The sequence below is a fragment of the Arthrobacter sp. H5 genome (genome assembly GCF_000520595.1).
GTDB lineage: Bacteria > Actinomycetota > Actinomycetes > Actinomycetales > Micrococcaceae > Arthrobacter_D.
Genome location: NZ_KI915039.1, coordinates 22,981 through 80,651 on the forward strand (window position 1 = coordinate 22,981; position 57,671 = coordinate 80,651).

Annotated in this window: 38 protein-coding genes (1 of these 38 running past the window's edge); 23 read left to right on the forward strand and 15 right to left on the reverse strand. The window is 63.7% G+C overall.

Annotated elements, in window-relative coordinates:
• Positions 1–57: 57 nt before the first annotated feature.
• Together cobA and nirB are read right to left on the reverse strand one after the other, a co-directional pair.
• Complete coding sequence (cobA, locus tag Y708_RS27090; protein ID WP_051479267.1) at positions 58–1,110, reverse strand: uroporphyrinogen-III C-methyltransferase; 1,053 nt, start codon at positions 1,108–1,110, stop codon at positions 58–60.
• 2 nt (positions 1,111–1,112) lie between these two features.
• Entirely contained in the window at positions 1,113–3,743 is a 2,631-nt protein-coding gene (gene nirB, locus Y708_RS0121370) for a nitrite reductase large subunit NirB (protein ID WP_035777208.1), read from the reverse strand.
• 194 nt (positions 3,744–3,937) lie between these two features.
• Here nirB and nirD point away from each other — a divergent pair, with 194 nt between their 5' ends.
• The gene (nirD, locus tag Y708_RS0121375) at positions 3,938–4,315 is read left to right on the forward strand and encodes a nitrite reductase small subunit NirD (RefSeq protein WP_028281482.1); all 378 of its coding nucleotides are present in this window, start codon (positions 3,938–3,940) and stop codon (positions 4,313–4,315) included.
• Between the two features lie 5 nt (positions 4,316–4,320).
• Here the strand turns inward: nirD and Y708_RS0121380 are convergent, their stop codons facing one another.
• Together Y708_RS0121380 and Y708_RS0121385 are read right to left on the reverse strand one after the other, a co-directional pair.
• Positions 4,321–6,018, reverse strand: a complete 1,698-nt coding sequence (locus Y708_RS0121380; protein WP_028281483.1) for a phospho-sugar mutase — start codon at positions 6,016–6,018, stop codon at positions 4,321–4,323.
• 1 nt (position 6,019) lies between these two features.
• Positions 6,020–6,820 (reverse strand): purine-nucleoside phosphorylase, encoded by an 801-nt coding sequence (locus Y708_RS0121385; protein WP_028281484.1) that lies wholly within the window; start codon positions 6,818–6,820, stop codon positions 6,020–6,022.
• Positions 6,821–6,899: 79 nt separating this feature from the next.
• On the opposite strand from Y708_RS0121385, the gene Y708_RS0121390 reads away from it, so the two are divergent.
• Positions 6,900–8,309 carry an NAD(P)H-quinone dehydrogenase gene (locus Y708_RS0121390; RefSeq protein WP_035777210.1) on the forward strand — a complete coding sequence of 470 codons (1,410 nt, stop codon included), beginning with the start codon at positions 6,900–6,902 and terminating at the stop codon, positions 8,307–8,309.
• A 131-nt stretch (positions 8,310–8,440) separates the two neighbouring features.
• Here the strand turns inward: Y708_RS0121390 and Y708_RS0121395 are convergent, their stop codons facing one another.
• From Y708_RS0121395 to Y708_RS0121405, 3 genes are read right to left on the reverse strand one after another with little or no spacing between them, the layout of a single operon-like run.
• Positions 8,441–9,979 carry an FAD-dependent oxidoreductase gene (locus Y708_RS0121395; protein WP_028281486.1) on the reverse strand — a complete coding sequence of 513 codons (1,539 nt, stop codon included), beginning with the start codon at positions 9,977–9,979 and terminating at the stop codon, positions 8,441–8,443.
• Positions 9,976–12,063, reverse strand: a complete 2,088-nt coding sequence (locus tag Y708_RS0121400) for a molybdopterin oxidoreductase family protein (RefSeq protein WP_028281487.1) — start codon at positions 12,061–12,063, stop codon at positions 9,976–9,978. Before Y708_RS0121400 ends, Y708_RS0121395 begins: the two co-directional genes overlap by 4 nt.
• A gap of 1 nt (position 12,064) precedes the next feature.
• Entirely contained in the window at positions 12,065–13,435 is a 1,371-nt protein-coding gene (locus tag Y708_RS0121405; RefSeq protein ID WP_028281488.1) for an MFS transporter, read from the reverse strand.
• Between the two features lie 277 nt (positions 13,436–13,712).
• Here Y708_RS0121405 and Y708_RS0121410 point away from each other — a divergent pair, with 277 nt between their 5' ends.
• From Y708_RS0121410 to Y708_RS30140, 3 genes are all read left to right on the forward strand, one after another.
• Entirely contained in the window at positions 13,713–15,128 is a 1,416-nt protein-coding gene (locus Y708_RS0121410) for an MFS transporter (protein WP_028281489.1), read from the forward strand.
• A 140-nt stretch (positions 15,129–15,268) separates the two neighbouring features.
• Positions 15,269–16,558, forward strand: a complete 1,290-nt coding sequence (locus Y708_RS27095) for a serine/threonine-protein kinase (RefSeq protein ID WP_035777211.1) — start codon at positions 15,269–15,271, stop codon at positions 16,556–16,558.
• On the forward strand, positions 16,555–17,199 hold the full coding sequence (locus Y708_RS30140) for a hypothetical protein (RefSeq protein WP_162150513.1): 645 nt from the start codon (positions 16,555–16,557) through the stop codon (positions 17,197–17,199). The genes Y708_RS27095 and Y708_RS30140 overlap by 4 nt, the downstream gene beginning before the upstream one ends.
• Positions 17,200–17,290: 91 nt before the next feature.
• Here the strand turns inward: Y708_RS30140 and Y708_RS0121425 are convergent, their stop codons facing one another.
• Entirely contained in the window at positions 17,291–19,081 is a 1,791-nt protein-coding gene (locus Y708_RS0121425; protein WP_028281490.1) for an acetyl/propionyl/methylcrotonyl-CoA carboxylase subunit alpha, read from the reverse strand.
• A gap of 404 nt (positions 19,082–19,485) precedes the next feature.
• Between Y708_RS0121425 and Y708_RS0121430 the strand changes: the two genes are divergently transcribed.
• A complete protein-coding gene (locus Y708_RS0121430; RefSeq protein ID WP_028281491.1) occupies positions 19,486–21,066 on the forward strand; it encodes an HNH endonuclease signature motif containing protein in 1,581 nt (526 codons plus the stop codon).
• A gap of 108 nt (positions 21,067–21,174) precedes the next feature.
• Here Y708_RS0121430 and Y708_RS0121435 read toward each other — a convergent pair whose 3' ends face one another.
• The 3 genes from Y708_RS0121435 to Y708_RS0121445 form a co-directional block, all read right to left on the reverse strand.
• Positions 21,175–21,870, reverse strand: a complete 696-nt coding sequence (locus Y708_RS0121435) for a Maf family protein (RefSeq protein ID WP_028281492.1) — start codon at positions 21,868–21,870, stop codon at positions 21,175–21,177.
• Between the two features lie 71 nt (positions 21,871–21,941).
• Positions 21,942–23,330: a dicarboxylate/amino acid:cation symporter gene (locus tag Y708_RS0121440; protein WP_028281493.1), complete on the reverse strand. Its 1,389-nt coding sequence runs from the start codon at positions 23,328–23,330 to the stop codon at positions 21,942–21,944.
• 209 nt (positions 23,331–23,539) lie between these two features.
• Positions 23,540–25,258: a DUF885 domain-containing protein gene (locus Y708_RS0121445; RefSeq protein WP_155853989.1), complete on the reverse strand. Its 1,719-nt coding sequence runs from the start codon at positions 25,256–25,258 to the stop codon at positions 23,540–23,542.
• A gap of 155 nt (positions 25,259–25,413) precedes the next feature.
• Between Y708_RS0121445 and Y708_RS0121450 the strand changes: the two genes are divergently transcribed.
• Together Y708_RS0121450 and Y708_RS27105 are read left to right on the forward strand one after the other, a co-directional pair.
• Positions 25,414–26,673, forward strand: coding sequence for a serpin family protein (locus Y708_RS0121450; RefSeq protein WP_028281495.1), 1,260 nt, complete (start codon positions 25,414–25,416; stop codon positions 26,671–26,673).
• A gap of 82 nt (positions 26,674–26,755) precedes the next feature.
• Entirely contained in the window at positions 26,756–27,931 is a 1,176-nt protein-coding gene (locus Y708_RS27105; protein ID WP_051479269.1) for a serpin family protein, read from the forward strand.
• A gap of 15 nt (positions 27,932–27,946) precedes the next feature.
• Here the strand turns inward: Y708_RS27105 and Y708_RS27110 are convergent, their stop codons facing one another.
• The 3 genes from Y708_RS27110 to Y708_RS0121470 form a co-directional block, all read right to left on the reverse strand.
• Complete coding sequence (locus Y708_RS27110; protein ID WP_051479270.1) at positions 27,947–28,639, reverse strand: Pr6Pr family membrane protein; 693 nt, start codon at positions 28,637–28,639, stop codon at positions 27,947–27,949.
• A gap of 62 nt (positions 28,640–28,701) precedes the next feature.
• Positions 28,702–28,992, reverse strand: coding sequence for an acyl-CoA carboxylase subunit epsilon (locus Y708_RS28830; RefSeq protein WP_343213007.1), 291 nt, complete (start codon positions 28,990–28,992; stop codon positions 28,702–28,704).
• Positions 28,989–30,611, reverse strand: a complete 1,623-nt coding sequence (locus Y708_RS0121470) for an acyl-CoA carboxylase subunit beta (protein ID WP_051479271.1) — start codon at positions 30,609–30,611, stop codon at positions 28,989–28,991. Before Y708_RS0121470 ends, Y708_RS28830 begins: the two co-directional genes overlap by 4 nt.
• Positions 30,612–30,808: 197 nt before the next feature.
• Between Y708_RS0121470 and Y708_RS0121475 the strand changes: the two genes are divergently transcribed.
• The 6 genes from Y708_RS0121475 (at position 30,809) to Y708_RS0121500 (ending at position 40,812) form a co-directional block, all read left to right on the forward strand.
• On the forward strand, positions 30,809–31,672 hold the full coding sequence (locus tag Y708_RS0121475) for an SDR family oxidoreductase (RefSeq protein ID WP_028281497.1): 864 nt from the start codon (positions 30,809–30,811) through the stop codon (positions 31,670–31,672).
• Positions 31,673–31,684: 12 nt separating this feature from the next.
• The gene (locus Y708_RS0121480; protein ID WP_028281498.1) at positions 31,685–31,879 is read left to right on the forward strand and encodes a hypothetical protein; all 195 of its coding nucleotides are present in this window, start codon (positions 31,685–31,687) and stop codon (positions 31,877–31,879) included.
• The gene (locus tag Y708_RS0121485; RefSeq protein WP_028281499.1) at positions 31,876–32,757 is read left to right on the forward strand and encodes a biotin--[acetyl-CoA-carboxylase] ligase; all 882 of its coding nucleotides are present in this window, start codon (positions 31,876–31,878) and stop codon (positions 32,755–32,757) included. The genes Y708_RS0121480 and Y708_RS0121485 overlap by 4 nt, the downstream gene beginning before the upstream one ends.
• Positions 32,758–32,806: 49 nt before the next feature.
• Positions 32,807–33,370 carry a PH domain-containing protein gene (locus Y708_RS0121490; RefSeq protein WP_028281500.1) on the forward strand — a complete coding sequence of 188 codons (564 nt, stop codon included), beginning with the start codon at positions 32,807–32,809 and terminating at the stop codon, positions 33,368–33,370.
• 71 nt (positions 33,371–33,441) lie between these two features.
• Entirely contained in the window at positions 33,442–34,524 is a 1,083-nt protein-coding gene (locus Y708_RS0121495) for an adenylate/guanylate cyclase domain-containing protein (protein ID WP_051479294.1), read from the forward strand.
• Between the two features lie 156 nt (positions 34,525–34,680).
• Positions 34,681–40,812 carry an Ig-like domain-containing protein gene (locus Y708_RS0121500; RefSeq protein WP_216699863.1) on the forward strand — a complete coding sequence of 2,044 codons (6,132 nt, stop codon included), beginning with the start codon at positions 34,681–34,683 and terminating at the stop codon, positions 40,810–40,812.
• Positions 40,813–40,913: 101 nt separating this feature from the next.
• On the opposite strand, the gene Y708_RS27810 is transcribed toward Y708_RS0121500, so the two are convergent.
• Positions 40,914–41,183, reverse strand: coding sequence for a hypothetical protein (locus tag Y708_RS27810; protein WP_155853985.1), 270 nt, complete (start codon positions 41,181–41,183; stop codon positions 40,914–40,916).
• A gap of 61 nt (positions 41,184–41,244) precedes the next feature.
• Here Y708_RS27810 and Y708_RS27115 point away from each other — a divergent pair, with 61 nt between their 5' ends.
• The 9 genes from Y708_RS27115 to Y708_RS0121545 form a co-directional block, all read left to right on the forward strand.
• Positions 41,245–47,022: an Ig-like domain-containing protein gene (locus Y708_RS27115; RefSeq protein ID WP_051479274.1), complete on the forward strand. Its 5,778-nt coding sequence runs from the start codon at positions 41,245–41,247 to the stop codon at positions 47,020–47,022.
• A gap of 76 nt (positions 47,023–47,098) precedes the next feature.
• Entirely contained in the window at positions 47,099–48,070 is a 972-nt protein-coding gene (locus tag Y708_RS0121510) for an AAA family ATPase (RefSeq protein WP_028281503.1), read from the forward strand.
• A 20-nt stretch (positions 48,071–48,090) separates the two neighbouring features.
• Complete coding sequence (locus tag Y708_RS0121515) at positions 48,091–49,470, forward strand: DUF58 domain-containing protein (RefSeq protein ID WP_028281504.1); 1,380 nt, start codon at positions 48,091–48,093, stop codon at positions 49,468–49,470.
• A 26-nt stretch (positions 49,471–49,496) separates the two neighbouring features.
• Complete coding sequence (locus tag Y708_RS27120) at positions 49,497–51,818, forward strand: transglutaminase-like domain-containing protein (RefSeq protein WP_051479275.1); 2,322 nt, start codon at positions 49,497–49,499, stop codon at positions 51,816–51,818.
• Between the two features lie 233 nt (positions 51,819–52,051).
• Positions 52,052–53,185 (forward strand): RDD family protein, encoded by a 1,134-nt coding sequence (locus Y708_RS0121525; RefSeq protein ID WP_035777216.1) that lies wholly within the window; start codon positions 52,052–52,054, stop codon positions 53,183–53,185.
• Positions 53,182–54,093, forward strand: a complete 912-nt coding sequence (locus tag Y708_RS27125) for a PP2C family protein-serine/threonine phosphatase (protein ID WP_035777217.1) — start codon at positions 53,182–53,184, stop codon at positions 54,091–54,093. Before Y708_RS0121525 ends, Y708_RS27125 begins: the two co-directional genes overlap by 4 nt.
• Positions 54,090–55,889, forward strand: coding sequence for an FHA domain-containing protein (locus tag Y708_RS27815; RefSeq protein WP_051479276.1), 1,800 nt, complete (start codon positions 54,090–54,092; stop codon positions 55,887–55,889). The genes Y708_RS27125 and Y708_RS27815 overlap by 4 nt, the downstream gene beginning before the upstream one ends.
• Positions 55,886–57,517 carry a serine/threonine-protein kinase gene (locus tag Y708_RS0121540; RefSeq protein WP_028281506.1) on the forward strand — a complete coding sequence of 544 codons (1,632 nt, stop codon included), beginning with the start codon at positions 55,886–55,888 and terminating at the stop codon, positions 57,515–57,517. Before Y708_RS27815 ends, Y708_RS0121540 begins: the two co-directional genes overlap by 4 nt.
• Positions 57,518–57,535: 18 nt before the next feature.
• Positions 57,536–57,671 carry the 5' portion of a hypothetical protein gene (locus Y708_RS0121545; protein ID WP_028281507.1) on the forward strand. Its footprint extends 572 nt past the window's final position, so the window shows 136 of its 708 coding nt (coding positions 1–136); it begins with the start codon at positions 57,536–57,538; its stop codon lies beyond the right edge, outside the window.

Here is a 57,671-nt window from a genome sequence, read left to right on the forward strand (position 1 = left end):
CTTCAACCCGCGCCGTTTCAGGCCTGGCCGCTTCAACCCGCGCCGCTTCAACCCGCGTCATGATGCCACCAGCGGATGTGATGACGCCACCATCGGGTGGGTAAGCGCCTGCTCCAGCGCCTCGTCACATCCCTGATGCTGACGAACCACATCGCCGATCACCACCACCGCCGGAGACGTACACCGTGCCAGTCCGGCGGCCGTCACAGCGCCGCCAAGAGTGGAAATGGTGGTCCGCTGCTCCGGGCTGTACCCCTTCTCCACAATGGCCACGGGAACGATCGAAGCCATGCCGGCACGGCGCAGCCCCGACGTCAGGTGCGGCAGCGTTCCCACGCCCATCAGCACCACGATGGTGCCGCCCAGACCGGCCAGCGACTCAAGCTCGCGCTCGGTCAGGGGCGCGTGTCCCGACACCACGGTGAACGCGTGTGCCACGCCGCGCTGGGTCACCGGGATCCCCGCGGCAGCCGGCACGGCGATCGAACTGCTGATCCCCGGCACAGTGGACACGGGAATGTCCGCGGCCCGACAGCTGGCCACTTCCTCGCCGCCGCGGCCAAACACAAAGGGGTCTCCACCCTTGAGCCGCACCACGGTGAGCCCCTGCTGGGCCTTCGAAACCAGCAGCTTCTCAATGTTGGCCTGGCTCACCGGATGGTTGCCCGGCGTCTTTCCGACGTCGATCAGTTCAGCACCCGGCGCCAGCGCGGCGAGGTTGCGGTACGGGGCAAGGCGGTCAAAGAGTACGACGTCGGCCTCCCGCAGCGCGTCCAGCGCCCGCACCGTGAGCAGGTCCTCCACTCCTGGGCCACCACCCACCAGAGTCACCCGTCCGCCCGGGGCGGCCGGTTCCTCGACGGACACGGGGATGCCGAGATCCCGGCAGGACGCCGTCAGCGGCGCCCACGCGCCGTCGTCGTTCGCTTGGTTACCAACAATGACCGCCAGAGACACGCCGCGCAGCAGCCGCGGAGTGACGGCATCGGGAGATTCGATGCAGCGCACGACGGCGCCGGCCGCGTTCCAGCGCCGGATTACCCGGCGGGATTCCACGGGGACTCCCGCGATCAGCACGTGCAGCCCTGTGACATCGAGCGACATCTGCATGGTTACTTCACCCCTTCCTGTGTGGCGAGGTCCGCCGGTGTGGCGGGGCCGGCCCGCATCGGGATTCCCGCGCCCAGCAGGACGGGCCCGCTGCCGTCGGCGGACGCAGCGCGTTCCTCCTGCGTTGCCGGGCGGATCTGGCCACGTTCGGGAACATTGGCGATCCACTCGTCTTTTTCATGTGGTGCATTAACAAACGAACGGAACCGGCGGAGGCGTTCCGGGTCCTTCAGGGTTGCGGCCCATTCGTCCTCGTAATTGTCGATGTGGCGGGCCATGGCAGCTTCCAAATCTGCGGCGATGCCCAGTGAATCATTCACCACCACATCCTCAACGTGCAACAGACCGCCGTCCAGCTCGCCCTGCCACGCAGCGGTGCGTTGCAGGCGATCGGCGGTGCGGATGTAATACATCAGGTAGCGGTCGATGTACCTGATCAGGGTGTTGTCGTCCAAGTCCTTGGCCAGCAGCTGAGCGTGGACGGGGGTGGCGCCGCCGTTGCCACCGACGTACAGGTTCCAGCCGTCCGAGGTAGCGATGATGCCCACATCCTTACCCCGGGCCTCGGCGCATTCGCGGGCGCAGCCGGAAACGCCGAACTTGAGCTTGTGCGGGCTGCGCAGTCCGCGGTAGCGCAGTTCCAGGTGGATGGCCATGGCCACGGAATCCTGCACCCCGAATCTGCACCAGGTGGAGCCTACGCAGGATTTCACCGTGCGCAGGCTCTTCCCATAGGCCTGGCCGGACTCAAAGCCAGCGTTGACCAGGATTTTCCAGATCTCCGGCAGCTCCTCCAACCTGGCACCAAACATATCGATGCGTTGACCGCCGGTGATCTTGGTATACAAATTATAGTCCTGCGCCACTTTCGCGATGACGCCGAGCTTTTCGGGGGTGATTTCACCGCCCGGAATGCGGGGGACCACCGAGTAGGTTCCGTTCTTCTGCATGTTGGCCAGCGCGCGGTCGTTGGTGTCCTGCAGGATCCCGCGACCGCCGTCGAGCACGTATTCAGCCCGCTGGGAGGCAAGGATGGAACCTACCACCGGCTTGCAGATATCGCAGCCCGTGGATCCGGTTCCAAAGCGCTCCAGAATGCCTTCGAAACTGTCCAGTTCAAGTACCCGGACGGCCTCAAAGAGCTCCGGCCGGGACATGGCGAAGTGCTCGCACAACGCCTTGGATACCTCGATACCGCTCTTGGTCAGCTCGCCCTCAAGGAGCTTCTTCAGCATCGGGACGCAGGAGCCGCAGCCCGTTCCGGCCTTGGTGCAGCTTTTCAGCGGGGTGAGTTCGCGGACCGGTTCGCTGCCCTCGCAGGTACCGCAACCGCCCACGGCGTCCCGGATGGACCCGGCGGAGACGTTGTTGCAAGAGCAGAGGATGGCGTCGTCGGGCAGTTCGGTGTCCGGGGCATCGCCGCCGGCCGCGGAGAGGTACGCGCCGGGCTCGGCGGACAGTTCGCGGCCCAGCAGTGGCCTCAGCGCAGTGTACGGCGAGGCATCACCAACAAAGATTCCGCCGAGCAGTGTCTTGGCGTCATCGGTGACCACCAGCTTCTGGTAGAGGCCGCGGGCCGGGTCAGCATAGACAATTTCGAGGCTGTGCTCGGTCTTGGCGAAGGCGTCGCCGAAGCTGGCCACCTCCACGCCGGAGAGCTTGAGCTTGGTGGCGGTGTCGAAGCCAGGGAAGGTTGCGGTGCCGCCGTGCAGCCGGTCGGCAACAATCTCCGCCATGGTGTTGGCCGGCGCCACCAGGCCCAGGCACATGCCGTCGAAGCAGGCCACCTCGCCGATCGCCCAAATGTGTTTGTCTTCCGTTGCGCACGCATCATCGATCACGACGCCGCCGCGCGGCCCCATGGTCATGCCGGCGTCGCGGGGGAGTTCGTCGCGTGCGCGGACGCCGATGGCAACGACTACAAGGTCTGCGGCGATGTTGCGGCCGTCCGCCATGTCCACCCCGGTGACCTGTCCGTCCTCGGTGGCGAAGCCGGAGGGGAAGACTCCGCCGTGGACCTCGACGCCCTTCGCGGTGATCAATCGGTCGAGGGCGGTTCCGGCGCCCTGATCCAGTTGGGTGTTCATCAGCCATTCGGCGCCGTTGATGACCGCGGCATTGGCGCCGAGCGTCTGCATGCCGCCGGCTGCCTCGAGTCCCAGGAGTCCGCCGCCAATCACGACGGCGTTGATGGTCCTGCCCTTCTCGGCGGTCAGCCGGGTGACTTCGGCGCGGAGGGTGCGGACGTCGTCGACCGTTCGGTACACATGCACGACCTCCGCACCGGCGATCGGCAGCCGGGCGGCGATTGAACCGGTGGCGAGGACCAACTGGTCATAACCGTGGGTGTCTCCTGCCGCCGTCGTGACCGTTCTGGTGGCGCGGTCCACGCTGACGGCGCGTGAGCCGGAAGCCAGCGTGATGGAGGGGTGCTCCCACATGGTGGCGTCGCCAAGCGTGAGGTCCACGTCCGCGGTCAGCGCCTGGCTGAGGGCAACGCGGTCATACGGCAGCCAGGTTTCCTCGGTGAGGACGGTGACGTGGAAGCCGTCGAGGCCGCGGGACCACATTGCTTCGACGAACCGGTGGGCGGCGGGACCGCCGCCAACAACGAGGATCTGCTGTGTATTCATGTACTCAACGTTAGGGATGCGCAGTTGCCCCCTCGTTTCGCTTATGTAAACGAAGATTAACTTTGCCTTCACCATGCCAGGGACCACCGGTGAGGTGCCTTTTACGTATCGGCAACACAACCCGAGTGTTGGTGTAACGCCGCACTCGTAGCGTCGAAGCAACGCCAAATACCAGTCGATACAGGGGAACCACCATGACTTTGCAGCTTGACCACGTGCCCGAGACCGGGTCTGTACGCAGCGAGACCGCCGGCACCTGGTATCCGATCTGCCGTCTGGACGATCTGGAGATCTGCTGGGGTGAAGCGGCTCTGGTCCATGGCCGTCAGGTTGCGCTGTTCCGGGTGGATTCCCTGACGGTGCTGGCGGTGTCCCACCGGGATCCTGTGAGCGGCTCACAGGTGATGGCACGCGGGATTGTCGGATCCAAGGGGCAGCGGTTTACGATCACTTCTCCGCTGCACAAGGAAATCTACTTCCTTGACTCGGGGGAGCCCGTGGCTGGAAACGGCGTGGCGCTGCGTAGCTTTCCGGTGAGGGTGGTTGACGGCGTCGTCGAGGTATTGGTTTAGCTGCGTTAAAGGCCGAGCGACTCCTCCACGTCACGCAGCACTGCGTCGAGCCGGGCCCGGGCGTTGTCCTTCGCCTCAGCCAGGAGTGCGGCCGAGTCGACCGGCTCCACCACCTCCAGATAACACTTCAACTTGGGCTCGGTACCGCTGGGGCGAATGATCACCCTCGTCTCGTCGCGGGTGACATAGAGGAGAGCATCGGTTGGCGGAAGGGAATCGCCCAGCAGCAGATCCTCCACCACGTCCACCGGGGACCCCGCAAAGGACTGTGGCGGCGACTCCCGCAGCCGGTTCATCATGGCGCCGAGCAACCCCAGGCTACCCACCCGAACGGACAGCTGGTCTCCGGCATGCAGACCGTGCACCAGTGCCAGTTCATCGAGCAGGTCAAACAGTGTTTTACCGGCCGCCTTGGTTGCCGCCGCAAGCTCGGCAACCAGCAGGCCAGCGGACATTCCGTCCTTGTCCCGCACCAGCTCCGGCGCCACGCAGTAGCCGAGCGCTTCCTCGTACCCGTAGGCCAGATCGGGCACACGCGAGATCCACTTGAACCCGGTGAGCGTCTGCACCGGCGTGATGCCCGCGGCCAAAGCGATGCGCCCCAGCAGCCGCGAGGAGACAATCGAGTTCGCAAAGACCCCGGGGCCTCGTCCCGCCAAGTGAACACCGAGCAGCGCACCGGTTTCATCACCGCGAAGCATCCGCCACTCGCCCGTTGCCGGGTCCTTGGCGGCGACGGCGACCCTGTCGGCATCCGGATCGTTGGCGAGCACCAGGTCAGCGTCATGTTCGACGGCAGCTTCGAATGCGAGGTCCAATGCCCCGGGTTCCTCCGGGTTGGGAAAATCGACGGTGGGAAACAGAGGATCGGGTTCTGCCTGCGCGGCGACCACCCGGACATCCTCGAAGCCCGCAGCGGACAGCACCGACACCGCGGTCCGGCCCCCCACACCGTGCAGGGGAGTAAGGACAATGCGCAGGCCCCGGTCCGGGTACGCGGACCGGTCTGACAGTGCGGCCACGGAGGAAACGTAGTCCTGTTCAATGCTTTCCGGCAGCACGGCCCAGCCTGCCGAAGCCATCTCAATGTGGTCCACCGTGGCAATGTGGGCGGCGATGGAGACATCATGCGGCGCAACAATCTGCACTCCGCGGGCCTCCGGTTCAACTGCCTGCCCGCCGAGGTAGACCTTGTAGCCGTTGTCCTGCGGAGGGTTGTGGCTGGCCGTCACCATGACTCCCACCTCACACTTCAGGGCGCGCACCGCGTAGGCGAGGATCGGTGTGGGCAGTTCGGACGGCATCAGGAACGTCTCGATACCGGCTGCCGTAAAGATCGCGGCGGTCTCCTCGGCGAAAATGCGCGAGTTGCGCCGGGCATCAAAGCCGACGACCGCGCGGGGCACGTACGTGCCTCCAGCCAGGTCCAGCGCGTGTGCGGCAACTCCTGCCGCAGCCCGGCGGACCACCACGCGGTTCATCCGGTTGGGACCTGCGCCCAGCGCGGCACGCAGCCCGGCCGTACCGAAAAGCAGCGGCCCACTGAAGCGATCATCAAGGTCCTGACATGCGGAGGCCTGGCCACCGTCGTCGTTCCCGGCTTTCATGATCAGGTCGGTGAGTTCCGCCGCCGTCTCCGGATCCGGATCCGCGGCCGCCCAATCGCGGGCCTGAATCAACAGGTCTGTGTTCAACGGGTCCATCTCAGAGCCTGCCGATAATGTCGGCGAGCAGCCGGGAGATCCTCGGCCCGGCAGCCTGCCCGGCTTCGATCACTTCGGCGTGGCTGAGCGGAACCGGGCTGATTCCTGCGGCGAGGTTGGTCACGAGAGACATGCCAAAGACCTCCATGCCGGCGTGCCGGGCCGCGATGGCCTCCAGCGCAGTGGACATCCCCACCAGGTCCGCGCCGATCCGCTTGGCGTACTGCACTTCCGCCGGCGTTTCGTAGTGCGGGCCGGTGAACTGGGCGTAGACACCCTCTTCGAGGGTTGGGTCCACCTCGCGGGCGAGTGCGCGGAGGCGGGAGGAATACAGATCGGTCAGGTCCACAAAGGTGGCTCCCTCAAGCGGCGACGTCGCCGTGAGGTTCAGATGATCGCTGATCAGCACCGGTGTGCCGGGCAGCCAGTGCTCCTGCAATCCGCCGCAGCCGTTGGTGAGGACCATGGTCTTGACGCCGGCGGCCGCGGCGGTCCGCACCCCATGGACGACGGCGCGGACGCCCTTGCCCTCGTAATAGTGCGTGCGCGCTCCGAGCACCAGGGCTCGTTTACCGGAGGAGGTCAGGACCGACCGCACGGTGCCAACATGGCCCACCACTGTGGGTGCCAAAAAGCCAGGAATGTCGGCGGCGTTCAGGGTGTGCGTGGTCTCACCGATGAGCTCAGCCGCCTCACCCCAGCCTGATCCAAGCACCAGGGCAATGTCATGGGTTTCAACGCCGGTGGCGCGGGCTATATGGTCTGCGGCGCTTTGCGCGAGTTTAAACGGGGCTTCATCAATCACCGCTCCAACTTACCCCCAGTTCTCCGGCCGGTTCCACCGCGGAGCCTGTTTGAGGAGGCATACCCGATACGACACAATGGCAGGTGTGAATAATCAACTCGACTTCAGCGCGCTCCGGATTGCCATACTGGGCGGAGGTCCCGGCGGCTACGAAGCGGCAATGGTTGCGGCCTCGCTGGGAGCCGACGTCACTGTTGTTGAGCGGAACGGGCTTGGCGGCTCAGCGGTGCTGACCGACGTCGTGCCCTCCAAGACCCTGATTGCCACCGCAGACACCATGGACCGTGTTGGCAATGCACACAACCTGGGCGTGAAGTTTGAGGATTCCGCGCCGGCCTACGCAGACCTGGGCCAGGTCAACCAGCGGCTGCTGGACCTGGCACTCAGCCAGTCCGCTGACATCTCCACCGCCCTGGAGCGGGCCGGTGTGAAGATCATCATTGGCGAGGGACGGCTGCTGGACAATCACCGGCTGGCCGTGGAGTCGGAATCGGGCAGTACCACCGTCGAAGCGGATGCAATTCTGCTCGCGGTCGGAGCGCATCCCCGCGAACTGCCCACCGCCAAGCCCGACGGCAAGCGGATCTTCAACTGGATCCAGATCTACAATCTGACCGAGGTCCCGGAGCACCTGATTGTGATTGGTTCGGGTGTCACCGGAGCGGAGTTCGCGTCGGCCTACAACGGGCTTGGCTCGAAGGTCACCCTGATATCCAGCCGTGATCGCGTGCTGCCGGGAGAGGACGTGGACGCCGCCGAGGTCCTGGAGAATGTCTTCCGTGAGCGCGGCATGACGGTTCTTTCACGGTCACGGGCCGACGGCGTGGTCAACACCGGGGACGGCGTGCAGGTCACCCTGTCCGATGGACGTACGGTGGATGGCAGCCACTGTCTCGTTGCGGTGGGGTCCATCCCCAACACGGCCGACATCGGGTTGGAGGATGCCGGCGTGTTCGTGGAGGAATCCGGCCACATCAAGGTGGACGGCGTCTCCCGCACCACGGCTGCCAATGTCTACGCCGCGGGAGATTGCACGGGGGTGCTCGCGTTGGCCTCGGTGGCGGCGATGCAGGGCCGGATTGCCATTGCGCACCTTCTCGGGGACAGCGTCACGCCATTGAAGCTCAAGCAGGTGGCATCGAACATCTTCACCGCGCCGGAGATCGCATCGGTGGGAGTGTCCCAGGCGGACGTCGAATCCGGCCATTACCAGGGCGACATTTTCAAGCTCTCACTGCACACCAACGCGCGGGCCAAGATGATGAACGTCAAGGACGGTTTCGTGAAGATCATCTCCCGCAAGGGCTCGGGCACGGTGATCGGCGGTGTGGTGGTGGCGCCGCGAGCGTCGGAGCTCATTTTCCCGCTGGCGCTCGCCGTGACCAAGAAGCTGCACGTGGATGATGTTGCCAACACTTTCACCATCTATCCGTCGCTCACCGGATCCATTTCCGAAGCAGCGCGCCGGCTGCACGTGCACCTCTGACGAGCAACTCTCACACCTCAGACGCATCGACTCTCCCCAAATGGACCTTCTCAGGGCGAAAACAGGGTTCAGAACGTCCATTTTGGGAGAGTCGATGCGTGGGGTGTGGGGAATCGTGGCGATGCGGGGGCTCAAAGCTGGGCGGCAGGAACCTTCTGGAAGTGCTCCTCGATGATCGTGCGGATGTCGCCGTGACAGCCGCCGCAGCCGGTGCCCGCCCGGGTCGACGCCGAAACCTCCGCCACCGTTGAACACCCCACCACCGCCGCCTGTTCAATGCTGCCCCGGCTCACACCGGCGCATCGGCACACGGTGTCTGCGGGATCGCTCGCGGCAGCAGAAGGCAGCGAATCGGCGCCGTCCAGCCGCAGCAGGCTCGAACGGTCAGCCGGAAGCTCGCTGCCACGCTCGAAGAGCAGTACCAGTTCCGCGGCGGTGCGCGGCATACCCACGCACACCAGGCCAACAAGCACTCCATCCCTGGTCACCATTTTGACGTAGCGCCCGTGCTGCGGATCCGCCCAGAGTGCAACGGCTGTGCCGTTCCGGTGGGCGGTCCACAGGTCCGCCGTGGTGTCCCCGGCGACGACGGCGTCGACTCCGCGCGCCTTCAGCATCACCACGGGCTGTGTGTCGGTCGCTGAAGGCACCAACACCGACGACGACGGCGCGCAGCCGGTCCCAGCGAGGGAACCAGTGAAGTGTCCAGCCAGCCACTCGGCCTGCCGCCACCCCGGCCCAATCAGACCCGACGGCGTTGTGTCTGAGGCACAGGACGGACACGAAGCGCACCGCACCTCGGCGCAGTCCCCGATGGCCCAGATGAACTCGTCATGGTGCGCCTGCAGGGAGTGGTCCACCAGGATGCCTGTGGCCACCGGGAGACCGGCACCCTCGGCGAGTTCAGTCCGCGGGCGCACGCCGCAGGACAGGAGCAGCAGATCGCCGGAGACCAGCCGGCCGTCATCCATCCGCAGCGCGGTGAACCGCTCACCATGTGAGAGCTCAAGACCCACCGCCTTGGCCCCGGACACCAGACGGACGCCGTGCTGCCGGAGCGCTGCGGCAAGCACCTGGCCGCCGCCGTCGTCAATCATCCGTGCGAGCGGATACCCACCGTGGTGCACCACGGTGACCCGTGCGCCTTCCTCGGCAGCAGCCAGCGCTGCCTCAAGGCCAAGGATGCCGCCGCCCAGCACCACCACGTCGCCACGGCGGCGAACAACGTCCTCAAGCGTGCGGGCATCGGCCAGGTCACGCAGCGTGGTGACGCCGAGGGGGAGGGCAGGCTGCAGCGGATCGGGGTTGAGACCGGCCAGATACGGAATGACCGGCCGGGCACCCGTGGCAAGGACCAGACGGTCATAATGGCAGGTGGAACCGTCGGACAGGTGAATCAACCGCCGTGCCCGGTCAATGCGCAGGACGGTACAGGTCAGCCGAACGTCGGCGCCCAGCGCTTCGAGGTGGGCCCGATCGCTGAGTGAGATTGCCTGCGCCGAGGCCCGGCCCACTCCAACATCCGCCACAAGCACCCGGTTGTAGGCCGGATCGGGCTCCGCGCCGATCACCGTTAGCTGCGCGGCGCCGGAGGCGAGCACCGGCTCCAGCAGGTCGATGAACCGGGCTGCCACGGGCCCAAAACCCACCACAATAATCTGCTCGGTCATACCGCCACCGCTCTTTCGATCGAACGCACCCGCACCCAGACCCGGGTGGTCTTGAATTCCGGCATGCCGGAGACGGGGTCAGTGTCCGACGACGTCACGAGGTTTGCATTCCCGGCACCCGGAAAGTGGAACGGAAGAAAGACGGTGTCGGGCCGGACAGCGGCGGTGAGAAGTGCCCGTGCGGCAACCACACCGCGGCAGTTACCCACCTCGACCTCCGCACCATCAAGGACGCCCAGACCTGCCGCAGTGACCGGATGGATCTGTAGCTGTTGCACGGACGTCGTGGTGAGGAGGTCATCAACGCGGCGGGTCTGTGTTCCCGATTGATAGTGCTCCAGCAGCCGCCCCGTAGCGAGCGCAAGCGTGCCGTCTCCTGGCGTGTGAAGCGGTGCGGACACTGCGTGGAGGACGGCCCGGCCGTCGTCGTGCGCAAAGCGGTCCAGAAAGAGCCGTGGCGTCCCACCCGAGCCGGCCGGGTAGGGCCAGTAGGCGGCCGCGCCGGAATCGAGCAGCGGATAGTCGATGCCCGAGTAGTCCGCGATCCCGCCCGCGCTCGCCGCACGGAGTTCGGTAAACACCGTTTCGGGGTCCTCACTGAACGACGACGGCGCGTCCAGCAGGTCCGCCAGCCGCGACATGATCCACAGTTCGCTCCGGGCACCGGTGGGCGGCTGCACCGCGGCGCGCCTGCGGAGAACGCGGCCTTCAAGATTGGTCATGGTGCCTTCTTCCTCGGCCCATTGGAGGACGGGAAGAATCAGGTCAGCTTCGGCAGCAGTTTCCGATCGAAAGAAGTCGCACACCACCAGGAAGTCGAGCCTGCGCAGGCCGTCAATCACTGAGGAGGCATTCGGCGCCGACACCGCAACGTTTGCCCCGTGGACAAAGAGGCAGCGCACACCGTCCGGCTGCCCCAGGGAGGCAAGGAGTTCGACGGCGGGAAGTCCCGGACCCGGGATGGCCTCCTCGGGCACGCCCCAGACTTTTGCCACGTGTTTCCGAGCCGCCGGATCGGTGATCTTCCGGTAGCCGGGCAGTTGATCGGCCTTTTGACCGTGTTCACGGCCGCCCTGCCCATTGCCCTGGCCGGTCAGTGTGCCGTATCCGTTGCGGGGGCTTCCGGGAAGGCCCAGCAGCAGCGCGAGGTTGATCGCCGCGGTGGCGGTGTCTGTTCCATTGACGTGCTGCTCGACGCCGCGTCCGGTGAGAATGTAGGATCCGCCGGGCTCCGCAAGGCGACGGGCGGTCTCCCGAACCAGTTGGGCGGGCACCCCCGTCACGGACTGGACCCGTTCCGGCCACCAGGGCGCCACGCTGCGGGCAACAGCCGAGTAGCCCCGGGTACGGGCCTGAATGTACTCCTGGTCTGCGAGACCCTCCATGATCACCACATGGGCCAGCCCCAGCAGCAGCGCGAGATCGGTGCCCGGCGTCGGCTGAAGGTGGATGCCGCGGCCCTGGGACGTGAGCTCCGCCGTCGCTGACCTTCGCGGGTCAACCACAATCAACCCGCCGGCGTCCCTCGCGGCCTGCAGATGCTGGACAAAGGGCGGCATGGTGTCAGCGGTGTTGGAGCCGAGCATCAGGATGGTGCCGGCGGAGCCCAGGTCTTCAAGGGGGAACGGCAGCCCGCGGTCCAGTCCGAAAGCGCGGTTGCCTGCAGCAGCAGCCGAGGACATGCAGAACCGGCCGTTGTAGTCGATCCGCGAGGTTCCGAGCGCCAGCCGCGCAAACTTTCCCAGCTGGTACGCCTTCTCATTGGTGAGTCCACCACCGCCGAACACGCCGATGGAATCGGCGCCGTACCGGGCGCGCGAAACGAGCACTTTGTCCCGGATGAGCTCCAGCGCCTGGTCCCAGCTGATCGGGTGGTGAGCGCCGTCGTCGTCCCTTAACAACGGTTCGGTGACGCGGTCCGGATGCCGCAGCAGGTCCGCCGATGTCCATCCCTTGCGGCACAGTCCGCCACGGTTGGTGGGGAACTCGCGGCCTGTAACCTCCGGCGATCCGCTCCCGGACGGTGTGAGGGTCATGGCGCACTGCAAGGCGCAGTAGGGGCAGTGCGTTGCGGTGCCGCTCATGCTAGACCCGTCCCACCGAGGAAGGGCTTCGGCGGAGGTAAAAGAACCAGGTGACGAGAAGCATCAGGGCGTAGGCCGTGACAAACCCGTAGAACGCCGCATCATAGGTACCCGTGGCGCTCTTGGACGCGTTCAGCATCTGCGGCACCACAAACCCGCCGTAGGCGCCGATCGCTGAGATCAGGCCCAGTGCAGCCGCGGCCTTGCGGCCTGTGCTCACCTGGCCGTCCTCTTTCCCGCGCAGCGCAAAAATCATGGGGATCATGCGGTAGGTGGAGCCGTTGCCGGCGCCCGCCGCGGCGAAGAGCACCAGGAACAGCCCGAGGAACAGCCAGAAGTTCGACGCCGGCAGTGTCCAGACCACGGCGAGTGCGGCGAGTGCCATGACGGCGAAAGCGGCGACGGTGATGCGGGCGCCGCCCCAGCGGTCGGCGAGACGTCCACCATAAGGCCGAGCGAGTGAACCCACCAGGGGGCCGAGGAACGCGAGGGAGAGCGCCGCGGGGCCCAGTGCGAAGGTGGAGAATTCGGGAAACGAGTCGAGGATCAGCTTCGGGAAGACGCCTGAGAAGCCGATGAACGAGCCGAAAGTGCCGATGTACAGGAACGCCATAACCCACAGGTGCGGTTCGCGGAGTGCGGCCAACGAGCCTGCGAGGTCCGACTTGGCGCTGGAAAGGTTGTCCATATACTTCCAGGCGCCAAATGCGGCCACCAGGATCAATGGAATCCAGATCCAGCCGGCCAGCGGCAGGTTCAGTGTGGCCGCGGCTCCGGCAGCGATCACCAGCGGAACAACCAACTGCGCGACGGCGGCACCAAGGTTTCCGCCGGCAGCATTCAGTCCCAGCGCCCAGCCCTTTTCACGCGCCGGATAGAAGAAGGTGATGTTGGCCATGGAGCTGGCAAAGTTGCCGCCGCCAAAGCCGGCCAGTGCCGCTACGCCCAGCATCACGCCGAAGGGCGTGTCCGGGGTGGAGACGCAGAGTGCCAGACCAACCGAGGGGATGAGGAGGAGCAGGGCGGAGATGACTGTCCAGTTGCGTCCGCCGAATCTGGGGACCATGAAGGTGTAGGGAATGCGGAGGGTTGCGCCCACCAGGCTGGGCATCGAGATCAGCCAGAAAATTTCCGGGGTGGTGAAGTTGAACCCCGCCGCCGGCAGGTACACCACAACGATTGACCATAGCTGCCACACCACAAAGCCGAGGAACTCGCAGGCTATGGACCACCGGAGATTACGGCGGGCAATGCCGCGTCCCGTGGACTCCCACTGGGCCTGGTCTTCCGGGTTCCAGTTCGCGATCCAGCGTCCGGGCCGGTGCTGAAGGGCGGCTGCGGACTCCTGGGTGACTGTGCGATCAACGCTCATGAGGAGCCTTTCAGTTCAAGGGGCAGTACGGCAACGTTATGGTTTGCGCATTTCGGGGGGTGTCAGGGAATGTAAACGCGGTGTGACATCCGGCTATCCGCGGTGGGCGAGAGCGGTTACCTTCATGTCGTTTCTTTTGCCACCGCGGCCTGAGTCCACGATGCGGACCGGTTATCCACTATCCGGACGCCGGTGGTGAGATGTGAGGACTATCATGATTGGACGCCGCCGCAACGCTCTTTCATCCCCGGCCGGCAATCTACAGAAAGCCTCAGGCATGTCATCCTCACCATCCCCGGCCGTCGACGCGGGTTCAGCAAAGCCGCTGAACCCCAAGGGCCGCGTTATCTTCGCCAGCCTTATCGGCACCACCATCGAGTTCTACGACTTCTATATCTATGCGACGGCCGCGGTGCTGGTCTTCCCCGCACTGTTCTTTCCCAACTCCGATCCCGCCACGGCACTGCTCCAGTCCTTTGCGGTGTTTGGCGTTGCCTTTGTCGCCCGTCCGCTGGGTTCCATCATCTTTGGCCACTTCGGCGACCGGATCGGCCGGAAGGGAACGCTTGTCGCCTCCCTGCTGACCATGGGAGTTGCAACCTTCCTGATCGGCGTGCTGCCCACGGCACAGGTGCCCGGATGGACCTTCCTGGCTCCGGCGCTCCTGGTGCTGCTCCGGTTCTTCCAGGGAATTGCCCTGGGTGGTGAGTGGAGCGGTGCTGCCCTCCTGGCAACCGAGAACGCACCGAAGAACAAGCGCGCCGTCTATGGAACCTTTCCGCAGCTGGGCGCACCGATCGGGTTCATCCTGGCGAATCTGCTCTTCGTCTACCTCAACTCGGCCCTCTCCAACGAGGATTTCCTTGCCTGGGGCTGGCGGGTACCCTTCATCGCGAGCGCGGTGCTGGTCATTGTTGGTCTCTACGTGCGGCTCAAGCTGATCGAAAGCCATACCTTCCAGCAGGTGCTGGACAAGGGGAAAGTGGTGAAGGTTCCGCTGGCAAGCGTGTTCACCCGGCAGTGGAAGCCGTTGCTGCTCGGTACGTTCATCATGTTCGCCACCTATGTGCTGTTCTACCTGATGACCTCATTTACCCTGTCCTTCGGCACCACACCGGCCACAGTTGAGGACGCCGCAGCGGCTGCGGAGGCTGCAGGGCGGTCGTTCAGCGCTGAGGCAGCAGCAACCTTTGTGCCAGGGCTGGGCATCCCGCGCGGGGACTTCCTCTGGATGCTGATCGTCGGCGTGGTGTTCTTCGGAATCTTCACTCTGGTGTCCGGGCCGCTGGCAGAGAAGTTTGGCCGCCGGAAAATGCTCCTGGCGGTCACCGTCGGCATCGCGGTGTTTGGGCTGACCTGGGTGCCCCTGTTTGGTGCGGGGGCAACCGGGGCCATGGCGTTGCTGATTATCGGTTTCATCCTGATGGGCCTCACCTTTGGCCCTATGGCGTCGATTCTTCCGGAGCTGTTTCCCGCCAACGTGAGGTACACGGGATCGGCTGTGGCTTATAACCTGTCGAGCGTGATTGGCGCCGCCCCGGCGTCGTTTGTTGCCATCGCTCTGTGGCAGGTTGCCGATGGAAGCACGCTTCTGGTGGGGCTGTATCTCAGCGCCGCGGCTGCGCTCACCTTCGCGGCTTTGTGGCTTTCCAAGGAGACCCGCGACAACGATTATGAGAACGACATCGGCTGAGCCGACAAGTGTGGAAGGGCGGCGTGGCACCTGCGGGGGCCGCGCCGTCGTCGTACCCGCAGACATCATGATTTTCACAAGCTTTGGCACGGCGGTCCAGCGTAGAATTAGCCAGATTCAACTTCAGCGGAAGCAGTGGCATGAGCCAGGAAACACTTGCAGGCGGGCGCTACGTCCTCGACAGGATAGTGGGCGCGGGCGGGATGGCTGACGTCTACCGGGCGCGGGATACCCGTCTTGGCCGCGACGTGGCAGTGAAGCTTTTTCGGCCGGGATCCGCGGAAGGGGTGGAGCGGGGATCGGGGGAGGCCCGGATGCTTGCGGGGCTGCACCATCCTGGTCTGGTGCGGGTTCTTGATATGGACACCGAAGCAGCGATTGTGGGACCCACCTACCTGGTGATGGAGTACGTGAAGGGACCAGACCTGGGCGCCCTGTTGCGGGAGGGGCCGTTGTCCCCCGGCGAAGTGCACACGATCGGCTGGGATTTGGCGAGAACGCTTGATTACATTCACGGACGAGGGATTGTGCACCGGGACATTAAGCCGTCCAATATGCTCACCCGCTGCGGTGAGGCAACTGATGGAATGTTCAGCTATCTGCTCACCGACTTTGGTATTGCCCGGTTTTTTGAAAGCAGCCGGCTGACAGCCACCGGAAGCCTGATCGGTACCGCCACCTACTTCAGTCCGGAGCAGGCGCGCGGCGAGACCGTGGGTGCGCCCACAGATATCTACGCCCTGGGACTGGTGCTGATCGAATGTCTGTCCGGCAAGCCGGCATACCCAGGGTCAGGCCTTGAGAGCGCACTGGCGCGGTTGAGCAGGCAGCCCTCGGTTCCTGAGACGGCCGGGCCGGCCTGGCAGGCTCTGATTACCGCGATGACCAACGAAAGGCCGCAGGACAGGCCCACAGCAGGCGAGGTTGACAGGGCGCTTTCCGCGATGGATCGGGAGCCGGCAGGCCAGACCCAGGTCCTGCAGCAGCAGGCGGCCCTGACTACGGTCATCGTCTCGGGCGGTGCAAGCAATCAGGAGCAGTCCACGCAACTCGCAGACCGGCCGCGCATCGCAGTCCCCTCGGCACCGTTTACGGAGCCAGGTTTTTCCCCTACTCAGCCGTCACCGTCCGTCGAACAGGCCACGTCCTCGGCGTGGTCGGATTCCGGAAGGTCCTGGGACCTCAAGCCCGTTGCCACCCCAAGGCCGCGTCTGTTTCCGGATGACATCCCGAATGACGGGGCTCGTGCGGGAAAGAGAAGGTACCGCACACTGATCTTTGCTGCCTTGGCGTTGCTTCTCCTAGCGGTTGCGGCGGTGGTCATTGTTGGACTGATCAGCGGGGCCTGGTCGGAACCCGAGCCTCTGCCCGCAGTTCCCGGTACCACGGGCGAGCTGCTGGATCGGCTCTACGAAAGCGTGCGGCCATGAAAACTTCCGTCCCACAATGGTTGGCGGCCGCAGCGTTGACCGCTGTGCTGACCGGTTGTTCGGCGCCTGCGATCCAGGACGGCGCATCGGATCGCTTTCAGGACACGGTCAGGGAAATCGCGCAACGTACCTCTGCGGGGGACAGCCTGGGCGCTGCCGTTCTGGCCAATCGTCTGAAAGAAGAGGTCAGGGTTGCAGCGGATCAGGGCGAGGTGACCTCCGGACGGGCATCTCTGATTCAGGAGAATATCGATTCGGTGCTGTCGGCCCTTGAGCCGGAGCCGGTGCCTGCCCCGTTGCCGTCGCCGTTGCCGTTGCCGTCGCCGTTGCCGTCGCCGTCGCCGTCGCCGTCGCCGTTGCCGTCGCCGGAACCGTCTACTCCGCCCGAGTCTCCGGTGCCGACCCAGTCTCCTTCGCTGTCAGAGTCTCCTGCGCCGCCCCAGCCTCCTGCGCCGTTGCCGATTCCGGCCACACCGGATGACAACGGCGGCGACGGCGGGACCGATCAGGACAACAGCGACAGCGGCCCGGGTAACAGCGATGACAAGGACGACGATTCGGACGACGACGATTCCGACGCCGACGACAGCAGCGGCAACGGACGCGGCCGCGGCCGCGGAGGCGACAACGACGACGGCTGAGCCGGCCGGCGGCTGGGTGCCTTGATGTTCGGTACCTCGGTGTTAGCTACCTCTGTGTTCGGTACCTCTGTGTTCGGTACCTCTGTGTTTGCTAACCGATCGCAGCGATGACTGCGCCCGCGGACACGGTGTCGCCGGGTTCTGCAGTCAGACGGGAAAGTGTTCCGGATTTGTGTGCGGTGAGCGGCTGCTCCATCTTCATGGCTTCGAGGACCACAATCAGGTCACCTTCGGAGACGGTGTCCCCGTCCTTGACCGCCACCTTGACGATTGTTCCCTGCATGGGGGACGTGAGCTCATCTCCGCCCGCTGCCGTTGCGGGGCCCCCGCGGACGCGTGACTTCTTGGGCTTTGTGCCGGCTGAGTTTTTGCTCCTGCCCGCTCCGAGTCCCGCGGGCAGAACTACTTCCAGCCGTTTGCCGCCCACCTCCACTGTGACTCGCTGCCGCTCGCCGTCGTCGTCGTTCTCCATCGCGGCCTGTGGCTCCCAGGGAGCGATGGTGTTTTCAAACTCTGTCTCAATCCAGCGTGTGTGTACGCGGAAGGCGCCCTCTGCAGGGGCGAAGGCGGGATCGACGACGACGGCGGCGTGGAAGGGCAGCACCGTCGGCATTCCATCGATTTCCATTTCATCCAATGCCCGGCGCGAGCGTTCGAGGGCTTGTTGGCGGGTGGCGCCGGTGACGATGAGTTTGGCCAGCATGGAATCGAAATTGCCGCCGATCACCTCGCCGGCCTCGATGCCGGAGTCAACGCGGACGCCGGGACCGGTGGGAAGCTTTAATGTCTGGACTGTGCCTGGGGCGGGCATGAAATTGCGGCCGGCATCTTCGCCGTTGATGCGGAATTCGAAGGAATGTCCGCGGACTTCAGGGTCCCCGTAGCCAAGCTCCTCACCGCGGGCGAGCCGGAACTGTTCGCGGACCAGGTCGATTCCGGTGACCTCCTCGGAGACAGGATGCTCAACCTGGAGGCGGGTGTTGACCTCAAGGAAGGAGATGGTGCCATCCTGTCCAACGAGGAATTCGCAGGTTCCGGCGCCTTGGTAGTGGGCTGCCTTGAGGATGGCTTTGGAAGCTTCATAAAGTTTGGTGTTCTGTTCGTCAGTGAGGAACGGGGCGGGTGCCTCTTCGACCAGTTTCTGGTTGCGCCGCTGGAGGGAGCAGTCGCGGGTGGACACCACCACCACGTTGCCGTGTGCATCCGCCAGACACTGCGTCTCCACGTGACGGGGGGCGTCGAGGAATCGTTCTACAAAGCATTCGCCGCGGCCGAAGGCGGCTACGGCTTCCCGGACTGCGGATTCGTAGGATTCCGGAATTTCATCTTGGTTGCGGACAACCTTGATGCCGCGGCCACCACCGCCGTAGGCAGCTTTGATGGCGAGGGGCAGTCCGTGGCTGTCGGCGAAATCGACGACTTCCTGGACGGAGGAGACCGGGTCTTTGGTTCCGGGGACCAGCGGGGCGCCAACCTGTTCCGCGATGTGGCGGGCCTGTACTTTGTCGCCTAGTTTGGCGATCGCGGCCGGTGGTGGGCCAATCCAGGTGATGCCGGCGTCGATGACCAGCTGTGCAAATTCGGCGTTCTCAGAGAGGAAACCGTAGCCCGGGTGGATTGCATCGGCTCCGCTTCGCTGTGCGGCCTCGATGATGCGGTCCATCATCAGGTAGGACTCGGCTGCGGTGTTGCCGCCCAGGGCGAAGGCCTCGTCGGCGAGCCGGACATGCAGGGCATCGCGGTCGGGTTCGGCGTAGACGGCAACGGAGACGATGCCTTCGTCCCGTGCAGCCCTGATGATCCGGACGGCGATTTCGCCGCGGTTGGCGACAAGTACCTTGGTGACTGACGAAGGTACAGCAGCGGGAATCGGCTCGCTCATAGTGTGGTTTGGCTCCTTTTGGTCTGTTTGGGAGCCTAGCGCGCTTTTGTTGTTACTGCCCATAAACCATGCGGATAGGTCGTGTCGAAGGGCTTCTTTTTGTAGGGAAGCTACAAAAGACTCTGATCCCGGGTGGCGGGTCCCGGGGGTCGACCGAATGTGCCACTCCGCTGGTCGACCAAAGCCGTTCGCGGCTGCCCGCATCCACCTGCCAGCGTCCACCTGCCCGCGTCCACCTGTCCGCGTCCACCTGTCCGCGTCCACCTGTCCGCGTCCACCTGCCCGCATCCACCTGCCAGCGTCCACCTGCCCGCGTCCACCTGTCGCGGCGGTTGCTGTGAGGCACAATAGATTCGAATACGTGTTCGGGTAATAATGTCAGAGCAGGGTGATGGACTGTAGTCATGGAATCAGCACAGGGCTTCGACGCACCCCACCAAGGGTTGACGTCGGTGTGGGAGGGGTCGGCTGCGCCCGCCCCGGCGGGTCCGCGTGGTTCGGTCCATTTGCTGCCGGTGCACCGGATGGAGCTCTCCGGAGCGGTGGACGCACTGGTGCTGGTGGAGGAGCTGAAATCCTGGGCCGAGGCGCAGACCGTGAAACTCACCGACCGTATCCGCGAACTCATCGCCCACGAAATCGAGGAACACGCCGACGCCCCTCGCTCCCACGGTGCGGCCGTCAGCGCCGCTGCCGGTGTCGGTGCGGGTGTGAGCGCTAGCACAGCTGCAGGTGCCAGCGCTAGCGCCGCTGCAGGTGTTGGTGGTGGTGCGGGTGTGCGGCAGCGGGCGGCTGAGCGGGATGAGTTGGCGGTCTCCGTGACGGCAGCGGAAATCGGTGCGGCGCTGCGGTTGCCGCACGGCACTGCCCGGACCCTGGTGGAACGCAGCAGACTGCTGCTGGGCCCCTTCGCCCGCACCCTGGGCTCGTTGGAGGCAGGGAAACTCTCATGGCGGCATACGGTGACAGTGCTGGAGGAATCCCTCGGCGTACCAAGGGAGGCGCAGCAGGAATTCGAAGAAAAGCTGCTAGCCGTAGCCGAACACACCACCGTCGCGCAGCTGAACCGGCGGGCACGCAGACTCCGCGAACGGGCCCATCCGGAATCGATTACCGCACGCAAAGCCAAAGCCGTCAAAGACCGCGGCGTCACCGTGGACTCCGACCAGGACGGGATGGCATGGCTGAATGCGTATCTACCCGCGGAACAGGCCCTCGGAATCTACAACCGGGTCGATGCCGCCGCCAGGAAACTCCAGTGTCCCGACGAGCCCCGGACACTGTCCCAGCTCCGTGCCGACGTCTTCACTGATGTTCTCACCCATACCTGTACCGGAGACCCGACACAGGGCACCGGCCACCGCGGCATCGCAGCCACAGTCTTCGTCACAGTCCCTGCACTCACACTCCTTGGCAGACACAAAGCCGGCTGCACCAAGAAACCCAGAACCAGCAACAGCAACAGCAACAGCGCAGCCGGCAACAGCGGCAGTGCAGATTCCCCAGCTGGCGCGATATGTGAATGCGGCGGGATCGACGGCGTCTCCGATCTGGAGGCCTGCGCACCCGGTTTGCTGGACGGTTACATTCCGATCGATCCGGAAACAGCCCGCATGCTCGCCGGCCACGCCGCGTCGTTCACCCGAATCCTCACCCACCCCGAAACCGGGGCAGTGCTCAGCGTCGGACGCGATTCCTACCGCCCGCCGAAACACCTGCAAAATTGGGCCAGACTCAACAACCCCACCTGCATCCACCCCGGCTGCAACAGATCATCCTGGTGCTGCGACCTCGACCACACCACCCCCTGGGCCAACGGCGGACACACCGCGCTCTGCAACCTCAAGCCCAGATGCAAATTCCACCACATGCTCAAAACCGAGAACTTCTGGAAAGACCAACAAATTGAACCGGGCCTGATTCAATCCACATCACTCGCCGGAAAAACCTACACCACCCTCCCCGAACCACCCCCACCCTTCTAAAGCGAGACGGGTCGGCGAAACCCTCGCCGTGAGGTGACTTCATGGACACAGTTGTGCAGTTGTGCTGTTGTGCAGTGGTGCGCTGGTGGATTCACCGTGAGTTCCCTGTCACGCCGTCGAGGGCTGGTTCCAAAAATCGGTCACACTCAAACCGGCCTTTTGTAAGAGCTCCCGCAACGTCGAAACACTCAGCCCCACCACGGCATGCGGATCACCATCCACCCGCGTGATGAAGGCGCCGCCCAAGCCGTCGATCGTAAAGGATCCAGCACAGTTCAGAGGCTCACCCGTCGCAACATACGCGGCAATCTCCGCCTCCGTCATCTCCGCAAAATGCACTGTAGCGGACGCAACAGCGCCCGCACCACAGGCCACGTCCTGGCTTGGATCCCAGCCCGCCCCAGTGCCACCACCCGCACCAACACCAGTGCCGCCGTCGTGCCCGTCACGCGCGTCAATCAACCAATGACCGGTATGCAAAACCCCCGACGAACCGGACATCCGCCCAATCCGCTCCCGCGCTACCGATGGCTCATACGGCTTGCCATGTGCCTCGCTGTCGAACTCGAAGATCGAATCACAACCGATCACCAACGCTCCCTGCGCGTCAGGCAGAGCAGCCACCGACTCCGCCTTGGCCCGCGCAAGAAGCAACGCTGTATCACCTGGACCAGGCGTGCCGCTCCGCACCGTGACTTCGTCCTCATCCACATCCGAAACGATCACAGTGTGTTGGATCCCGGCCTCGGCAAGGAGCTTGGTTCGAGCGGGCGAAGCGGACGCAAGGATAAGGCGCAGAGTCATCCACTCAGTTTAAACGGCAACGGGACGTGGCAAACTACTTGCCACGTCCCGTCACGTAAAAGCGCTGGAACCTAAGCCCTCGCGCCGGTCAACTCAGCATCAACAACCGGCTCCGTTGACGGGGTGTCGTCCACGAACGGATCGCCCGTGCGCTTGGCGTTGTACAGATCATGGTCGAGAATGCCTTCCCTCTTGGCCACAATGGTTGGAATGAGCGCCTGACCAGCCACATTCACGGCAGTGCGGCCCATATCGAGAATCGGATCAACAGCAAGCAGCAGACCCACGCCGGCAAGCGGCAGTCCCAAGGTGGAGAGCGTGAGCGTCAGCATGACGACGGCGCCGGTGGTACCGGCAGTTGCCGCGGAGCCAAGGACTGAAACCATTGCAATGAGCAGGTACTGCCCAAAGTCCAACTGGATTCCAAAGAACTGAGCCACAAAGATGGCAGCAATGGCCGGGTAGATCGCCGCGCAGCCGTCCATCTTAGTGGTCGCGCCCAGCGGCACCGCAAACGATGCATAACCGCGGGGAACGCCGAGATTACGCTCGGTCACCCGCTGGGTCAGGGGCAGTGTGCCGACAGATGAGCGCGACACGAAAGCCAGCTGGATAGCAGGCCAGGCACCGGAGAAATACTGCTTCACCGACAGGCCATGAGCCCTGATCAGGATCGGATACACGGCAAACAACACCAGCGCCAAGCCAACGTAGATAGCCACCGTGAACTTGCCCAACGCACCGATGGTGTCCCAACCATAGACCGCCACAGCGTTGCCGATCAGGCCCACCGTGCCGAGCGGCGCAATGCGGATGATCCACCACAGCACCTTCTGGATGACAGCAAGTGCGGACGCGTTGAAGTTCAGGAACGGTTCAGCCGGCTTGCCCACCTTCAGCGCGGCGATACCGACGGCGACGGCGACAACAAGAACCTGCAGCACGTTGAAGCTCAGCCCGGTTGAGATGTCTCCGGCGTCGTCAAGACTGGAGGAAGCCTCAAGTCCAAGGAAGTTGGCAGGAATCAGGCCGCCCAGGAACGCCCACCAGTCGCCCGTGCCGCCGGTGTAATCGTCGCCGGTGGCGTTGCTGTTGGCGCCGGGCTGGAAGATTGCTCCGAGGCCCATACCGATCGACACGGCAATGAGCGCCGTGATGCCAAACCAGAGCAACGTCTGCCCGGCAAGTCGTGCGGCATTGTTGACGGCACGGAGGTTGGTGATGGAGCTGACAACCGCCGTGAAAATCAGCGGAACAACTGCAGCACGGAGAAGGTCGACATAGCTGGAACCGATGGTGGCGAGTGTTGCGCCAAGAGCTGTAGGGGTTTCCTCCGTATGGCCCGTGTACTTGGCAATGAGGCCAAGGCCAAGGCCAACGATGAGTGCGGCAATGATCTGCGGCCCAAAGGATGTTACCCATGTGGGCAGACGGGTGCGGGTGCTGGTTTCTGAAGTCACTAGAAAACCTTAGGTCGATGCTTATAGCAAGAGGCGGGCAAGTTGCGAAATGTTACAACCCAACCCTGTGGCGCGGTATTCTTTTCCCCTGAAATTCCGCGCCACAGCATCGTTGTGTGAAGTTATTCCCGCTTAGCCTGTGAGCAACCTCAAGCCGACCAACCTCAAGCCGACCAACCTCAAGCCGACCAACCTCAAGCCGACCAATCTCAAGCCAGAAGTGCCCGGCGAAGAGTGTCCAGACCCACCGAGCCCAGGTTCAGAGACCGTGTGTGGAATTCGCGCAGGTCGAAACTGTCTCCCGCGGTCAATTTCACCTCGTCGCGGATCTGCTCCCACAGGCGTTGACCGATCTTGTACGACGGCGCCTGACCTGGCCAGCCCAGGTAGCGGTTGAACTCAAAGTTCAACTGGCCCTCGCTGATGGAGATGTTCTTCCGAAGGAACTCGTACCCCTTATTCGGTGTCCAGGTCCCGGAGCCCCACTGTGAAGGAATCTCCAGTTCAAGATGCACGCCGATGTCAAAGACCACACGTGCAGCGCGCATGCGCTGAGCATCGAGCATCCCAAGGCGGTCACCCGGATCGTTGAGGTACCCAAGCTCCTGCATCAAACGTTCGGCATACAGTGCCCAGCCTTCGCCATGCCCAGAAACCCAGACTGCATTCCGCCGCCACGAGTTCAGGAGCGCACGCTGGTAGGTGGCGGTGGCAACCTGCAGGTGGTGGCCCGGAACACCCTCATGATAGACAGTGGTGGTTTCCTTCCAGGTGGTAAAGGAGTCCTCACCCTCCGGCACGGACCACCACATACGGCCTGGCCTGGAGAAATCATCGCTGGGCCCGGTGTAGTAGATCCCGCCCTCTTTAGTGGGTGCGATCATGCACTCAAGCTTGCGCATGATGTCGGGAATGTCGAAGTGGACGCCGGCCAATTCAGAGACGGCCTTGTCAGACAGGCCCTGCATCCAGGCCTGAAGATTGTCCGTTCCCTGCAGTTGCCGTTCGGGCGAGTCGTCCAGGATCTTGATGGCTTCCTCAATGGAGGCGCCTTCCTTGATTTCGTTCGCGACCGCAACCTGCTCGGCGATAACACGGTCCAGTTCCTCCACACCCCACTGATACGTTTCCTCAAGGTCCACGGCGGAGCCCAGGAACCGCCGTGACATCAGAGCGTAGTGCTCGCGGCCAACTGCATCCTTGTCCGGAGCGGCAGGGAGCAACTCGTTCTCCAGGAATGCGGACAGCTGGCGGTAGGCGTGCCGTGCGGCGGCCGATCCCGCAACCAACTGGGCGCGCACGGTCTCGGGCAGTTCGCCGTCGTTCATTGACGCATTCTTGACGTACTCGTCAAAGTAGCCGCCGTCTTCCGCATACTTGCCGGTTTGCTCAATGACAATGCGAACCTGGCGGACAGCCGCCACCAGACCGCGGTCCTTACCCGCGCGCAGCGAGGTGATGTAGCCGGAAAGGGCATCGGCGACATTGTGCAGCCTGCCGGCGATGTGGGTCCACTGCTCTGCTGTGTCCGTGGGCATCAGGTCGAAAATCATCCGGATTTCCTGTGCAGGGCAGGCCAGGTTGTTCAAATCCGCAAGGTTCAAACCGGTGTGGTGTATCTCGAGTTCCAGGCCCAGCCGCTCACGCATGGCATCGAGGGTGACGGCGTCAACGTCGTCGGTCGGTTCCAGATCCGCCATGCGATCAAGGGTTTCGCGGGTCGCTTCGGCAAAGGCCTCCAACCCAGCCGGGGAGTAGTCGCGGTACTCGGTTTCGTGGCCAGGCAGGCCCAATTGGGTGGCAAAGCTGGGATCAAGCTCCAGCAGGGTATCCGTATATGCATCGGCAACGGCATCGATGGCGGTCTGCGGGCGGGCCGGAGCATCGCCCTGTGCGGTCGGGTTGTCTGAGGCGGAAGTCTGATTGATCACAGCACCGAGCCTAACCTCTCCCTGTTGCCCCAGGCCACGGTCGGAGACCCTGCGGGCACCATTCGTAACCGTATTGTGGCTGCTTTGAGCTGGATATCCTGGACGCTTCCGTCTTGAGTGGAGGACAGGATTGCTTATCTGAGGGAGAAGTTATGCGTGCGTGGCTCAGGTACCCGGCGCTGGCTGTGACAGCGGTTGTGGCTCTTACAGGCTGCGGATCGGCGGCGTCACCGGAACTGTTGGCCTCGCCCGATGTGGAACGCGTCGTCGTCAGCGTCGCCGACTATCCGGACGAAGTGGAAGCATTACGCAGCTCGGCTTTCCGGCTTGGTGCAGCGATGCTGGCAGGATCCCAGGCCGAAAATCAGGTGACCAGCCCGGTCAGCGCACTGTACGCGCTGTCGATGCTTCGGGCCGGTGCGCGGACGACGACGGCGGCTGAGCTGGATGAGGTGCTCGGCTTTCCTGCCGCGAACCGGGATGAGGCGATGAACGCCCTCCTGGCGCAGTGGCAGGAGCACGACGGCGATCCCGGCTCTGTGGATGAGGAAGAACCGCCCGAACAGCCCCTGCTTCATCTGGCGAACGGATTGTTTGTCGACAACGACCTTTCGGTGAGGGAAGAGTTTCTGAACACGCTGGCCGGACACTACGGCTCGGGCATCTATCCGGTGGACTACGGCGATCCGGCAACACAGGACAAACTCGGCGCCTGGATCAGTGAGAACACCGGTGGCCGGATCGAAGAAGCTCCGGTTGAGTATGATCCCGACACGGTGCTGAGCATCATCAACACGGTCTATTTCGCAGCGGCGTGGCAGGCACCGTTCGAACCGGAGCTGACCGGGGACGGGGACTTCAACACCGCAACCGGTCCACGGCGCGTGGACATGATGCATCATGCAGTCACAGGAAACTACGCTTCCGGGGACGGGTGGCAGGCCATGGACCTGCCCTACAACAACGGTTTCGCCATGCGGTTGGTGTTGCCTGACGAAGGAGAGTCTCCGGTGATGGACGAGGCGGCTCTGGCCGCGGTAGCCGACGCGATGGCCGGTGGGACCGCTGAACTGGTGGACTTGACCCTGCCGAAATGGGACCACCACTACAAGCAGGAGGACCTCAAGACGGTGCTCAAAGACATGGGGTTGACCGAGGCCATGGGCGAGGCACCGGACTACTCCGGAATTGCGCAGGATCTATTCGTCTCCGGTGCCGCCCAGGACGCAAACATCACGGTGGCGGAGGCCGGCACAGTGGCTGCAGCCGTCACACAGATAGGAATGGAGTCCTCCGCTCCTCCTCCGCCGGAGCTCACTCTGACCTTCGACCGACCCTTTCAGTACCAGATCATCCACGTCGAAACCGGTATGCCAATCTTCCTCGGCACCGTCATGGACCCCGCACCATGAACCGCCGGACCACTCAACGACTCGCCATCCTCGCGGCTTCCGCCCTGTTGATCGGCAGCTGCGGAGCGCCGATGGGCCACCGTTGACCACCGCGCCGAACGTGGAGCGGGTAAGCATTGCAATCGACGATTATCCGGACGCCGTTGACACCTTGCGAGGCTCGGCATTCCGGCTGGGCGCGGAGATGTTGGCAGGATCGCCGGCTGAGAATCAGGTGACCAGCCCGGTCAGCGCACTCTACGCGCTGGCGATGCTGCGCACGGGAACCGGAACGACGACGGCGGTCGAGATGGATGAGGTGCTCGGCTTTCCGGCCGAGAACCGCGACGAAGCGATGAATGCGCTGCTCGCCCAGTGGCAGCTGCACGACGGCGATCCCGCCTCGGTCGACGAGGAGGAACCTCCAGAACAGCCACTTCTGCACATCGCCAACGGCGTCTTTGTGGACGAGGCAAAGCCCACGGGGAAGGAGTACCTGGAAACTCTCGCGAGCCAGTACGGAACGGGGGCCTATCTGGTGGACTTCGGGGACGAGGCAACCGGGGCCATCATCGACTCCTGGGTCAGCGAACATACCGGCGGCAGGATCGAGGAGGCGCCGCTCAAACCGACTGCCAACACAACCCTCAGTCTTCTCAACACGGTGTACTTCGCTGCGGCGTGGCAGACCGGGTTTGAGCCGGCAAACACCCGGCCCGGGCCCTTCGCTACAGGCGACGGCTCATCGGTTCAAGCCGACATGATGCGCAACCAGCTGACTGCCAATTACGCAGAGGATGACGGTTGGCAAGCTGTGGATCTGCCCTACAACAACGGCTTTGTTATGCGGCTGGTGCTGCCGGATGAAGGTCAGTCGCCGATCATTGACGAAGCTCAGCTGGGCGCAGTACACGAAACGATGGGTGCGGGCAGCGAGTTGGAAGCGGCAGTGACCCTGCCGAAGTGGGAGCACGAGTACACGCAGGACCTCAAAAAGCTCTTGACGGAGATGGGACTGACCGAAACCATGGGTCCCGCACCGGATTTCAGGGCCATCCAGGAAGACGTTTTTGTGGAGGGAGCGGCACAGACCGCCAACATCACCGTCGCCGAGAAAGGCACCATCGCGGCAGCCGTGACACAAATCAACCTCGCCGGGTCAGGCCCGCCGCCCGCCGATGTGGAACTGGTCTTTGACCGTCCGTTCCTATACCAGATCCTCCATATGGATACCGGGATGCCGATCTTTCTGGGAACGGTGATGGATCCGCAACCTTGATCTATGGATCGATCCTCAGGGGCCCTCGGCCCGCTGTCCTGCGCCGGTGGCCCGCCGTCCCGCGCCGGTGGCCCGCGCCGCGCCCGTGGTCTCTGCCGACTGGACCCTGCGGTTTCCGGCCCACCGGATGAGCAGGGCAACTGCGAGGAAGCCGATGAGCATCGCCGCGCAGTAAGCCGCGACGCCGCCATAGCCGCCCTGAACATCGGGATCGAAGAACGGGTAGGCATAGAAGCCGCTAACGGGTCCGCGAATCAATGAATAGGTCACGTAAACTGCCGGAAAAACCAGCCAGAGCAGCGCGGTTTTCAACAGAATCTTGATTCTTGGCGGCTGGAGAATCCAATCGATGATCACTGCCACCGGCATCACGTAATGATGCACGGTGTTGATCCACGGCAGAAGCTCACCGAGCGGCACATCCCGTAAAAGGAGGCTGAATACGATTCCCACAAAAACCATATAGACCACTGACGCGCCGCGGATTGCCAGATCGAAGTCATTGGGAACGTAGCCCCGGGCCAGCCGAACCGCCGCAATGATAAAGACCGTGGCTGCAAAAATGTTGGACAGGATAGTGAAATAACTGAAGAAATTAACCACACCGAGACCCCGTGTGATTGAGATGTACAGCTGGATGACCACGCCCGCAAGGGCTAACAGTCCCAGGACCAACCGGAAAGCGATGACGAAATGACGCTTGGACATGCGCTGAGTTTACCCGCCGCTGCCTGCCAACTTGGGGAGATTTATCTGCCCGGTCGCAGCGCTCACCTAAGGGCACTCCGCCGCCACGACCCCGGACCCGGTGCCGGCGCCAGCCTCAACTGGTCCCGGCGCACCCACGTGCGATGGGTGGGCAATGCCATTTCTTCCGGTTCGGCCGCATGGAGTCCCAGCACGACGACGGCAAGCGCCGCCAGTTCCTCCGGCGTGGGATTGCCACCCAGCACTCGGAAGAGGGGGGGCTCCACGCGTTCGCTGGCGCTCTCTTGGTCGACCACCGGTGATCGCCCAAGCGAAGCGCGTGGAGATCCGGCCGGGGGCTCAGCAGCACTCACAGCGGAATGTTTCCGTGCTTCTTGCTCGGCAGTGAAGCGCGCTTGTCACGCAACGCACGAAGTCCACGCACCACCTGAACCCGCGTGTCCGACGGCGCGATGACCGCATCCACATAACCCAACTGGGCCGCCTGATACGGATTGAGAAGCTCGTCCTCGTATTGGCTGATCACATTGGCGCGCGCCGCCTCGACGTCTCCGCCGTCGTCGGCCACTGATTTCAAATGAGAGCGGTACAGGATGTTCACCGCACCCTGGGCGCCCATTACGCCGATCTGCGCTGTGGGCCAGGCAAGGTTCACATCGGCTCCCAGCTTCTTCGAACCCATCACGATGTAGGCACCGCCATAGGCCTTACGGGTGATGACGGTGATCTTGGGAACCGTGGCTTCGGCGTAGGCGTAGAGCAGCTTGGCACCTCGGCGGATGATGCCGTTGAACTCCTGGTCCTTGCCTGGCAGAAAGCCCGGCACGTCCACCAGCGTAAGAAGGGGGACGTTGAAGGCGTCACAGTTGCGCACAAAACGTGCTGCCTTCTCCGACGCGGCAATGTCCAGCGTGCCGGCAAACTGCATGGGCTGGTTGGCCACAATCCCGATGGTGTGGCCCTCCACCCGTGCGTAGCCGATCAGCACATTCGGCGCGTAAAGGGACTGCATTTCCAGGAAGTGACCGTCGTCCACGATGGCCTGAATGACCGTATGCATGTCGTACGGCTGATTTGCGGAGTCCGGGATGAGGGTGTCCAGGCCCTCATCCTCCACCGTGGGTTCCAGCTCTTCGGTGAACTCCGTCAGGGGCGCCTCGGCCAGGTTGTTGGACGGCAGAAAATCGAGCAACTCTCTGACAAAGTCAATGGCGTCCTGTTCATCCGACGCAAGATAAGTGGACGTACCCGTGGTGGAGTTGTGCTGGCGTGCGCCGCCCAGCGTTTCCATGTCGACGTCCTCACCCGTGACCGTCTTAATGACGTCAGGGCCGGTGATGAACATGTGCGAGGTCTTGTCCACCATCACCACATAGTCGGTCAGTGCGGGGGAGTACGCGGCACCGCCGGCACAGGGACCCATGATCAGTGAAATCTGCGGCACCACCCCGGAGGCGTGCACGTTGTTGCGGAAAATGTCGGCGAACATGGCCAGCGACGCGACACCCTCCTGGATGCGCGCGCCGCCGCCGTCGTTGATGCCCACCAGCGGGCAGCCGTTGCGCAGCGCGAACTCCTGCACCTTGACAATTTTCTCGCCGTTGACCTGGCTGAGCGACCCGCCGTAGACGGTGAAGTCCTGGCTGTAGACGGCGATCTGGCGTCCGTCCACCGTTGCGTAGCCGGAGACCACACCGTCACCCAGCGGCTTTTTCTTCTCCATGCCAAACGCGGTGGAGCGGTGCACGGCCAGGGCATCGAACTCCACAAAGGACCCGGGATCAACCAACAGGTCAATACGCTCGCGGGCAGTGTTCTTGCCGCGCGCATGCTGCTTTGCCACCGCTTCCGGCCCCGACGGCTGCGCAGCACGTTCCTGCCGCTGCCGGAAGTCGGCGAGCTTGCCGGCGGTGGTCTGTTGATCAGGGACCTCACCGGTGTGCGGTTCGGTTGGCAGTGTTTCGATGCGCATCGAGTCTCTTCGGTAGCCGGGCTGGTTAAGTAGGTATTCCACAAAAAGCGACGATCATTTTTCAGTCTAGTGAGTGATTGGCGGGTCATGGCTGTAGAAGACCTACAACTTCTCCGCGTAAGACTTAGCTTCCAGCCAAATGTTACTGACGGGTAACAATTAGGTTTTCACCAGGGGGTCACCTTTATTCTTTCCTCATGGCAAGCAACGACGCGGCGAACACTCATGTCCACTCTTCCGGCTCCCTGAAGGGCCGAACCGTACTGATGTCCGGTGGAAGCCGCGGGATCGGTTTGGCGATCGCTCTCCGCGCAGCCCGGGACGGCGCAAACGTGGCCATCATGGCCAAAACCGGTCAACCGCATCCATCATTGGCGGGTACGGTTCACACCGCCGCCCGGGAGATCAGCGACGCGGGCGGCGGAGCCCTGGCCATTGTGGGGGATGTAAGGAACGACGACGACGTCGCCGCGGCTGTCGAAGCGACCATCGCCGAGTTCGGAGGCATCGACGTCGTGGTCAACAATGCTTCCGCTATTGATCTGTCCACAACGCCCGACATCTCCATGAAACGGTACGACCTGATGGCGGACATCAACGTACGCGGCACCTTCATGCTGAGCAAGTTTTCCCTGGCGGCACTGAAGCGCTCCGGTAACCCGCACATCCTGACGCTTTCGCCGCCGCTGAACCTTGACCCGAAGTGGGCCGGAATGCATCTCGCCTACACCATGGCCAAATACGGCATGAGCCTCACCACCCTTGGCCTCGCCGAAGAACTCCGCGGCGATGGCGTGGCGGTCAACTCCCTCTGGCCACGGACGCTGATCGACACTGCGGCCATCCGGAACATGCCTGGCGGCGAAGACCTGGTCAAGGCCGCCCGCTCGCCCCGGATCGTGGCCGACGCTGCCCATGCCATCCTGACCCGGGACTCGCGCAGCTGCACCGGGAACTTCTTCACCGATGAAGAGGTTCTGGACCAGGAAGGCGTTACTGATTTTTCCGGCTACAGCATGGGCGCCCCGGAGAACGGGCTGGTACCGGACATCTTCCTGTAACAGGACACTCCAGTGATCGACCAGGTGCCCGCGAAGTCACCGGTGATCGACCAGGTGCCCGCGAAGTCACCGGTGATCGACCAGGTGCCCGCCAGGGCGCGCGTGGAGATCCTGCTCCGCTGGGCGGCGCGCGTGGAGATCCTGCTCCGCTGGGCGGCGCGCGTGGAGATCCTGCCGGCGCAGGGCTGGGTAAGATCGAACCCATGACTTCCCGCTATTCCAGCCTCGAACGCCCCGGATTGGATGAGGCTGGCCTGCGCGAAGCCCTCTGCGAACCCAAGGGTCCCTACGGGCGGCTGGACCTCGTCACCGAAACCGGCTCAACCAACACCGATCTTGCCCGGGATGCCGAGCAGCAGGCACGCTTATGGCCGGATCTGAGTGTGCTCACCGCCGAACAACAGAGCGCCGGACGGGGGCGCCTTGACCGGACGTGGATAGCACCGGAGCGGTCCTCGCTCATTGTCAGCATCCTCCTGAGGCCCACCAACTCCGACGGACGACCGCTTCCCACCCACAGCTATTCCTGGTTGTCGCTGCTGACCGCACTGGCGCTCGCCGAAGGCATCGACGACCGCACCGAGGTCAGTCCCCGCATCAAATGGCCCAATGATGTGCAGGTGGACGGCCGAAAACTCGCCGGAGTCCTGGCTCAGCTGGTGCCCGGCGCAAACGGCGCGCCGCCCGCCGTCGTCGTTGGTGTGGGTTTGAACGTCAGCCTGACCGACCAGGAACTCCCGGTGCCAACCGCTACCAGCCTCCTCCTCGAATATGCAAAAACCACTGACCGGAACGTCCTGCTCAAGGCATTTCTGCGCACCCTTGCACGGCACTATGCAGAGTTCACAGCGGTCGACGGCGATGCGGCACGTCCCTGGTCCGACGGTGAGTCACTCTCGGCCCGGGTTGGTAAGCGGATGGCCACGCTCGGCCAGGACATCCGCGCTGAACTGCCGGGAGGACAGTTCCTCACCGGGCGCGCGATGGGACTCGATGAGCGTGGCGGGCTCCTGGTGCGGGACGACGACGGCGAGCGGCACACTGTGACGGCAGGCGACGTCGTGCATGTGAGACCGCTCCACTGAAGATGAACCACGCAGGGACGCTTTTGCCGTCGATGACCGGTAGCCGGCCATGGCCATGAGGCTTGCCGCGGGCGAACACGTGATCGTGCGGACACGCCCCAATCCCCGCCCACTGCTCTGGCCGTTCCTGGGTGCCCTGGCGGTGCTCGCGGCCACGGGATACGGCCTCGGATGGCTCAGCAGGGCCAACCTTCCGATCGAGCTGCTGACCTGGGAACCATGGATTGTTTCGGCCGTGCTGGTGGTGGCCGGACTGTTGTTGCTGCGGATGTTTTTCAACCCGCTGCTGCGCTGGATGGGGTCGCGCTACATCCTGACGAGCAGGCGGCTGATTCGCAGGCGCGGGCTCGCCCGGCGGAGCGAACAGGATGTGACGCTCGCGGTGATCTACCAACTCGGAACAGACCAGAGCCTGATTCAGCGTGCAACCGGCAGCGGCACTCTGGTGATCGATCTGGGCCGTGACAGGACGGTTTCCTACCCGGATGTGCCGCGCATTCACACATTCAAGGAATTCATTGTCGCTGCGATCAGCGACCTACCATTGACCGTCATGTTTGATGGTGTAGACATGGAAGCTGACGTGGCCAACGAGTATGAAGGGGAGTGGTGATGAGCGCCAGCAATGGAGTAGAGGGGCCGGACACCGCCACCGCCGAGGCCGCGGAACCGCTCACCCGGTCCATGCCTGCTCCCAAGAAACGCCGCGTACCCGCGCCGCCGGCCGACATTGACCGCGAGATGATACGCAAGCTGGAGATTGAGCTGCTGGGTGCCGAACGCACGCTCCGCCGTCGTGATGTGGCGGCGGGAGCCGGAGTGTCGCTGCTGTCGGCGCGCAAGTTGTGGCGTGCCATGGGGTTCCCCAACATCGGGGACGAGGACGTTGCCTTCACAGAGAAAGACAAGGTCGCACTGACCACGATCATTGAACTCGTCCGGAACGAACAGCTGACCGAAGACGCGGCGATCTCCATCACCCGTGCGGTTGGCCAAATGACGGACCGCATGGTGGTCTGGCAGATCGAAGCCCTGGTGGAGGAAATGGTGGTGCAGCGGGGAATCACCGACGCCGCCGCCCGCAGGTCATTGGTGACCGAACTGCCCCACCTGATTGAACCGCTGGAGAAGACCCTCGTTTACGCGTGGCGGCGGCAGCTCAACGCGGGGGTCCAAAGGCTCGCGCTGCGTGCGGAGTCGGGGTTGCAGGCCAGCGCTGAAGGCCGGGTGGGGGACGAGGACGATGCACCGCTGCCGTTGGCACGCGCGGTTGGCTTCGCCGACCTGGTCTCCTATACCAGCCTGTCCCGCCAGATGAACGAACGGACGTTGGCGCAACTTGTCCAGCGGTTCGAAAACATATGTGCCGAGATTATTTCCGTGGGCGGTGGGCGGCTGGTCAAGACCATCGGAGATGAAGTCCTCTACATTGCGGAATCGCCTGAGGCCGGCGCTGAGATTTCGCTCGCGCTGGCCAAGGCGTTTACCGAGGATGACCTGTTGCCGTCGGCCAGGGTCTCCATGGTGTGGGGCCGTATCCTCTCCCGCCTGGGCGACATCTACGGGCCAACGGTCAACCTTGCCTCGCGGCTGACCTCCTTGGCGGAACCGGGTACGGTGCTGATCGATGCGTCGACGGCTGCGACGCTGCGGGACAACGAACGCTTTGTTCTGATGCCGCACAAGGCACGCACCGTCCGCGGATTCGGCGAAGTGCACCCGGTGACCCTTGCCAGGGGTACCGGTACTGGATTGATTCTGGACTAGGACTGTTTACCGGCCTGAGGTGGATGGGGAGAGCTACCCATCCGATCCGGTGTGAACCCTTGTATTGTCGTGCAACACTTTTAACGGTCAAGTTGTGGGTTCCGCTGGCATTGGGGCGGAACGTCAACCAAAGAGTCTCAGCCCGGGGTACCCATTGTGAAGTTTTTGAACCGCTTTAAGGGATTCAGCAGGAAACACAAGCGCGCAGCATCAATATCCGTGGTCACAATGGTCAGCACCGCAGTGGTCAGCGGTGCATTGCTGTACCCGGGATTTGCCACCGCTGACGTGGATTTGAACGACGGCGGAGTGTGGGTCACCAACGAGGGCAACGGCATGGTGGGCCACCTGAATTACCAGTCCAGGCTCCTTGACGGCGGCTATGCCGCCAACAGCGACGGCTTCGATGTGGCACAGAACGCCTCGACGGTGTTCAACATGAACTCCGACCAGTCAAAGGTCAGCCCGGTGGACGTCGCAAATGTTGTGCGCGGCACCGAAGTGCAGCTGCCGGGGTCGGCGGCGATTGCGTTGGGCGGGGAAACAGTCGCCGTGACCGACCGGGCCGGCGGAGCGGTCTGGATCACCACGGCACAGGGTCTTGGTGCTTTCAACGATAAGGAAACAGAGCCGGTGGTTGCTGATACGGCCGGCGTTGCCGCTGCTGTCTCCTCCAATAACACCGTGCTGATCGCGAATCCGCAGGAAGGCACCGTGCTGTCCTTCGCCGTCGGGCCCGATGGTTCCCATGAGGAGCCGGAGATCGCCACCGCGGATTCCCTGAAGGAGTTCGGCGATGTGCAGATCGCGGCTGTGGGGGACCAGGCGGTGGTTTTCGATGCTGAGTCGGGACAGTTGGTGTTGCCGGGTGGGCGCACGGTCACTCTTGATGGTGCGCAGGATGGCAAACTTCAGCAGAGCGGGCCGGCCAGCGGATCGGTGGTGGTGTCCACGCCGACGGCTTTGATTCAGCAGCCTTTGAACGGCGGGGATCCGACGGTCACAGAGCTGGACAATACCGGCGTGCCGGCCGCACCGGTATTCCTTGACGGTTGTGTGCATGCGGCGTGGGCCGGTGCCGGTGTGTATATCCGTGACTGCGTCGGCGATGCTGATGACCAGCGGGTTGAGATTCCGGGTATTGGGGCGCAGTCCGAGCTGGTGTTCCGGGTGAACCGCAGCGTGGTGGTTCTCAATGATGTTAATGCCGGTGATGTGTGGCTGGTGATGCAGAACATGCAGTTGGTTGACAACTGGGGCGATATTATCCCGCCGAAGCAAGAGTCCGATGAAGAGGATGAGGAATCCGCCAGCGAGAATCCGGTGAACACGTTGCCGGACCGCACGGGTGAGAACCGTCCGCCAGTTGCGGAAAACGACGCTTACGGTGCGCGCGCCGGGCGTACGACTATTTTGAATGTTTTGACGAATGATACGGATCCGGATGGGGATTTGTTGACCACGTCTTTGGAGGGTGAGCAGCCTGCGGCGGGGACGGTGCAGGCCATTTATAACGGTGCCGGAATGCAGATTGTGGTGCCGGCGGATGCCGCGGTGGGCGATCACACGTTCACCTACGAGGTGCGCGATGGCCGTGGTGGGTCTGATTCCGCCGACGTCACTGTTAATGTGCGAGGCGCCGATTCAAACGATCCGCCGGAGCCCATCCGCGCTACCACCATTCTGGTGGAAGAGGGCAAGTCCGTCAGCCAGAACATCCTGAGCAACTGGATGGATCCCGATGGTGACGACCTGTTTCTGGTCAGCGCAGAACCCACTCCCGACGGCGACCAGGTGCGAACCCGGTCTGACGGGCTGCTGACGTTCAGGGACGTCGGCAAAGGCCAGGGCGTAAAGGAAGTGCCCATCGTCGTCTCGGACGGCCGCGATGAGGTTGGTGGTGTTGTCACCTTCGATGTGCGCGCTGCGGGTACGCTGCCTCCTGTCGCGAACTTTGACCACTTCACCGCGACGGTCGGCCAGGAGACGCAGCTTTCACCGCTGCAGAACGATCTTGATCCGGCCGGTGGGCAGTTGAGCCTCGCGAAGGCTGAGATTACCGCCGGCGACGCATCGCTGACGCCCGATTATGAGACGGGAACCGTTGCCTTCACACCGTCCGCAGAGGGCTCCTACTATGTCGAGTATCTCGTCACCAATGGTCCGCAGAGCGCCACAGGTCTGATCCGGGTCGATGCGACAGCTGCCGGTGCCGAAGGAACGCCTGTGGCTGTGCGCGACGTGGCGCTGCTTCCCCGCAACGGTGATGTTTTGGTGGACGTGCTCGGCAACGACACCGATCCCACGGGCGGCGTTCTGGTGGTGCAGTCGGTGAGTGTGCCGGACGGTTCGCCCCTTGACGTTGCGGTGCTGGATCACAATGTTCTCCGCATCCACGACGTGCGTGGCCTGAATCAGCAGACCACCATCACTTATACGGTCTCCAACGGCAAGGCATCGGCGACCGGCGAGGTGAGCGTTCTGTCGGTGGAGGGCCCGGAGACGCTGCTGCCGCCGCAGGCCAACTCGGACGAAGTGACCGTGCGCGTGGGCGACGTCGTCAACGTCCCGGTGCTTGAGAATGATACGCATCCGAATAATGACGAACTCACCCTAAGCCCGGTGCTGGCCCAGGGGGTTGAGGCAGCGGATGGACGGATTTTTGCCTCCGAGAACTCCCTGCGGTTTATCGCCGGAGATACCGCCAAGACCGTGTACGCCATCTACGAGGTGATGGACAGTGCCGGGCAAACGGATTCGGCCGAGGTACGGATCAACATCCGGCCGGTTGATGACCAGAACGTCCCGCCGGTGCCGAAGAATCTTGACGCGAGGGTGATCGCCGGTTCGACGGTGCGTATTCCTGTGCCTCTGGACGGAATCGATGCCGACGGCGATTCCTCCTTCCTGACCGGGATTGACGCGGCACCGAAGATGGGGGCGGCTGTCCCTGGACCCAACTACATCGACTTCACCGCTTCTGCCGCTGGGGCGGGAACGGACACGTTCACCTATTCCGTGCGGGACAGGCTTGGGCTCGAAAACACGGCAACGGTGCGGGTGGGAATTGCGCCGGCAGCTGAGGCGAACCAGAAGCCGGTTGCCGTCAATGACGGCGTGGTGCTGCGGCCCGGCCGTGCCATCGCGGTGGACGCGTTGAAGAATGATTCGGACCCCGACGGTGACCCTGTTTCCCTGGATCCGGACGGTGTGAGCGCTACACCGGAGGAGATGGGGCCGCTGGTGAAGGAAGGTCGGGTGCTGTTCACCGCTCCCGAGGCCAATGGCACGTTCAATGTCTTGTACAAGGTTCAGGACAGCCGCGGCGCATCGGCCAACGGAAACATCACAGTCACCGTTGACCAGAATGCTCCGCTGCTGCTGCCTATTGCCCGCGATGACCGGGTGGAACCCGAGGAGACTAAAGGCCAGACTGCCGTTGACGTTCCGGTGTTGAAGAACGATGAGGATCCTGACGGGGTGGCCGAGGATCTTGAGATCACGGTCGACGCGGCTGATGGTGTTGCGGCTGTCTCACCGGACAATATTGTGCGGGTTGAACTGACCGGCGAAGCGCAAATCATCCCGTACACGGTGGAGGACATTGACGGCGGGTTGGCCACTGCCGTGATTTGGGTTCCGGGATTGAGCGACCAGTATCCGACGCTGATCAGCGATGCGCCCATCGACGTGACGGCAGGCGAAGAACTGGATCTGGACCTGAGGGACCTGGTCGAGGTCCGTGAGGGGCGCACCCCGCGGGTGAGCGTTGCCGAGAAGGTCGCAGCGATCGGGACCACCAACACCGGCCAGTGGGTAGTGGATCCCAACAACCTGCGGTACGCGGCGGACATCGACTACGCGGGTACGGGGTCGATCACGTTTGAGGTCACCGACGGCTCCGGACCGGATGATCCGGAAGGGCTGAAAGCCACGTTGACGGTTATCACCAACGTAATCCCCAACGCTGAACGGAACTTCCCGCCCGAACTCGACTCGGGTTCCCTTGAGGTGGCCCAGGCCGAACCGGCAACCACCCTTGATCTCAAGGCCCTGGCCACCGATCCGAATCCGGAGGACGTGGACGGCTTGGAGTTCTCGCTCACTTCGGCGGCGCCGGAGGGCTTCGATGTCAGTCTGGAAGGCACCGAATTGCGTGTTGCCGCGCAGGATTCGGCTGCTGTTGGGGCTACCGGGAGCGTAGCGGTTTCCGTGACCGATGGTGAGGAAACCGTCTCCAGCACGGTGGCGTTGACGGTGCTTGCCTCAAGCCGGCCCTTGCCGGTGGCCAATGATGATGTGATTGCCGAAGCGGTGCAGGGGGAGCCTGTCACAGTTGACGTGCTGGCCAATGATGTGAACCCGTTCCCGGAGGAGCCGCTTCAGATTGTCGATGTCATTGCCGACGGCAATGGCAGTGCATCCCAGCAGGGCGGCTCCGTGGTGGTCACACCAAGTGATTCGTTTGTGGGCAACATGACCGTTCAATACACAGTGCAGGACCGCACCGGTGAACAGTCACGCTACGCCAACGCCCAGATCCTGCTGACGGTCAAGGGCAAGCCCGGTGCTCCTTCCACGCCGATAGTGGAAAGCACCCGTAATGAGTCCGTAGTGTTGTCCTGGGATCCGCCGGCCGATAACGGGTCACCGATCACCGGATACACCGTCACCAGCAATAACGGGTTCACCCAGGAGTGCGCCACGACAACGTGCACGCTGACGGGCCTGACCAACAATGTCGAGTACGTGTTCACAGTGACCGCTGCCAATGACATCGGAGTCTCCGACCCTTCACCAGAGTCCGCTGTGGCGCGGCCGGACACACAGCCTGCGCAGGCGGCACCGCCAACCCTGGTCTTTGGTGACGGTGCGTTGACGGTGAACTGGACACCTCCAGCGAATGAAGGCTCTCCGATCGAGGGCTATGACCTGCAGATCTCCCCTGCCCCGCCCAACGGGGCAGTACAGCGCAGCGCCGCCGGAAGCCCGCTGACCTGGGAAGGGCTGGAGAACGGTACCGCATACAAGGTAAGGGTCCAGGCGCGTAACGCTGCACCTGAGCCTTCGGAGTGGAGTGACTATTCCGCGGCCGAGACACCTGCCGGATTGCCGGGAGTGCCTGCTGCGCCTAGTACATCACGCGCCCAGTCAGTGGGCGCAGAAAGCCAGTTGGTGGTGGACTGGAACGATGTGAACCCCAACGGCGCACCCGTGAGCAAGTACCAGGTCCAGGAATTCCGTGGCGGCGAACTGCAGCGCACCCTGCCCGAAGTCCAGGCTTCGGACCAGACCATTACGGTACCCAACTCCGAAGCTGACTACAGTTACGCAGTGCGGGCCTATAACAAGGCCGGTTGGAGCGCCTACGGTGCGCAGTCCGCACCTCGACGTGCGGTGGGGGAGCCCGCCGCGCCAACGGGGGTTGCCCTGGCGGAGTCGCGTACCGGCGCCGAGGGACGCCACGTAGTGATCTCCTTCAACGAGCTCACCGCGCAGCAGCGAAATGGTGCGCGCGCCTCCGAGGTCAGCTACCAGGCAAACTTCAGCGACGGACGCCAAATGGGCATCCGCAGCGGCCAGGAAGTAGGCGGGTTCCCCAATGGAACAGCCGTCACCGCAACCGTCACAGCAATCGTCAACAGCGACGGGTCCAACTACGCCAGCCAACCAGGCGGGTCGAATCAGGTGAATCCGTTTGGCAGGCCGGGAAAGCCTGCCGCCTCGGCGCAGGGTGGTGCCCGTGAACAGAAGTTCGTCAACGTCAGCTGGAATGCCCCTGATCCCGGCACTCACGACGTCAAACAGATCCAAATCCGCATCAACGGCGGCGGTGGCTGGGAGAACGTCCGCAACAACGGCGACCGCAGGATCAACACCAACGGCTACGACGAGCAAGTCACCATCGAAGTCCGCTCCCTGAACTCGCGGGACCAGGCGGGAAACATTGCCACAGCGAGGGCCCGGAGTGGTCAGGCGCCGCCTCCGCCGCCGCCGGCGCCAACTGAATGGGACATTACCGCTGGAGGGTCCGGTCTTGATTCACGCAGCTGCATGGATCCGGCCGGTGGGACCAACTTCGATCCCGCCACGCGAGACTGCCGGGGCGAACACTGGATGTACAACAACCAGACCATGAAGTCGAACTGCTACATCTCCCGAAGCAGCGGGCCCTGGTACCGCCAGCAGTCGGGTCCAAACACCGATGCCAACAACAATGGACTCTTCCTCAAGGGTATTCACACCACCAGGGGCAACAACCCTCCAGCAGGAATGCCACGCTGCTAGGTCCGCCCCTACCTCCCATGGGCACTTCTGCCCATGGGAGGCGCCGCAGCGCATAGCTACACTTATCTGGGCACTGCCTGCACGCTCACGCAGTGCACACATCATCCGGGGGAACGCTCTACATGAAATTTGGTCTCAACCAACGCAGACGGCGTCATGCCTCCGTGACCGCTTTTGGCGTGGTTGCGGCTGTGGCAATCACGGGTGCAGTGGTGAACCCCGGATTCACCACCGCCGAAGTGGACCTGAATGACGGCGGCGTGTGGGTCACCAACCTCTCTCAGGGCAAGACCGCACACCTCAATTACCAGTCCCGCACCCTTGACGGCGGCTTTGTAACCGGCAGCAACCGCTTTGAGATCCTGCAGCACGAGGGCACCGTGATAAACCACAACCAGGATCAGGCAACCCTCAGTCCGGTCAGCGACCGATGTGGCACTCGGGGAAGAAAACGAACTTCCCGGCAACGGAGTCCCTGCCCTTGGCAGCAGTCACGTGGTCCTGGCCAACAGCCCGGACGGCACTGTCCACGTCACTGATGCCGGCAACCTGGCAGGGTTCTCCTCTGAGGACACCGAGCCGTTGCTTGACGGCGTTCCGGGGGTAGCCGCCGCCATTAACTCCGAAGACACAGTCTTCACCGCCGACCCCGTCACCGGAACCATCCTCTCGTGGGAGCGCGGCGACACGGCCGTCTTCGAGGAGAGCACCCGGCAGTCGAGCGAGGGGATCAGCGGGGTGGAAAACCTGCAACTGTCGGCAGTCGGGGACCAGCCGGTGGCGTTGGACCCCGCCACGGGACGAATTTTCCTGCCTGACGGCCGCGAAACAGTGCTGCCCGACACTGCAGGCGCTCAGCTTCAACAGAGCGGTCCGGCGTCGTCGTTTGTTGCGGTGGCCACGGCCGGTGCGCTGTTCGAAGTGCCCCTGGACGGTTCTGTTCCCCGGTCAACTCCACTCGATGTCAGCAGCGACCCTATCCCACCGGTCCAGCTGGACGGATGCGTCCACGCCGCCTGGCCTGACGCCCAACTGTATGTCCGCGACTGCGTAACCGATGCGGATGACAGTACCGTGGAGATCCCGTCCCTGGCTGCGCAGTCGGAACTTGTGTTCCGGACCAACCGCGCCGTCGTCGTACTTAACGACATCCGCGGCGGTAACGTCTGGCTGGTCCAGCAGGACATGCTGCTGGTTCAAAACTGGGACGAAATCATTCCGCCCCCTGAGGAAGACGACAAGGAGGACGAGGAATCGGCCAGTGAGAATCCCATCAACACGCTGCCGGACCGCACCGGGGAAAACCAGCCGCCCGTAGCCCAGGATGACGTCCTCGGAGCACGCCGCGGATCCACCACCCTGTTGCCCGTCCTCGACAACGATTCAGACCCGGACGGCGACCTGCTGACCGTCACACTCCAGGGGACGCCACCGGATATCGGTGCCATCCAGCCGGTGTATGACTCGACCGGACTGCAGGTGGTGCTCGATGCTGAGGTGCCGCCCGGTCGCCACACCTTCGATTACGCGGTCGACGACGGCCGCGGAGGTACCGACACGGCGACGGTCTCGCTCGACATCCGGTCTGAAGACTCCAACGAGGCTCCCACGCAGAAGCGTAAGTCACGCCTTGTGCTGGAACAGGGACAAAACATCAGCCAGCACATCCTCGCCGACTGGACCGACGCTGACGGGGATGACCTGTTCCTCGAATCGGCTCAGGCAACCACCCCGGATGATACGGCCAGACACCGCGACGACGGCCTGATCACCTTCACCGACGCGGGCGGGCAGCTCGGAGAGAAGGAAGTCTCGATCAGTGTGTCCGATGGGCGTGAAAGCACCGAAGGAGCGGTGATTGTCGACGTACAGCCGGCGGGGAACGTACCGCCCATCGTCAATCCCGACCATCTGACGGTCAACGCGGGTGAGGACCTGCTTGTGGCGCCGTTGAAGAATGACCTGGACCCGTCCGGACGAGGGCTGAGGCTCACCAACGTCAATGGGGGCGAGGGCGCGGAAGTCACACCGAACTACGACGTCGGAACATTCACCTTCCGCTCGGACAGCCCAGGTCCCGTCTATCTTGACTACATTGCTGCCAACGGCCCGGCCAGTGCACCCGGGCTCATCCGTGTGGACGTCCTGCCTGAAGGCGGCGCCACAGGAGCGCCGGTGGCTGTGCGGGATAGTGCGCTGCTCCCGGCCGGCAACCAAACGCTCGTCGACGTACTGTCCAATGATTCGGACCCCGGAGGCGGGGTCCTGGTGGTCCAGTCCGTCACCCTGCCGGCTGAATCCCCGGTATCGGTGGCGGTGCTCAACCACAACATCCTCCGCGTGAGCGACACCCGCGGGCTCACAGAACGGATGACCTTCCAGTACACGGTGTCCAACGGCCGTGAAACGGCAACGGGCGACGTGTCGGTTGTCCCGGTTCCCGCCCCGGCAAAGCTGCAGCCGCCCCGTGCCGAAGAAGACGAAGTGACCGTCCGCGCAGGAGACGTCGCAACGGTGTATGTACTGGCAAACGACACCCATCCCAACGGCGGCGAGCTTACGCTCGATCCGGAACTGGTGGAAACTGTAGCCCCGGGCGAGGGCCTTCTCGCAGTTTCCGGCAATAGTCTTCGTTTCAAGGCAGGGGATACAGCCGGAACCTTCCGCGCGGTGTACGCCGTGCGCGGACCGGATGGGCAGGAGGACTCCGCACGGGTACTCATCCGCGTCCGCGCGCCGGATCCGGAGGACAACGCCCGGCCGCGTCCGGAAACCATCGAAGCCAGGGCAATAGCCGGCAACACCGCACGGATAGCTGTTCCGCTCGAAGGGATCGACCCGGACGGCGACTCGGTTTCGCTCGTCGGAATAGGCCAGGCGCCCACCAAGGGAACAGCAGCCATGGGCGCAACCTTCATCGAGTACACGCCCGCCAGTGACACCTCCGGGCAGGACTCCTTCAGCTACATCGTTGAGGACAGGTTGGGGGCACGCTCCACCGGCACCGTCCTGGTGGGCATCGCCCTTCCCACAACGGTGAACCAGACACCCGTTCCCGTTGACGACTCGGTGGTGGTGCTGCCGAACCGCAGCGTCACGGTGGACGCGCTCTCCAACGACTCCGACCCTGACGGCGACGCACTTGCACTGCCCGCGGACGGACTGGAAGCTGCAGGCGGAATCCAAGCCGCCGTCGTTGACCGGAAGGTTCGCTTTGATTCCCCGGCGCAGCCGGGCGCCACAGCCATCCGCTATACGGTTGATGATGGCCGCGGGGGGAAGGCCGTTGGCACCATTCGGGTTCAAACCAGTCCTGACGCGCCGAAAATCGCCCCCGTTGCACACGATGACCGGGTCTCCTTTCCTGAGACGCTCGGCCAGAGTGCAGTGGATGTTCCGGTGCTGAAGAACGACGTCGACCGCGATGGGTCACCGGACGAGCTAACGGTCAGCTTCCCTGAAAACACTGACACTGCGACTGTCGCCGCCGGCAGCGATACGGCGGGCACGGTCAACGTCCAGCTGCTCCCGGAAGCCCAGACCATTCCTTACACTGTGACGGATATTGACGGGCTGTCCGCCACCGCATTCATTCATGTACCGGGTCTGGCCAATCAGCCACCGGCGCTGCGCAGCACGGAGGCCCTCGAAGTTATGAGCGGCGAGGAGCTCCTACTCGATCTGAGTGAGCTGGTAGTGGTCCGCGAAGGCCGGGAAGCCCAGCTCACGGACGACGCCAGGGTCACAGCAGTCGCGTCGAACAATGCGCCCCTGGTCAGGAACGCCACCTCGTTGGCATTCACCTCCGCCGAAGACTATGCCGGCGCCGCCGCCGTGAGTTTTGAAGTAACCGACGGTGTGTCCCTCGATGATCCGGACGGCCTGAAAGCAGTGCTGACCGTCAGCATCCGCGTGTTGCCTGATCCAAACCTGAACCATCCGCCGGAGGCGTCCTCGGGTGAATTGGTGGTTGCCCAGCAGGAAGCGGCCGCCATGGATCTCGCCCGCTTGGTGGAGGACATCGACGAGCAGGATGCAGGAAAACTCGTTTTTGCACTGGTCGATGAAGTTCCAGGTGGGCTGATCGCGCAGCTCGACGAATCGGTGTTGACCGTTGAATCGGGAACGGCTGAAAAGGGTCTTACCCACCCGGTCCGTTTTTCCGTGACTGACGGCAGGAGTGAACCGGTGGAGGCTACTATCGATGTGTCAGTGGTCAGCTCCACCCAGCCACTTGCGGTGGCCAACGATGACCTCGTTGCCGACGCTGTTCAGGGCGAAACCGAAACCGTGGACGTGCTCGGCAACGATTCCAACCCGTTCCCTGATTCACCGCTGCAGCTCATTGCTGTCCAGACCGAAACCGGAGCGGGGTCCGCCACAGCCCAGGGCAACTCCGTTGCAGTGACACCGGCTTCCGACTTTGTGGGGACCATGGTGGTCAGCTATCGGGTGGCCGACCGCACGGGTGACCCGCAGCGTGAGGTTGAAGGAAGGGTCCGACTCACCGTCCGCGGTGCGCCCGACGCGCCGCCGACCCCGGCTGTGGGAGAGGTGCGCAGCGAGATGGTCACGCTCTCCTGGGATCCGCCGGCGGACAACGGGTCGCGGATCACCGGCTACGTGGTGACAGGCAGTCAAGGCGTCAGCCAGGAATGCCCGGCAACCACCTGCAGCATCACCGGACTGACCAACAACGTCGAGTACACCTTTGCTGTGGCGGCAAGGAACGACGTCGGCGAGTCACCGCAATCCGGCCAATCCGCCGTCGCTCGTCCCGACGAGAAACCGGAAGCCCCCGCACCTCCGACGCTGCAGTTTGGTGATGGATCCGTGCTGGTTAACTGGGCTGTTCCTTCCACCGCCGGTTCGCCTGTGGAGCGTTATGACCTGGAAATTTCCCCTGCGCCCGCCGGTGGCGGCTTCCAAAAGTCGTCAGTGACCGGCACCTCGGTTGAATGGTCGGGCCTGCAGAACGGAACCCTGTATGAGGTCCGTGTGCGGGCCTACAATCAGGCGCCTGATCCGTCCGACTGGGGAGCGTACTCGGACGGGATGATACCCGCGGGCCAACCGGCGGCGCCGTCCAAACCCTCCGTTCAGGTCTCGTCCCAGGGCGGGGCGGCCAACTCGGTGCTCGCCGTCTCGTGGGCGCAGCCCACCACGGCGGAAAAGAACGGTGCCGAGATTGACGCCTACACGCTGACAACCTTCCAGGACGGCAAGGCCGTGCGCAGTGCCGAGCTGTCCGGTTCGGTGTTCTCGGCTTCGGTCACCCTGGCCAATTCCCAAAGTCCCTACACCTTCAGCGTCACGGCCACCAACAAGGCAGGAGCCGGAGCGCCCAGCGATCCGTCCGACCCGCGTCAGGCGGTCGGTGCGCCCGGCGCGGTTCCGGACGTGAGCGCCGTCGAGGGAGACCGGCGGCTCATCGTGACGCACGAATCGGCGGCGGCCAACGGTGCACAAGCCGACCAGACACGCTACGAATACCAACTCAACAACGGTGCCTTTGCAGAACTGCCTGCCGACGGTGTTTTGGCAGGCCTGAGCAACGGCACCAGCTATAGCGTGGGCGTGCGCGCAATTAATACGGCCAACGGAAGCTCGCTTCCGGGAGCAGCGACCCAGTCAAACACGGTGGTTCCGTTTGGCAAGCCTTCGACTCCGTCCATCAGCTCTGCTCCGGCAGGCGAACAGGTGAACTTCACCATTGGAGCCACGCCGAAAAACGGACGGGACATTGCCTCTGTGGCTTGGAGTGCCGCGGGGCGATCCGGTTCAGTGGGTGCAGGGGGCGGAACCGCCACGGCCGGGAGCGGCTTTGATCAAAGCGTGGAGATCACCGTCACGGTGACCGATTCCGAGGGGCAGAAGTCCTCCACCACTGCCACCGGACGCACGTCGCCGCCACCCAGGAAGTACGGCACGGTGTATGAGGACTCGGACCTCAGCGCAACCTGCGAGTTTGCCCAGCCCAACGACTCCAAGCCGTCAGCGCGGCAGGCGTGCGACGACGCCGGAGGCACGTGGCGACAGAACGGTCACCGTTTTGAGATCCAGTGCATCTCCAACAGCGGAGCGGCCCATCCCATATATGATTCCAACGGAAACCTGATCGGTTCCAGCAGGGAATGGGTGAACCGTGCCGGCGGTGGCTGGTTCAAGTCCAACTCAATCACCAAGGACGCGGGAGCCCCGTCATGCTAGCTATTCTAAATATCGGTCAACGGGCAGTATCGCGTTGTCCCCAACAACAGCACCAACCACAGAAAAGGAACCAACCATGGCAATGACAGTTGAGCAGGCCACCTGGTTTGCCGGGACGTTCGACAAGCTGGTGGGAAACGTGGGGCAGGCCGTCCTCGGCAAGTCGCACGTGATCCGGCTGGTGCTCACTGCCATGCTCGCGGAGGGGCATGTGTTGTTGGAAGACGCACCAGGGACAGGAAAGACGATGCTCGCGCGGTCGCTTGCCGCCACCGTCCAGGGGAGCCATTCGCGCATCCAGTTCACCCCGGACCTCTTGCCGTCGGACGTCACAGGTATCACCATCTATGACCAGAAGACGCAGGAGTTTGAGTTCCATAAGGGTCCGATCTTCGCGAATATCGTGTTGGCTGACGAGATCAACCGTGCGTCGCCGAAAACGCAGTCCGCGCTGCTTGAGGTCATGGAGGAATCCCGGGTCACCGTGGACGGAGTCAGCTACACCAATGATCGTCCGTTTATGGTTATTGCCACCCAGAACCCCATTGAGCAGGCTGGCACCTACCGGCTCCCCGAGGCACAACTGGACCGCTTCCTGATCAAGACGATGATCGGATACCCGGACCACGCCTCCACGGTCCAACTGCTCGGCGGGGCCTCCACCCGGGACCGTTCCTCGATTCTGTCCCCGATGATCACCACACAGGCCGTCATGGACATGGCGGATCTCGCCACCGAAACCCATGTGGACCCGGCAGTCCTTGAGTACATTTCGCGATTGACGGAGGAAACCAGGAACGCTCCCGAGTCCAGGCTCGGCGTTTCAGTGCGCGGTGCCCTGGCAATGGTCCGGGCAGCCAAGGTGTGGGCTGCTGGCCAGGGCCGGCATTATGTGCTGCCTGACGACATCAAGGAATTGGCGCCCTACGTCTGGACGCACCGGTTTGTGATGGATCCAGAAGCCGAATTTGCCGGTGCAACGCCGGAGGCCATCCTCAAGCGTGTGCTCGCGGATGTCTCGGCACCCCAGCAGCGGGCAAGCGCGTAACGGACGGATATTTTCCAACCATGTCAACCGATACCAGGTCCGCCGAAACCCGGGCTTCTCAGCGTGAGCGCAGGTCCGCGGGCAGACGCCAGCTGCAGAACCCCGCCCCACGCGGTCAGCGGCGGGGCAGTTCCCGCAACCCCAAACTGCATCCGGCGTCGATCATCAAGGATGCCGTAACGCTGGCCGAGCTTGTCCTGTTCCCCGTGTGGAAGAGGATCCGTTCCTTCCTGGGCCGGCATCTTGGGCCGGTATTCGATGTGGTCAGTCCCCTTGGCTGGATCCTGATTCCCACGGTTGCGGGATTGTGGGTCCTTGGCGCAGTCTTTGGCTGGCGGGAAGCCATCGTGGCAGCACTGCTGGGAACCATCCTGTTTGTCCTTGCGGTGGGCTTCATCCTGGGTCGTTCGTCCTACGCCGTTGAGCTCGATCTTGCCCGAACCCGCGTTGCGGTGGGCGACCGGGCGGTGGGCAGCGTGGCGGTATCCAACACCGCGACCAAACCCCTGCTGCCGGCATCCCTCGAACTTCCCGTGGGTTCGGCTACGGCAGTGTTCCACCTGCCGCGGCTCAAACCCGGCGAGGTACACGAAGACCTTTTCACCATCCCAACCCAGCGCCGCGCAGTCATTGTGGTGGGACCAGTCCGCTCAGTGCGGGCGGATCCGCTGAGCCTGCTGCGCCGGCAGGTGCTGTGGACCGAACCCACCGACCTGTATGTCCATCCCCGGACCGCACCGCTGGTGGGATCCGCCGCCGGATTCATCCGAGACCTCGAAGGGCTGCCAACCAAGGAGCTCTCCAGCGCGGATGTCTCCTTCCACGCCCTCCGCGACTACGTTCCGGGCGATGACCGCCGTCACATCCACTGGAAAACCACCGCCCGTACGGGCAAGCTCATGGTCCGCCAGTTTGAGGAGACCCGACGGTCACACCTGGCCGTAGCACTCTCAACCAACACCAACGAGTATGAGACGGACATCGAGTTTGAGCTTGCCGTCTCGGTTGCCAGCTCCATTGGCCTGCAGGCCATCCGGGAACAGCGCAACCTCAGCGTCCTAACCCAGAATGGCCCGCTGCGCTCCGAAACAGGACGCAACCTGCTCGATGACATGACGCGCATTGAGGGACGCGGCATGCGCGCCACAGCTCTGGATCTGGCGCGAACGACGGCGGACACGGTCCCCAACGCGTCAGTTGTCTTCTTTGTCGTGGGTCCCCATGTGACACCCTCCCAGCTCCGGTCCGCCGCGGCGTCGGTACCTCCCGGAATCCGGTGCATTGCGGTGCGTTGCGTCGCAGACCAGGAACAGGGCAGGGCGACGATCGGCGACCTGACGGTGCTGACCCTGAACAGCCTCACAGACCTTGCCATGATTCTTCGAAAGGCTGCAGCATGAGCCGCCGGTCCAATAGATCCCGGACCATGCCGTTGGCACTTCAGGCCGGAGTGGACTGGTCGGTACTCACCGTCCTGCTTGGGCTGGGGGTGCTGGGTTTCGGACCCACGTTTGGTGGAGACGCCCGTTACCTGATTGTCGGATTTGGCGGTGTGCTGCTTGGCCTGGGCATCGCCTGGCTGGCTGCCCGCTACCGGTGGGGCCTGTGGACCACAGTTGGTGCGGTGCTCGGTGCCTACCTGGTCCTGGGTAGCGCTTTGGCTGCGCCGGTGGAGGCCTTCCTCGGGTTCCTGCCCACATTGGAGTCCCTCCGTGTGCTGATTGTGGGAGTGGTGTTCTCCTGGAAGGACATCCTCACCGTGGCCGATCCGGTGGGCATTGCCCGGGGGATGCTTGTGGTGCCCTTCCTGGGATCCCTGCTGACCGCCGTCGTCGCCGGGTCCCTCGCCTGGCGCCTCCGCTCACCGTACTGGGTAATGCTTCCCGTTTTTGCCCTGTTTATTACCAGCATTGCCTTTGGCACAAACCGGGCGTCGCTGCCTGAGGTACGCGGAATCCTGCTCATTGCCGTTGTGACCGCGTGGCTGGCCTATCGCCGGGACATTGCGCGCACCGACCAGACCAGCAGCGTTTCGGCCAATTCCACGGTGGCCGATGACGCCGTCACGCGATCGGGAAGGCTTCGCAGGCTGGGCGTTGGAGGCGCAGTCCTGGCGGTGGCGACCGTGCTGACCCTTGTGGTGAGTCCCATCGTTGCAGGCGAGACGGACCGGGCCGTGCTGCGGGACGTCGTCGAACCGCCCGTGGACCTGTTCGATTACCCAAGTCCGCTGACCAGCTTTCGCAAGTATGTGAAGGACAATGCCGAGGAAACCCTGCTGACCGTTGACGGCCTACCTGAGGGCCAGCGGGTGCGCCTGGCCGCCATGGATGCCTACGACGGTGTGGTGTATAACGTCGATCCACAGGCGGCCGGCAACTTTGCCCGCGTGGGTGATGCACAGCAGCTGGGGAACACCGAGGTGGAGGACGGCGAGGGCACCACCGCAACACTGAGCTTCACCATCGGCGATTACAGCGGCGTCTGGCTGCCCTCCGGCGGCGAGCTCCTGGGTGTGGAACTGCAGGGTCCCCGGGCACAGGATTTGAGCCGCTCCCTCTATTACAACGACGACTCCCGCACAGCTTTGTCCACCATCGGCGTCCAGCCGGGTGACACCTACAGCGTCAATGTGCTGTTTCCCGACGTTCCGGAAGACACCCAGCTGGCACAGTATGGTTTCGCCGATCTGAGCCTTCCCAGGGTGGTGAATGATCCGCCGGTCATTGCGTCGAAAGCCAGCGAGTACGTGGGCAGTGTGTCGGAGCCCATCGAACGGGTGCGCAGACTGGAACAGGTGCTGAGTGCGCAGGGGTTCTTCAGCAACGGCAAGGACGGCGAGGCACCTTCGCTGCCCGGCCACGGCGCGGCGCGGATGCTGGCTCTCTTCGACGCCGAGCAGATGGTCGGTGACGACGAGCAGTACGCCGTCTCCATGGCCTTGATGGCGCGGAAACTCAACATTCCCGCCCGGGTTGTCATGGGCTTCTACCCGGATTGGGAGGCGATTGACAACCCCGATGCCCCCATCGAGATCAAGGGCGCGGATGTGCATGCCTGGGTTGAAATAGCGTTTGACAACGCCGGCTGGGTTCCCTTCGACCCCACGCCGCCTGAGGACAACGAGCCCGTTCCTCCCCAGCAACAGCCACGGTCCACGCCCAAGCCTCAGGTCCTGCAACCCCCGCCGCCACCACAGGAGCCTGCCGAACTGCCGCCGGACTCCGCACCGGAGCCGCAGGACGCGGAGGAACGTACCCGGGACTTCTGGGATATCTGGGGTTCGTTGATTGCAGCGATAGCGCTGGCGCTGATTCCACTTGCCGTGCTCCTCATTCCCCTGCTGGTGATAGCACTGCTGAAATCACGACGCCGGAAGAAGCGTTCCCGTTCCGGCCGGCCGACGCAGCGGGTTGGCGGGGGATGGAGCGAAGTCATGTCCTTGGCCACAGACCTCGGCGCTGAAACCAATGGGAAATCCACGCGCCGTGAAAGCGCACGGGGACTCGGCGAGGCGTTCCCGGCCAGCAGCCATTCCACCACCCGGTTGGCGGATCGCGCTGACGCGTGCATTTTCTCGGCGGGCGAGCCCACCGAGCAGGAGGTGGAGGAATACTGGAGTACGGTGCACTCCTCACTCGATGATATGCGTGGATCGGTGGGGTTCTGGAAGAGACAGCGGGCACGCTTCTCGCCACGCTCGCTGATTCACGATGCGAGGAGCAGGATGACGGGAACGAGGCCGTGACTCACTCAGGGCTCGCCTGTCCGCGCTGCCGGATGCCGGTCACCCCGGGGACACTTTATTGCGTGCAATGCGGCGCGCACCTTTCCAATCGTGGCGAACATATCCGTACAGTGGAGCAACCACCGGTCGCGGCGTCCACCCACGGCGTCAGCCGCCCCGGCAATCAGTATCCAGGTTGGCATCAGCCGCCCGGACAGTCTGTGTCCAGGGCGTCAGGAGAAGGCGAGATCAGCATGGCCCGGTTAGACCTGAGCAACGCCTCGGCGGGAAAGCGGCTTGTCGCGAAGCTGATCGACGGCGTACCGCCGGCAATCCTTCTTGGCATCGCCGGATTCGTCGGGTCCATGATGATTGGCTATGAGCAGGTCTCCTCTACGACGGCGCGGCTGGACCTGGGGCTGTTCTTTGTCTTCACCGGCATCGGCGCACTGCTTACCCTGATCTACGGAATAGTTATGTGGGGGTGGGAGGCCCGGACGGGCAAGACGCTGGGAAACCTCATGCTGGGGCTCCGCACCACCAACGAAGAGGGACACGCGCCGGGCTGGCTGGCCGTCTTTGTCCGGGGGCTGCTGATCTACCTTTCCGGCATTGTTCCGGTGATCGGCTTTGTCATCATCATGATTTCCAACCTGTGGGACTCTCGCGGCAAGCGACAGGGCTGGCACGACAAGGCCGCACGAACGCTGGTGTTCGATGTGCGCAGCGGCAGGGATCCCCTGACGACCGGCGGCATTGACGGGCCGGCATCCTTTGCTCCACAGCCTCCACCACCCGCCCTGCAACCCGTCCGATCGCCGATGGTCGGCGCGGGGACATCCTCCGAGGAAGCGCCAACCGGAATTCCGCCCGAACCTGCGAAGAATCCGGCGGCACCACAGAGTCCGGCAGCCCGGCCGATTGCCGGCCCATCAGCGGCAGGTCAGTACTCTTTTGCTCCAGAGTTTGCGTCCGGGCCACAGGCTGCCCCCGAAAGCGCGCAGGAACATCCGGACCCGGAATCCGAACCAACCCGGGTATCGCCAGGAAAGCTCCGCGGCGGAGTCCGGATAACGTTCGACAACGGACGCGAAGTGACACTGACATCACAGGCCCTCGTTGGACGCAATCCGGCGGCCACAGCAGGGGACCCGGTGGAGCAGTTGATCGAATTCGACGACCACGGGAGATCTGTGTCCAAGACCCATCTACATCTCAGGGTGGAAGGCGGACAGGTTTGGGTGACTGACCGCAATTCCACCAACGGGAGTTCCATTACCACCCCGGACGGACTCCGGACCCCCCTCGGCGGGGGCCAGACCGTCCTGGCGCTGCCGGGCGCCACAGTACATTTTGGAGACCGCAGTTTCCTGGTGGTGCGGCGATGAACGGCGGAGAGCGTCCGGAGCGGGCGTTGACCATCCGGTTGAACTACGGGTACGCGTCCGACCGCGGGCTCAAACGCGAACTCAACGAGGATTCCTTGATCGCAGCCGAGCCGGTGTTCGCCGTCGCCGACGGCATGGGCGGCCACGAGGCAGGCGAAATAGCCAGCGGCATCTGTGTCCGAACCCTTGGGGACAGCTGGATCATCGGCGAGCACGCACCCCAGTTCTCGGCAGCGGATCTCGAGGAACTGCTGCACAAAGCGGATCGCGACATTCGGGAGGAAACAGGCGGTAAGGCCGGCACCACCCTCACCGGTGTGGTTCTTGTTCAGGAATCGGCTATGCCGTACTGGCTGTTTTTCAATGTTGGGGACTCGCGGACGTACCGGTTGAGTCAAGGTAGGTTCGGCCAAATTTCAGTGGATCATTCAGAAGTGCAGGAACTGGTTGACCTGGGACAGATCACCGCGGAAGAGGCCACGGTCCATCCGCGCCGGCATGTGGTGACGCGCGCATTGGGCACCGGCGAGGACACGGAGGCGGACTTCTGGCTGATGCCCGTTGAAGAAGGCGACCGGATTCTGATCTGCTCGGACGGACTCAGCGGTGAACTGTCCGATGAGCGCATCTATGCGCTGCTGAGCACACTGAATAACCCCCAGCATGCCGCCGATGCAATGGTCCAGGAGACCCTGCGGTCCGGCGCGCGGGATAATGTCTCGGTGATCGTGCTGGACGCTACGGGGGTGGCTGGCGAACCTGACCTGCTGACCACGGCTCCCCGTATGGAGGCGGAGAACCTCGAGGCAGACAATACCGAGGAGAACACGTTGCCCGTCCGCGGCAGGGACGCTGCCTCCGGCGGATCAGCCGCGACGGCCATCGTGAAGGAGACGGGCCAGCAATGAGCGTCATCCGGTACAGCAGCGGCGACTGGTTGTGCACAGTGCGTTCGGGTCTGCTGATTCTGCTGCCCGCAGGCACCAGCCAGGAAACCTTGGACCGTCTCTGGGAAGTCATGGAAAGCACGCCTCAGATCCATGCGGTCCTCCCGGTAGTGTCGGGCGGATTCGATGCGGGCCTCACAGCGATGCCGGCCTTCGGTGTGGTTTCCTTCAGCGGCCGGCTGCACGCGGTACTCAGGGGTGCCCTTACCTTGAGCGCTGCGGGTGATAACGGGCCGGTTGAATTGTCCGGCGAGAAGGTGACCACCTGGACCGAACGGATCCTCGACCAGGAAACCACTGGTTTTACCCTCTGGGCCGGGCAATCCACCAGCCACGCCGGGACGCCTTTGCTTGCGCTGGAGAGCGGCACCGTATGGGCCGGGTCCGTCACAGTGTCCGTTGGCACCGGGGCAGCCGCACAGGCTCCCGGTGGGCAACCGCCGGCAGCATCCGTCAGCGCCGACGACGCCGAGGATTCCGCCACGATCAATCCCGGGCTGTTCCTGACAACCACGGCCGCTGAACCAGACGATTCCGAGGATGACGCGCCCCAGATTGAACAGGCCCAGAGTGACCAGCCCCAAAGTGATGCGCCCCAGGGTGACGCGCCCCAGATTGAACAGTCCCAGATTGAACAGGCCCAGAGTGACCAGTCCCTCGCCGGTCAGCCCGGCGATGGCGCACCGAGCGCCGCGCAATCCGATGACGACGGGCCGATGCCCGGCAGTGACGTATCTGACGCCGACCAGGAGCCAACCTCGGGACCCGACTATGACCACCTGTGGGAGCAGACTGTGGTCCGCCGGGTTGAGGACGCAGCTGTCCGGCCAGTAGAAGAGGATGAGGACGGTGGGCCGGCCACTGAGGACAATGCTGTAGCCCTCGAGTCTTCCGAGAAGTCTTCCGACAACCTGGAACACGCATCATCACCCGCGGCGGCTGCCGAGGACCGGGAACCTTCCGTCGATGCCGGCGCCGCGCAGCCCATTCCAGGTGCTGCCGCTCCAATTGCCGCGGAGCCAGTTCCTGCCCCGGCGGGCCTCCTGATCGATTCCGTGCCATGGTCGCGGGGAAGCAGTCCATCCGCTGCGCAGCCCGTGAAGACACCTCCCGAACCCAGCCGCGCACCAGCGCGTGAGCCGGCCGCAGTCCGGGAGACGCCGTCGTCGTCCGTTCCACGCCCGGCCGGAACTACCGGCGAACAGCTCGGAGACCACGACGGGCAGACCATCATGCGCAGTGATCTTTCCGGGATCCCGGCAGCCGCAGCACCCGCAGAGGATCCGAAACCCGGAACGGGTCCGTTGGTGCTGGCGAGGCTTTGTCCCCAGGGACACGCCAACCCGCCGGAAAGTTCGGGCTGCGGCATCTGCTCCCAGCCGCTCGGCACCGAGACGCAGCAGGTACGCCGGCCCAGCCTCGGCAGGATGCGCGTCTCAACCGGCGAAGTGATTGAGTTGGACCAGCCCCTGATTGTGGGACGCCAGCCGTCAGTATCCCGGGTGCAGGGCAGCGGCATGCCCAAACTAGTGCAGGTGCGCAGCGACAGCGGCGACATTTCCCGGTCACACGTGGAAGTGCGGTTGGATGGCTGGCACGTCCTGCTGTGTGACCTGCGCGCGACCAACGGAACGGTACTGATCCGGGAAGGCCAGCCTGCCCGCAGGCTGGGTGAGGGCGAAAGCGCCTTCCTGCTCGACGGGGATATCGCCCAGCTGGGTGAGGACGTCTCGCTGCGTTTTGAGGATCTTCGATGAGTCCAAAGCGTGCAGCAGCACCACCGCCGTCAATACCCGGCTACCGGTATGTCAGCCTGCTCGGTTCCGGCGGGTTTGCGGACGTGTATCTGTATGAGCAGGACCGGCCGCGGCGCCGCGTTGCGGTCAAGGTACTCCTTTCAGGCCTGTTGACCGAAGGTGCGCGCAGGGCGTTCGAGTCAGAGGCCAACCTGATGGCCCAGTTGTCTTCGCATCCCTACATCGTCACCATCTATGAAGCGAACGTGACTGACGACGGTCATTCCTACCTGGCCATGGAGTACTGCTCGCGGCCAAGCCTGGACGTACGGTATCGAAAGGCACGCTTGTCGGTGGCCGAAACGCTGAACATCGGCATCCAGGTTGCCTCTGCCGTGGAATCGGCGCACCGTGCCGGCATCATCCACCGTGACATTAAACCGGCCAACATCCTCGTCACCGATTACGGTCGTCCTGCGCTGACCGATTTTGGCATCTCCGGGACCATCGACGGACAGGATGACGACGATCTCGGCATGTCCATCCCCTGGTCCCCTCCTGAAGCCTTCCACGGCAATGTGAGCGATGGCGTGAGCCTGGACGTCTGGTCACTGGGCGCCACTGTGTATACGTTGTTGGCCGGACGGTCTCCCTTTGTGTTTCCCGGAATGGACAATTCACAGCCCGAACTCATGACCCGCATCGCGACCATGCCGCTGCAGCGGATCGGCCGGAACGACGTGCCTGATTCGCTGGAACTGGCGCTCGCCACCGCAATGTCCAAGCAGCCCGGCTCCCGGTACAACTCTGCGTACTCCTGTGCACTGACCCTGCAGAGGATCCAGACGGAGATGGGCCTGTCCGTCACCCCGTTCGAGGTGCTCGACGATACCCCCCATCTGGACGATGACGACAACGACGACGAGTTCACGCGCGTCCGCAAAGTGGTTTCGATTGACCCGGATGCCACCAACTCGACGTTTGACGCAACGTTTCCCCGGCGCGAAGCGCCCACCAGGCCGCTCACCGGACCGAGCCCTGCCCCTGCCCCCGGGCATGCGGTGCCCGCGCATTCGGCGGGTAGTCCGGAGGAGGACACGGGCTGGCGGGAGCACACCGTCCTGCGCGGCCAGGAGCCACACGGTGATTCCCAGCGAATGGAGACCACCGTTCACCGGCCCAACGCGGACGCACCGGAATCTGAGGGGGCAGTAAGCGAGCCAGGCAGCCGAAAGCGGAACGTGGTGCTCGGCGTCGTCGGCTCGGTGGTGTTGCTCGCAGGGATCTCCGTAGGAGTGGCCGCCGTGGTGTCCGGGGACCCTGAACCTGAGGAAACGATCGCAGGTCCCACGCAGCCACCGCCGGATGCGCTGGCCGGCGTGGAGGGGAATGTTCCCGAGCCCGAGGATTTAGTCGGCACTGAGAACGGCAACGAAGTGGTGTTTACCTGGAGCAATCCTGATCCGCGTGACGGGGATGTGTACCGCTTCCGTACCGTTACAGTGACGGATGAGGGGGAGTGGAAGCGCACCGAGCAGCAACAGGCAGCACTCCAGGCAAACCCGGACGGCACCACCTGCATCGACGTACAAATCGCCCGCGGCAACGGGACGGCCTCTGAGCCCGAACGTGCCTGCTGGCCTGAATAGTTTTCGGAAGGAACTCCTGTGGGGGAACTCGCAATCGATTTTTGCGGTGAATGGCATGAGCCTCAGGACGATGCCGCCTTTGACATAGGGCGTGAAGGTGATCTTGAAGTGGACGATAATCCCTACCTTCACCGCAAGTTCCTGCAGATTGCCC

Excerpts from the sequence above, each read along its gene's own strand:
- Y708_RS0121485 (WP_028281499.1), top strand. The coding sequence starts at position 31,876 with ATGACTTCCCGCTATTCCAGCCTCGAACGCCCCGGATTGGATGAGGCT.
- Y708_RS27110 (WP_051479270.1), bottom strand. The coding sequence starts at position 28,639 with ATGTCCAAGCGTCATTTCGTCATCGCTTTCCGGTTGGTCCTGGGACTG.
- Y708_RS0121435 (WP_028281492.1), bottom strand. The coding sequence starts at position 21,870 with ATGACTCTGCGCCTTATCCTTGCGTCCGCTTCGCCCGCTCGAACCAAG.
- Y708_RS0121510 (WP_028281503.1), top strand. The coding sequence starts at position 47,099 with ATGGCAATGACAGTTGAGCAGGCCACCTGGTTTGCCGGGACGTTCGAC.
- Y708_RS27815 (WP_051479276.1), top strand. The coding sequence starts at position 54,090 with ATGAGCGTCATCCGGTACAGCAGCGGCGACTGGTTGTGCACAGTGCGT.
- Y708_RS0121400 (WP_028281487.1), bottom strand. The coding sequence starts at position 12,063 with ATGAGCGGCACCGCAACGCACTGCCCCTACTGCGCCTTGCAGTGCGCC.
- Y708_RS30140 (WP_162150513.1), top strand. The coding sequence starts at position 16,555 with ATGAAAACTTCCGTCCCACAATGGTTGGCGGCCGCAGCGTTGACCGCT.
- Y708_RS0121470 (WP_051479271.1), bottom strand. The coding sequence starts at position 30,611 with ATGCGCATCGAAACACTGCCAACCGAACCGCACACCGGTGAGGTCCCT.
- Y708_RS0121425 (WP_028281490.1), bottom strand. The coding sequence starts at position 19,081 with ATGAGCGAGCCGATTCCCGCTGCTGTACCTTCGTCAGTCACCAAGGTA.
- Y708_RS27095 (WP_035777211.1), top strand. The coding sequence starts at position 15,269 with ATGAGCCAGGAAACACTTGCAGGCGGGCGCTACGTCCTCGACAGGATA.
- nirD (WP_028281482.1), top strand. The coding sequence starts at position 3,938 with ATGACTTTGCAGCTTGACCACGTGCCCGAGACCGGGTCTGTACGCAGC.
- Y708_RS0121430 (WP_028281491.1), top strand. The coding sequence starts at position 19,486 with ATGGAATCAGCACAGGGCTTCGACGCACCCCACCAAGGGTTGACGTCG.
- Y708_RS0121525 (WP_035777216.1), top strand. The coding sequence starts at position 52,052 with ATGGCCCGGTTAGACCTGAGCAACGCCTCGGCGGGAAAGCGGCTTGTC.
- Y708_RS0121410 (WP_028281489.1), top strand. The coding sequence starts at position 13,713 with ATGTCATCCTCACCATCCCCGGCCGTCGACGCGGGTTCAGCAAAGCCG.
- Y708_RS27120 (WP_051479275.1), top strand. The coding sequence starts at position 49,497 with ATGCCGTTGGCACTTCAGGCCGGAGTGGACTGGTCGGTACTCACCGTC.
- Y708_RS27125 (WP_035777217.1), top strand. The coding sequence starts at position 53,182 with ATGAACGGCGGAGAGCGTCCGGAGCGGGCGTTGACCATCCGGTTGAAC.
- Y708_RS0121405 (WP_028281488.1), bottom strand. The coding sequence starts at position 13,435 with ATGAGCGTTGATCGCACAGTCACCCAGGAGTCCGCAGCCGCCCTTCAG.
- Y708_RS0121515 (WP_028281504.1), top strand. The coding sequence starts at position 48,091 with ATGTCAACCGATACCAGGTCCGCCGAAACCCGGGCTTCTCAGCGTGAG.
- Y708_RS0121395 (WP_028281486.1), bottom strand. The coding sequence starts at position 9,979 with ATGACCGAGCAGATTATTGTGGTGGGTTTTGGGCCCGTGGCAGCCCGG.
- Y708_RS0121390 (WP_035777210.1), top strand. The coding sequence starts at position 6,900 with ATGGCAGGTGTGAATAATCAACTCGACTTCAGCGCGCTCCGGATTGCC.
- cobA (WP_051479267.1), bottom strand. The coding sequence starts at position 1,110 with ATGCAGATGTCGCTCGATGTCACAGGGCTGCACGTGCTGATCGCGGGA.
- Y708_RS0121495 (WP_051479294.1), top strand. The coding sequence starts at position 33,442 with ATGCCTGCTCCCAAGAAACGCCGCGTACCCGCGCCGCCGGCCGACATT.
- Y708_RS0121540 (WP_028281506.1), top strand. The coding sequence starts at position 55,886 with ATGAGTCCAAAGCGTGCAGCAGCACCACCGCCGTCAATACCCGGCTAC.
- Y708_RS0121380 (WP_028281483.1), bottom strand. The coding sequence starts at position 6,018 with ATGGACCCGTTGAACACAGACCTGTTGATTCAGGCCCGCGATTGGGCG.
- nirB (WP_035777208.1), bottom strand. The coding sequence starts at position 3,743 with ATGAATACACAGCAGATCCTCGTTGTTGGCGGCGGTCCCGCCGCCCAC.
- Y708_RS0121475 (WP_028281497.1), top strand. The coding sequence starts at position 30,809 with ATGGCAAGCAACGACGCGGCGAACACTCATGTCCACTCTTCCGGCTCC.
- Y708_RS0121450 (WP_028281495.1), top strand. The coding sequence starts at position 25,414 with ATGCGTGCGTGGCTCAGGTACCCGGCGCTGGCTGTGACAGCGGTTGTG.
- Y708_RS0121490 (WP_028281500.1), top strand. The coding sequence starts at position 32,807 with ATGGCCATGAGGCTTGCCGCGGGCGAACACGTGATCGTGCGGACACGC.